This is a genomic window from Cloacibacillus sp., assembly GCA_036655895.1.
Lineage (GTDB): Bacteria > Synergistota > Synergistia > Synergistales > Synergistaceae > JAVVPF01.
In genome coordinates this window covers 1-48162 of record JAVVPF010000025.1, presented here as the reverse complement: position 1 = coordinate 48162, position 48162 = coordinate 1, and the positions used below count along the sequence as shown (strand labels likewise).

Here is a 48162-nt window from a genome sequence, read left to right as displayed (position 1 = left end):
AAGAAACTGCTACAGGCTGATGAATCCCACTTTGGTTTCATATATGCAAAAATCTTATCATTGGCTTCTTGAAAAACTAAAGTCACAGAATATGGCTGGCAAAGTCATATTAGAGGATTTTATAAATAATTATTGTTTCTGCCATGCAAATATTGAGGAGATGCCCGCTGACGCACTATACATCATCACCGACAAATACCCGGAACTCGTTGCTATATATAAAGGTTTAATAGATAAACTCGGCCTCGAACGAGACATTCTATATGTGGCTACTGCAAGCAGCCTGCTCCCGCTAAAAGAAAACTCTGTGGATTTGTATATAGATTTTGATTCTGCCAACGAATACGCTTTATTCCATAAAGGGTATTCGCTCGAGGCCGTTTCCCGTTATCTCAAACCTGACAGTTGCGCAATGGGCGCTTTCTTCTCTTTCGATCAAAAAAGCCCTTCCGTCACAGAATTGCACCATCAGTACCCTGAAGCTTGGGATAGAAGTTATGACAATAAGCATTTTAAGCTCTATATGAAAGAGAGATGGGAGCACGTCGCATTTGAAGAAATCGGCAATGTGATAGACGTTGAAGTCAACGAGCAAGCCTCTCTTTATCATATCCCTGGCGTTGTAGATATGGATGTTTATTATGCGAATAAACTAAACAATCTGAAACAATAAGTAACACACATATCTTTGTGCAATTATTCATTTGAATCTTGCAAACTATGTCCATCAATAAAAACCGATGTTGATGGACCAGACGCCCACCTAGTCGGTTCAATATTAAAACTTTTACCTTTCAGCCAGTGTATGCTTATACCCCAAAAAATCTACAATCTTTTATTTATCTCTTTCATGAGTTCATTGTCTGTAGGAACTATATTATCAAAAACTATTTCATTATTCATCAACATAGAGGGAAGATTTTTCACTCCTATGGCACTTACGCGTTTAATGCCGGCGAGGCTTTTTATCAGAGTTTCACGATAAAATAGTTTATCTCCATACTTATCCTTGATTCTATATAGAGATTCCATCATGTACTGACACGGAGCACATCCTTCTGAGTCAAGTGTGACCACCTCAATAAATATCCTGCCTGGTTCTATAGTCACATCCTCAAACCCTTCAGCGGCGGCATTGCAACCGGAAAGCGCTTCTTCAAGCGATGAAAATCCGCTGCTTTTAGAAGGTTCTTCGCCAAGCACAGCGTATCTGCCCACTGCTTCAAGATTATATTCCGGGGTGTCAAATGGCAGGTCACAGCCCGGCGAGAGAATGTAACCTTTATGCCCTCCTTCTTTTAAACATTTTTTTGCATCCGCCACGCATTCCAGCGGATTCCCGAAAAGCAATGTTGTAGTAAGGTGCAGGTTCCCCTCTATCGCTACGTTGTATTTCGCAGACAGCTCCCGAGACATCACCACGCTCACTTGTTCATCAAAAGCAATACCATCCGGTTCACATTGCATCATAAGCTCAATATTTTTCGTTGCGTCTCCACAACAAAAGAGAGTTACGAACGCTCCCCTTGACTTTACCTCCTGAATCGAAGGAGCCACGGCCGTTGTAACATATTTTTTAAAGTGTCTTGGCGATATCTGGCTCGTCATTGGGTCTACAAGCGCAACTACATCAGCTCCAGCCTCCACATACCAAGCGGACATTTTACGAGATATCTCTGCGCAGAACAATAGTATCTCGTTTGCATATTCCGGTTCTTCAATCATATCCGTGAGGAATTTAGCCCCTGCGAGATGTAACGCTAAGGTAAACGGGCCGCATATTAGTCCCAAGATAGCCACATCATCTCCAATTTCTTTTTTTAACGTAGCGGTAACATTAAGAGCATTCTCAATACGCCCAAGTTTTTTAGTAAATTCAGGAAGTTCTCCGATTTTTTTCGTATCAAGTACATGTGTAGCTACAGCGGGCGGATTGTTTTTCGACCATTTCAACCCGCACCCCAAGGCTTCAGCCTCAATTTGAAGGTCAAAAACAGAGCACACACCATCTGCAAAATATTTTTCAGCAGCCAGCTTAACACCCGCCACGATATTCTGAGGAGATTTAAGGTATGTTTCAGCATCAACTCCAAGTAACTTTGCACAATGTACTCCCGTGAAAGGGATCCACGGAATTCTATCGACTTCTTCACAGCGAAGCGCCTTGAAAAGTAAATCTTTACCATCACTCATCTTAGTTTCCTGCTTTCTTCTAATTTCAATACTAAGCATTACCATCCAAGAACATGTCTCGGAAGCCAAAGGGCCATTTCTGGAAAATAAGTTACCGCTAATAATGTAGGAAGCCACGCAAATACAATAAATTTTAGCGTCATAGGCAGCATATCTGCAACCGCCGTCTTCATCACGCCTGAACCAAAATATAGACATGGCGCGGTCGGAGGGGAAAGGAGACCGATTCCTATATTCACCCCGATTATCGCCGCAAAATGTATCGGGTCTACACCAAAGTTTTGGAGAATCGGAATGAATATCGGCGTACATAGGAGAATCGCACTGGTATCATCCATAATCATCCCTATTATTAAAAGAATAATATTAGTACCTAGCAAAATAACATATTTGCTGTCTGAAAATTCTTTTAGCGTTTTAGTGATCATTCCCGGTAAATCTTCCATAATGTAAATCCGGCTAAGCATCATTATGCAAAATATCATGACCATAATAACACCAGTCGTCGATGCCGTCTCAATCAAGGTCTCACATAGCCCCTTCAGGGTCAATTTTTTATAAACAAAAAAACCGACAGGAATCGAATATATTACGGCAACAGCCGCAGCTTCCGTTGGGGTGAAATAACCTCCATAAATACCTCCGAGCACAATGACTGGCATAGCAAGAGCAGGAATGGCAGAAAACGTCCTTTCTGAAGCCATGCCAATAAAATCAGCATAACTCATTGGTTGTCTGATTTTAATATTTGGGTTATTTCTGAGGATAAAGTAACTTGTAATTGAAAGCATGATCATTAACATGATACCGGGGCCAACAGTAGCAAGAAAACAGGCCAGCAATGACTGGCGCCCCGCCCAAGAATAGAGTACCATGTGCGCGCTTGGAGGGATCAAGAGTCCCAGCGGCGCAGCGCAGGTAATCAATGCAGCAGTAAACCCCTTATCATATCCGGCCTCTTCAAACCTCGGCTTCATGATGGAACCAATACATGACAATGTCGCAAGACTACTGCCTGCAATGGAGCCAAAGGCTCCAGAAGCAACAATGGCAACTATAGCAAGCCCGCATTTTATTCTTCCAACAAAAATGTCGACAAAATCAACCAAACATTTACCGATGCCACTTTTATTCATGAGCAAACCGACGGCTATAAAAAGGGGCACACAAATCAATATTAAGGAATTGACTATACTATATCCATACGTGAGCAAAAAACTCGTCTGATAATCTAAAGTCACTATCAAAAATAACGCCGCCGCCATAAAGGCATATTGTATATACATTCCAAGCAGCAAGCCGGCTATAATAATCAAAATGGCTATAAAAATCGCCACGGTTAATCCTCCTCCTTACCTATACCAATATATATATTGAGGTCTTTGGCTGTGTAGATGATTAGATAAAATGACATTAATGTAAAACCTAAAAATAAGGCCATCTGTGGAATCAGAAATGGAATATTCCATGAAGAGGTTACTGGCCATATTTTTATTGATCTTACAATTAAATTGTAGGCAAAAACATTAAAAATAATATTCACCAAAGTTTGAAATATCCCCGCCACAACCTTCATCAATGCACGTTTTCTCGGCTTGAGCAACGAAGATAAGATGTCCGCTTTAATATGACCGCCCTCATACATTGCATAGGAAGCCCCTATAAAATACATCCAGAAAGAATCGACAAGAACTATCTCATCATAACCAAAAATATCCATATGAAAAACATATCTAGCAACAACAACAGCTCCCAATATCATCAGCATCACCAAAGAAGTGAGCAACATGATGCCTCTTTGGATCACCAGTAGGCTTTTCCATATTTTTGATTCCATGATTTGATTTGTTGCTTTTATTTTTTTCACCACAATCACCCCGGCTTTCTTTTAAACATAAAAGCATACCCAAAGGTTACTCGACTTCAGGCATGCTTTTACCATATGTTTCTACTGGTTATTTATTTTTCATATTATTTACAATCTTATCAAGATTGACAAGGAAATCTTTACCAAACACATCATAGTATTTCGGCCAAACTGTCTTTCTGAGATATGCCGCTAGTTCAGAATAATATTTGTCATTATATTCTGCCACTTCAATTCCATAATCTTTCAGAAGTTTCGCATACTCGATGTCTTTTTTAGCCATCAAATCAAGCGTTTTAAGCGACCAAGTATTAAACGCCTTAGATACTATCTTCTGCTGCTCTTTGGTGAATGAGGACCAGAGGTCTTTATTAATGATAAGCCACGAAGGAGGACAGACTGCCCTGTTGTAATCTACATGTTTTACAATATCCTTACCAAGAAGATATGTGCTTTCAAGCGTTTGTCCAGAGGCGCCGTCAACCTGCCCAGTCTGCATAGCATTCCAAAGCTCCGATACATCCATCGTCAGAGTCTGATACCCCATAGCCACATAAGAATCTCTATAAAGAGGCATTCCGGGTACCCTTATGCTTCTTTTTTTATTTTCAAAGCCGATGAATTTTTCAGGGCGTTTTCCTTTGGCAAAAATAAGATTCGCATAAGGTTCCGGCCACGGGCCAAGACTCACAATATTAATTGACTGAAGAACGGATTCGATTTTTGTAGCAAAGGGAGAATCTACTGCAAAACAAATTTTTGCGAGCTGCTTATACCCCAAAGGAGCATAACCTGGCAGATTAAGCATATCAAGGCGCGGGTCAAAACGCTTCGTAAGCCATGTTGAAGCCAAGTCTATTGTTCCTTGACGAACTTCTTCTACCGCTTCCTCATATCCTCCAAGTTGCCCACCAGGGAAAATTTTTATTGATATTTTCCCTTTCGTCTCTTTTTTTATCTGCTCCACCGCAGAGACTAATCCTTGTGTAATAAAACTATCCGCAGGGTACGGAGCATACATTTTAAGCACCTTAGCCTCCGCAGCAAGTGAAAAACAGGAGGCAAACATAAAGCTAAAAGTAAATATCGCCATTACTCTTATAAGATATTTTTTCATACACAATCTCTCCTTTTGTCTTCAATAATTTGCTAGTACTTAAACCATTACATTAAAAGAACAGATTAGATTAATCTCTGAGAAGTATCGCCTAACGCGGCAGAATATTTCTCGCTACAGTTACAGCGTCACTTGCATCGGCAGAATACACCGCCCCAATCTTTTCAGCATACAGAGGAGACACAGGAGCACCGCCTATCATTACTTTTAAATCATCAAGTAATCCTTCTTCCTTAAGAGCATCCATCACATCCTTCATATTTACCATCGTAGTTGTGAGCATCGCAGATAGTCCAAGAATATTCGGCCTTATTTCTTTGACCTTCTCAACAATTTTGGCAACGGTGACATCCACACCAATATTGACCACCTCAAAACCGGCCCCTTCTAACATCATTCCGACAAGCTTAACGCCAATATCATGAAGGTCTCCCTCTACCGTCACCGTCAGAATTTTGCCTGCCGCTTTTACCCCCTCCTCTACAAGCAGACTACGAATAATATCAACCCCGTTTTGTAGCGCTTTTGCTGAAACTAAAACCTCGGGCACAAACATTTCGCCCTCTTTAAAAAGTTCTCCAACCTGGTTCATTCCTGAAATCAACCCGTCATTCAGGATTTTCCCAGCCGGGATTTGAGCACAAACCGCCTCATTGACTAAAGTGGCAACCTGTTTGACGGAGCCATCTATAACTGCCTCTGCAATAGACCTGAGAACTTTACTATCCATCCTTGTAACTCCACACTTTCTTTTTTATATGATAGGTAAAAAATTCTATAATCGTTAGCTGCGGATAATATTATCAAGCACAGTCTCTGCATCCTCGGGCAAAGTAATAGGAACATATCTTTTCATTAGTTTCTTAGTTTTCATAACCGTTTTACTCAGCACACCAGATTCCAGTTGACTGTTTTCGTTTTTAACGGCAGAACAGTCGAATATGCTCCGCATCCAAAGTTCTTTTTTGAAATTTTCTAAAGTGTGTTCCGATGTTAAGAAATCGCCAGAAGGGCCAATATTTTTAATAAGCTCAACCCCCTTAAAATCCTTATTGACATCAATTCCTCTATGTACTCTTTTTACATAATTTGCAATTTCAGACGCAATGACAAGCGCTTCCGCACTTACAGCATTCATACCGGCGATTAGCCCCATGCCTTGGATCATATTAATGCCAGCCATCGCAGGCAACATACTAGTCGAACACTGTTCCGCTCCAAGCTGCGGATCAAGAGATAAAGAGTCAGTCAGGTTTCCGCCGCCTCCGGTTGGGAGCCCATAATATTTTCCCATCTGAGTTGTTGCCACACGCAACATACCAAACTCCGGACAACCAACACTCACATAACCGTTTTGCATATTGATGGCTCTTGCCCAGCTTGCATATATAGTTGGAACCGTGGGGTTTACCAGTTTAGCCAGAATCATACTGCTTAAAAGTTCTGCATTTGCTATAGCGACAGTTTCAGCTAAAGTCACTGGCGACGTCGCCCCTGCCATAGGCCCAGATTCAATAAAGAGAGGTATATTATTCTGCGCGGACTCTATAATGAGCTGCATGGAGTCGCTGCGCTGATGCAAAGGACTGGTCAATGTTACTAGGAACGAAAAAAATGGCGCCTTCCTCAGTTCCTCACTGCTACCAGCCATAAACTCCGCCATTTTAATTATTTTCTTAACATTTTTACGATCATTTGCCTGCGTTTGAATATGCTTGGAGGTATAAAGCATTCCCGCCTTAAACTCATACAGATCCACATATTCAGGCTCCACATCTGTAGCTCCAACACTAGGAAGAATATAATCCGGCGGATCCAAAACGTCACAGAGCTTCATTATATCTACGACATCTTTACTAGTTGACGGACGATACCCTCCGTTTTCTAAATCAAGATAATTGGTAGCAAAGCCTGTGGTTCCAAAATACAGATTATCTCCTCCAACATGAAGAGTTTCACGCCCGTTGCGCCCATATAGTTCCACCATAGGATTGAAAGTTTCAATAACTTGGTCAATAATATGATTGGTTAGAAAAACTTTCTTATCTTTTATCAGTACACGCGCCCCAGCCTTTGCAAATATTGACATTGCTTCATCATCTTCACAAATAAAGCCAATTTCTTTTAATATATCTCTCGAAATACGATCAATATATTTGATTTCTTCGTCATCCAATAATTTTATCTTTGGTCTCACGAATTCCATCCCTTTCAATTATTTAAGAAATAATTTCTTTGTTATTTGATTTATGAAATAATATCTTCATTATATTCCCTTTAGCTTTCTTGTCAATAGGATGAACTCAACGCTATCTAGTATAATTTTTCTTCTATAGAGGCTGTTATAATTATAATATTTTTATACAAAAAATATTTTGGACGCTTATTCTAAAAATATAAGAGATTGACGTCCTAATATAGACACGTATGTAGTAAATAAGAGTTGTGTACTTAAAACAACAATGATAGAATATATACTTGCTGAAGAAATGATTTCATAATTTTAAAAATAATTTTCTATTAAATTTCACAATGGATAATTATTAGGAAGGAAGGCCTTATGTATCTTGCATTATGCAAGAGCTGTCTAATGAAAACAATAAGCGAAAAGATTATCGAAGCCGCACCTAATCTAACTAAAAAACAAACCTTCATCGGGAAGTTTATATGTGACAACATCTATGAGGTGGCACTCCTGAATGCCCCCCAAATTGCCAAAAAAGCTCATGTCAGCGAAGCCACTTTGACTAGGTTCGTTTATGCTATAGGCTATAGTAGCTTTTCAGCGTTCCAACTCGATTTGAGAATACAAACACAAGAGGCAACGCAAACAAGTGCGTTCCGTCAAATTTCTTGCGTTGGATCTGACGAGCATGTAGTCCATAGGATCCTGACTTTAGAAAAAGATCTTATTGACGAAACCATGCTTAGCATTGACCCCCAAATTTTTGACCAATGTGTAGACAGGCTTATTCAAGCGGATACCGTGGTGCTCGTAGGAGGCCCCACCCAAGGGTATTTAGTTCAATATCTTGCCGATTACCTAACGATTTTTAGAGAGAGAGTCTTTGTTGTAAAGCAAAGAGATATGGCATTCTACGGAGCAATGGAGTTCCTCTGTGAAAAATCTGTCGCACTTGTCTTTACCTACCCTAGGTATCCGAAAGAAACATTGAAAATAGCATCGACCTTACATACCCAAGGTATACCTATAATTGCTGTAACAGACAGTCAAATGTCCCCCATCGTCCAGCATGCAAACCATGTTTTGATAACCCCTTTAAAATATTTTCTATTTGTAGAACCGGCCTCGTCTGCAGTAGCTTTGATCCACGCCATGCTAATGAGGATGTACCAAAAAGACAACGCCAACATAAAAGAGCGTCTCAAACGCTACGAAGCGCTGATTATCGCTTCTGATATGTTTGAATTCAAAGAATACGATTTCACAGTAAAATTACCATAGCTTCCAGAAATGGTGCATTGACATTCTAATCTATATGCAGAGACAAACTCTCGGTTACTTTCGCAATCGACAAGTGCAAAAAATCAGCGTTCCTCTTCCCCGTCCTGGTAGAGTTTCAGTTTTCCGTTTTTCAGCAGCTCTATCATTATTCGGGCTATTTGCGGGTCAAACTGCGTGCCGATGTTTTTTTCAAGCTCTGAGAGAATGTAGTCCAGGCTGCGCGCAGTTCTGTAGGGACGAGTGGAGGCCATTGCGTCAAGTGCGTCGGCTACGCATATTATGCGCGCTATGAGCGGGATGGCCTCTCTTTTGAGACCTTCGTTGTATCCCGTGCCGTCGTATTTTTCATGGTGGTAGGCGGCGCCGTCCTTTATTTCGTCTATTATCGTTATGTTGCGGAGGATGTGGCCGCCCTTTGCCGGGTGCTGCTTCATTATCTCGTATTCCTCGTCCGTCAGTTTTGCGGGCTTGTTCAAGATGTTGTCGGGGATGCCTATTTTCCCGATGTCGTGCAGCAGCGCCGTGTAGTAGAGGTTGTCGAGCTGCTGCTGCGAAAAGCCCATCTCTTTTGCTACTGCGACAGAATATTCCGCGACTCGGGTAGAGTGGCCGCGCGTATATGTATCCTTCGCGTCGATGGTGTCGGCTATCGCGGAGAAGGCCTGGGCCACGATCGCGCGCAGTTCTTCCTGTCTGCGCTCAAGCTCTTTGGCGCGTCTTTGATAATACCAGCGCGTGAGGAGGAAGATGAGCGCGGCAAGCAAAAGCAGCGCCATGACGACGACTGCGGGCCGCTCGTGGAAAGCGCGCTCTTTTACTATGATTATTTCAAGCGGTGCCGTGCTTGTGACGCCGTCGCTGTTTTCTGCGGTGAACTCAAGCGTGTAGGTGCCGCCTTTGAGGTTTGTGTAGCTTATGTTAGAGAGTTCTTTTGGGCCGCCGTAGTTGTCTTCTTTGTCAAAGCCTTTTAAACGGTACTGTCCCCGGTTGTAGTCGGGATTCATGTAGCTGAGCACGGCGAGGTCTACCGTAAGCCTTTTCGTTGTGCTGGGTATCTCTATTTTCGTTGTGTTCTCAAAGACTTTTCCGTCGGCCGTGACGCGGTTGACCGCAAGTTTCGGCCTGTGTTTGTTTTTCTGCACGTTGTCTAAGTTTATTGAGTAAAGCCCGTTCGTGCCGCAGAGGTATAATTTGCCCGAGCCGCCGTACTGGTTCCATGAGTTGGCGGTCACTGTGGAGTGCAGGCCGTCGCGGTGCATGTAGGATTCCCATTTCACATCGTCTCCGGCAAAGAGCGCCTTTTTGTCAGCGATATGGACGCCGGTGTCGGCAAGCAGCACGAGCTTTCCGTTTGAGTTTTCAACTATGTCGAATATGCCGCTTGTTATCGGGGCGTTGACCTCTATCTGCCGTATCTTGCCGTTCGCGTCCACAAAGCAGAGGCCGTTTCCGGCGCTCACCCAAAGGCCTTTGTGCTGTTTGTCGTAAAGGAGCCTGAGGATGACGTCCGCGTGTAGGCCGTCGCGCGCCGTGTAGTTTTTTAAGCTCCCGTCCTTCATCACAAAGATGCCGCCGCCGTCGGTGCCTATGCAGAGTGCGCCGTCGCCGTCCTCACAGAGTGTGAGGACGGTGAGGTTCGTCAGGCCTTCGCGCGCGCCTATCGTCTGCACCACTTTGTCGCCGCGGATGACGGCGCCGCCTCCGTTTGTGGCGGCCACGACATCGCCGTTTGCGCGTTCCATCGTCATTCGTATTTTATTGTTGGGCATACCGTCGGCCTTCGAGAATATCCGCACAGAGCCGTCGGGCTTCACGCGCATGAGACCGTCGCCGGTCGAGTAAACGCTTATCCAGAGATTTCCTTTTGAATCGCGCATGAGGTGACGCACGCGCTTTCCGGCGAGCGCTTTCGTATACGGCGTTTCGATGAATCGGTAGTTTTTATCGGCGATGAAAAGCCCAGCGTCGCTGCCTATATAAAGGCGTCCCTCTTCGGCAAGAGCGGCGTTGACGACGCCTGCCGGAACACCGAGCGCGAAGTTTATATCGGTGAATTTATTCCTTGAAAGCTGCAGCATCCCCTGACGCGAGGAGGCAAGCCAGTACTGCCCCTCGTAGTCCTGGAGGATGCGTTCAAGAGAGCTGTTGAGCCGGCAGCCGTCCACTTTGTGGAATTTAAAATCGGCGTCGAAATAGGCAGGGCCGTTGTCGGCGCAGAGCCACAGCCGCCCCGACCGGTCTTCAAAAAGGCCGTTGACGCTGCTCATGCCGGGCGTCTCTATCAGCCGCGTCGTAAGCGCGCCGCCGGTATAGGTCATTTGCAGAAGCCCGCCGTCGGAGAGGCCTCCGTACATTGTGCCGGAGGAATGTTGCAGGATGCTGATGACGCCGTGTCCGCCCAGTTCCTTCTGCGCGAAACGGCGTTCAAGCGTTCCGCCGCGCAGGATGAACAGTTCTCCTGTGCGCGCGACGGCCCAGACGCTTCCGTCCGGCGCAGCGCCCATGTCAAGGATGAAGGAGGAGTCCCATTCTCCCATGCCGACGCGCACGAGGCCCTTTTCAGAAACGACGCCGACGCCGCTGCCAGCGCCAAAGTATATACGCCCGGCCGCGTCCTCCGCGAGCGCGCGTACTGTGTTGAAGCCGCCGCCTGAGGCGTCTTCGATATGGCGGAAACGGCCGTTTTCACGCACGAAGAGCCCTTTGTCGTTGGTGCCGACCCAGAGGCGTTTGCGGCTGTCCTCAAAGAGAGTCGTCGCGCTTTTTGCCGTAAATTCGTCTGCTTTGGTGTTGAAACGCTGGAATTTGACTCCGTCGAAACGCATAAGCCCGCTGTAAGTGGCGACCCATATATATCCGTCGGAGGTTTGGCAGACGTCGTTTGCCTCGTTTGCCTCCATGCCCGATTCTGAATTGTATAAAACCTGATTGTAGTCGGCAAGAAAAAGGTTATCAGCCGAGGCTCGCGCCACATTGAGCAGCAGCAGGACGGGAATTAAAAAAATAAAAATTTTATTCTTCAAACGCGCTCACCTCGATGGTTATTTTAGCATATTACGATGGGATTGAGGCAGACGGCTGCACTTTACGCGGAAAAAGACTCTGCTTCCGCGCTGAAAAACTCAAAGCGGCGGAAATTGTGTGGACTTTTTGACGCGACTTTTGACAACTTGCAGTAAATATTATTTTTCTCACATATCGCCGCCGCGCCGCGCTTTCGCGTGAGCCGCCCCCGCGGGCGCGCACGCGCACCGCCTGAGAATTGATTAGTAACAATGTTCCGGCAAGCGGAACCACCGTTCTGTGATGCGGAATATTTACGTTGATAATTCTGCACAAGGGTATATATTAAAGATGTCAAACAGGCTCAATTCTCATCTTTAAACAATAAAATAAATTCGCGACGAGCGACAGGAGGGATTTTTTATGTTACAGGCTAATGTTGGTTCAAGCGTACTGAAATCCGCAAAAGAGGCTGGAAAAGAGGCTGCGGCCTCCGCCGCCAAAAATTTGGACGGCGTGAAGGCGGCCTTTGTTTACGGAAGCTGCGGATATGACATTGCGGAAATGATGAATGGCGTCAAAGAGGCTCTTCCCGGAGTTCCAGCTTTCGGCAATACCTCGTTCACCGGCATAATCACGCCCGACGGCTACGTCTCCTCAGACGACGGCTTTGTCGGCGTAATGGCTTTCGCGGACAAGGATATGAAAGTTGGGGTCGCTGCGTCGGAACGCGGAGCGGACGCCGTGGCTACCGGGCGCGCTGTGGCGCTTGCGGCTATGAAGGCGGCGCAGATGGACTGCGCTCCTAAATTTTTCTACATGGCAGCCTCTCCCGCGGAAGAAGAATTTTATTTAAAAGGCATAAGCTCCGTCATAGGCCGCGTTCCCTTCTTCGGCGGCAGCGCCGCCGACAATTCGATCTCCGGGGAATGGAAGCTGTACGCTGGCGATAAAAACTTCGCGGACGGCCTCGTAGTCGCCTTTTTCTACGGCGACGTCAAAATGACGAACCTTTTCACGGGCGCCTACCGCGAGACGAACGACTTCGGCGTAATCACAAAGACCTCCGGCAGCAGGACTCTCGTTGAAATAGACGGAGAGCCGGCGACGGAAAAGTTCGCTAAGTGGCTCGGCTGCGGCAAAGAGGCCGTAACGGGAGCAAACCTGCTGGTCACCTGCGTCACGTCGCCTCTTGGCGTCAAAGACAGGCTCGGCGACCTGGTGGCCATTCGCCACCCGATGAACGGCAACGCGGACGGCTCGATGGCGGTAGGCAACAACCTCGCGGAAAAAACATGCGTCATCCGCATGGAGGCGACGGTGGACGAGCTGGTGGCCTCTGCGGGAGAGACGCTGCGCGCTCTCAGGGAAAAGGCGGGGGCGAAGCCCGCGGCCTATCACCTGGTACACTGCGGCGGCAGACGCGCCGGCATCGGAGACCGCATCGGCGAGGTGGCCGAAGCCGTCAAGCGCGAGGCAGACGGTGTGCCGTTCATCGTTGAATTTACCTTCGGAGAGTACGGCTACGAAAGCGACAACAACAATACCTGCGGCGGCCTGATGCTTTCATTTACCGCCTTCAGCAACTGACCCACGTAAAAACAGGAGGAAAAATCCAGATGAAAATGATAATCAACGGAAAACCGGCCGACGCCTCAGACGGCAAGGTCATCGAAGTTACAAACCCAGCGACCGGCGCGCTCATCGACACAGTGCCCGCGGCGACGCAGGAGGACGTAAACAGGGCCGTCGCCTCCGCGAAGGCGGCGCAGAAGCAATGGGCCAAGATACCTGTCTATAAAAGAGCGGAGATCATGAAAAATTTCCTGAAGCTCGTTGACGCGAACAGGGAAAAGCTCGCGCAGACGCTCTCCGCCGAGACCGGCAAGCCCATCGTCGAGGCGCGCGCCGAGATAGGCAACATCTTTATTTCATTTGAGGCCTTCAGCGAGAAGGCAAAGCATCTGTACGGAGAAGTAGTCCCATCCGGCATGGAGGCGGGGCAAGACAAAAACATCCTCTTTACGCAAAGGGAACCGGTCGGCGTCGTCGTCTGCGTCATACCATTCAACTTCCCATGCGACCTCTTCGACCAGAAGGTGGCGCCCGCGCTGCTTGCGGGAAACGCCGCCATCGTCAAGCCCTCCACCGACAATCCGCTCACGCTTTGTATGCTGACTGAGCTTTTGACAAAGGCGGGCGTGACGGACGGAGCTGTCCAGATAGTCACGGGACGTGGGTCGATAGTGGGCAATGCTCTCTGCACCCACCCCGACGTCGACCTTATAACGCTCACAGGCTCCACCGAGGTCGGCATAGAGACGGCGGAGCACGCGGCGAAAAACCTTGCGCACGTGGCGCTTGAATTGGGAGGAAACGACGCCTTCATCGTCCTTGAGGACGCCGACATAGATCTCGCGACCGACGAACTCATCTGGGGCCGCATGTACAATACCGGGCAGGTCTGCTGCGCTTCAAAGCGTTTCCTCGTCCACAAAAATGTCGCGGAGGAGTTCGCAAAGAAGGCCGTAGAAAAGATAAAGAAGATAAAGGTCGGAATGCCGCAGGACGAAGATACGCGCCTCGGCTGCCTCATCAGCGAAAAGGCCGCAAAAGAAGTCGAAAAGCAGGTAGAGCTGACGGTGGAACAGGGCGGGAAAATAGTGCTCGGCGGCAAACGCTGCGGCGCCTTCTACGAACCGACCGTCATAGTGGACGTGCCAAAGACGGCGGACGTCGCAAAAGATATGGAGATATTCGGCCCCGTCGTTCCCATCATCACCTTTGAGACGCCGGAAGAGGCGATCGAAATCGCAAACGCCTCAAAGTTCGGCCTCTGCGGATGCGTCTTCACGAAGGACATGAAAGAGGCGTTCCACGTAGCGAACGCGCTTGAATGCGGCGGCTCCGTCATCAACGGCGCAAGCTTCTTCCGCAGCTTCGAAATGCCATTCGGCGGCTACAAATTCTCCGGCATTGGCACAGAGGGAGTTATGTCCACCTTCGACGAGATGACGCACACAAAATCCATCGTGCTGAAAAACATCCTAAAGTAGCAGCGCGCGGCGCGCAGCCGCAAATAAAAGCCGGCCCTCCTGCATCGGAGGGCCGGCTTTTTATCATTCTTCTATGTAACCCATCCGCTGCGAGAGCCGGCCCGCTGCGCGCTTCACCTCTTCGATTACGGAGGGCAGCCGTTCGTCCGTTATCTCAGCCGTAGTCCCGCTTGCGCTGACGGAGGCTATGGCGTCTCCGCGGTAATCGAAGACGGGCGCGCCGACGCAGCGGTGCTCAAGGAGATATTCCTGATCGTCCATCGCCCAGCCCCTTTCGCGCACGCCCTTCAGCAGCTTTTTGAAGTCGTGGAAATTTGTCACGGTGTGCGGCGTGAAACGTTCGAAGGGGCAGGCAAAGAGCGCTTTCTCAAGCTCGGAGCCGGAAAGGCACGACAGCAGACACTTGCCCATCGAGGAACAGTAGGCTGGAGAACGATAGCCCACCTGCGTATAAAGCCGCATCGTCGGGTAGATGTCCATCTTCTCAAGATATACGATCTCATGCCCGTCAAGTATGCCAAGATGCACGGAAAGATTAAGCCTGCGGCGCAGCTCGGCCAGTATCGGCTTTGACTCCGTTTGCAGCTCAAGGCCGATGATGTGGCAGCTGGCCGCCTCGATGAGCTTCGGCCCAACGGTGTAGCAGTTGTCCTTGTCCTTTTCGACATAGCAGCGGCTGCACATCGTCTGCAAAAGGCGATAGACCGTCGTTTTGCTTATGCCGCTTCTTTTAACGATGTCAGTGAGAGACATCGGCTCCTGCGCCTGCGCGAGAAGCTCGATTATATCAAAGACCCGCTCAATGACCCTGACATGATCCTCCATCAGACCGCCGCCCCCTTTGTCTTTACATAAACGCCGGATATAATAAATTATATCATGCGTGAACTGAGATTCTTTCTCCTCGCGCAAGACGCGACAAATTTTACGGTGTTGGTTGACAAATGATTTTCAAGTGCTAAAATTTCCAACAACAGGAAATCAAGTTGATATTTCAGGGAAGGGGAGCCAGGGCATGACGAATATGACAACATCATCAACAAAGAATCATGTCACGCGGTTCTCCTTTACCGGCGCGGGCCTCTTCACGAGAGTCCGCGCGAAGATCGCCTGATTCATAAAGTTTGAGAATCTAGCGTAGCGTGGTTATCGTTGAAGCAGGGTCCGTGATTTGCGGGCCCTGCTTTTTTGCTGCTTGCCAGCGGATAAAAAATATTACAAAAAGAACATGGAAGGGAAATGTGAACGATATGCAAAAAACAAACTGCTACCAACCTGAGATCGAATGTGCGTCAAGAGAACAAATACGAGAATGGCAGAGCGAACGGCTCGTCAAAACTGTCGCGCGCGCTTACGAAAACTCGCCCTATTACCGGGCCAAGATGGACGAGCACGGCGTCACTCCGGCCGACATCAAAGGCCTCTGCGACCTTCACAAACTGCCGTTCATCAAAAAGGACGACCTCCGCGAAGCATACCCCTACGGCCTGCTTTGCGCGCCGCTTGCCGACTGCAAGCGCATACAGTCAACCAGCGGCACAACCGGAAAGCGCGTAATCGCCTTTTACACGCAGAACGACCTCGACATGTGGGACGACTGCTGCGCGCGCGCAATAATGGCGGCGGGCGGCACAAAGGAGGACGTCGTGCACATCTCCTACGGCTACGGCCTATTCACCGGGGGACTGGGGCTTCACGGCGGCTCGCACAAGGTGGGAGCGCTGACGCTTCCGATGTCCTCCGGCTCGACGGAGCGCCAGATACAGTTCATGCAGGACTTGGGCTCCACCATACTCTGCTGCACGCCCTCCTACGCCGCCTTCCTTGCCGAGACGATCACCGAAAAAAACCTTCGCGGCACGATAAAACTGAAGGCCGGAATATTCGGAGCTGAGGCGTGGACGGAGGAGATGCGCCATGACATCGAAGAAAAGCTTGGCATCAAAGCCTACGACATATACGGACTGACTGAGATAGCAGGCCCCGGCGTCAGCTATGAGTGCTGCGCGCAGCAGGGGATGCACATCAACGAAGATCACTTCATCGCGGAGATAATCGACCCCAACACTGGAGAGACTCTGCCCGACGGAGAAAAAGGCGAGCTAGTCTTCACCAGCATCTCAAAGGAAGCCTTTCCGATGATACGCTACCGCACGCGCGACATCTGCGTGCTGAACCACGAGCCGTGCGCCTGCGGACGCACGCACGCGCGCATGGCGAAGCCGATGGGCAGAAGCGACGACATGCTCATCATAAAGGGCGTCAACGTATTCCCGTCGCAGATAGAGACAGTGCTCATCGACAACGGCTATTCGCCGAACTACCAGATAGTCGTCAACCGCGTCGGCACCTCCGATACGCTTGACATCAACGTCGAGATGACGCAGGAGATGTTCAGCGACAACGTGAGCGAGATCACAACGCGCGAAAAAACGCTGGTCAACGCGGTCAAGGGCTTCCTCGGAATTTTCGCCAAGGTGCACCTCGTCGAGCCTAAGAGCATCCCGCGCAGCGAAGGCAAGGCCGTTCGCGTAATAGACAATCGTAAGTTATACTAGGAGGAGATCAGCTATGAAGGGGGAAAATAAAATGACAGTCAAACAGATTTCGGTATTTCTTGAAAACAAGCCCGGCAAGCTGGCGCAGTTCGTCGAGCTGCTTCGCGCAAACGGCATCGACATGAGGGCCCTTTCTCTCGCGGAGGCCGCAGATTTCGGCGTGCTGCGCACCATAGTGAGCGACCCCGAACACGCGCAGCAGGTGCTGAAAGAGGCCGGCAAAATCTCCGCCGTCACCCCTGTGCTCGCCGTCGAGGTGCCAGACCGTCCCGGCGCGCTGACTGACATTTTAGCCGCGCTTACGGAGGGCGAGATAAACATCGAATACAGCTACGCCTTCACAACAAGAAAAGATCAGGCCGCCTACATGGTTTTCCGCGTAGCCGACAAGAACATAGAAAAAGCGGCGGATCTGCTCGCGCAAAAAGGAATAAACATCACCGCGCAGGAAGATATGTATAATTTGTAAATTATAAATCGATATGATTTGCTAAAGGCAATAGCGGAGGCCGTTTGGCCTCCGCTATTGTTTTGGCCGCGCTAGGAGCGGCTCGTTAACGACTAATCGTAGATTTTTATGCCGGCGCGCTCCGCCGCGTTTTTTAAATGGGTCAGCACGGCAAGCTGTGCGCCCGCGGGATCCTTCCCGGATATTCTGTCCACCACCTGCTTATGTTCCGCAAGCACGGCGTGGGCCCTCTCAGGAGAGGACATTGTGCGGATGCGCAGCTCCTTCGCAAGATCGTGGAGCTTGTACTGCAAAAACGAAAGAAATTCTATGAGCACCGGGTTATGGCTTGCGGCCGCTATGGCCGCGTTATAACGGTCGTGCTCCTGCGCCCCGAGCGCGTTTTGGCTGACCGCGTTTTCCATTCCGGCCAGCGCCGCGCAGATTTCCTCCATATCGGAATCGGTGCGCCTCATGGCCGCCAGCCCCGCCGCTTCGGACTCAAGCAGCGCACGCATCTCATAAAAATAATTCACTTCATCCATAGAGACCTTCTCAAAGACGTCGGAGAATCGAAAGGCCTGCCGTCCGCGCGGATTCTTTACTATGATGCCGCGTCCCTGCTTCGATTCAAGGATGTCGTCGTTTTTAAGGCTCGCGATCGCTTCGCGCAGGATCGTCCTGCTGACGCCGTATTTCTGCGCAAGCTCCGTTTCAGGCGGCAGCTTGTCCCCCGTCGAGAGCTGACCGGATTGTATTTCCGCCAATATCAGTTTTGAGATTTGAGAGGAAAGCCTTTCACCTCTCAACGGCATTAAGTTTGCACTTTGCATTGTCTCTGTCGCCCTCATAAATAAAACCTCTTTCCAAGCCGTGCGCCGGTGGTCATCAACATGATACAGCTTAATATATTTTATTACATCTTTTCTTAAATAATACGCCGTCAGCCAAAATAAATTTTGCCTCTTGACATATATTTGTATGATTGTAGTATTATACTATAATAAGTTATTTAAAGCCAACAGGCGCACTAAAGTGTTTTTATTATCAAGGGAACAGGGGAGTGGTTTATTTGGAAATGAAGGAATGCCTAATGCTCCAGGGGGCCAAGACGATCATGGACAACTGCGTCTCTCTGAAAGCGGGAGAATCGGTGCTCATCGTTACGGACATGGTCCAGGAAAAAATTGCCAAGGTGCTCGCGGCGGCGGCCGTGGAACGCGGCGCGGAGGTAGTGGTGAGCGTCATGAAGCCTCGCCGCAGGGCGGGAGAAGAACCGCCGAAGCTGATCGCCGAAAGCATGAAAAACGCCGACGTCATCCTCATCCCCGTCAGCTATTCGGTCACACACACCTTCGCGGTCAAAGAGGCCGCGGAGCATGGAGCGCGCATACTGGTGCTGACGGACTTTACCGAAGATATGCTCATTTCAGGCGGCATCGAGGCGGACTTCCGCGCCATCAAGCCGATATGCAAGGGCGTAGCGGACGCCTTCGCAAAAGGAAAACGCGTGCATGTGACGACGCCGGGCGGAACAGACCTCTGGCTTGACATAACGGGACGCCGCGGAAACGCTCTTTACTGCGTCGTAGAGCCGGGAGAATTTTCAACCATCCCCACGATCGAGGCAAACTCGTCGCCGGTCGAAGGTTCCGCAAACGGCAGGATCGTAGCGGACGCAAGCATCCCCTATCTTGGCATAGGTGTGCTGAACGAACCCGTCATAGTCGACGTGAAAGACGGCATGATAACGAACATCACGGGCGGCAAACAGGCGGAAGTTCTGAAAAAGGACCTCGCAAGCCACAATGACCCCAACTGCTACAATATCGCGGAACTTGGCCTCGGGCTGAACCCAAAATGCAGGCTCTGCGGAATAATGCTCGAAGACGAAGGAGTCATCCCCACGGCGCACATCGGCATAGGCACCAGCATCACACTGGGCGGCACGGTAAAAGCGCCGACGCACTACGACCTGCTGATGTGGGAGCCTACCATAGAAGTGGACGGCGTGAAGCTGGTCGAAGGCCGCAAGGTAAACCTATAAGAATTTTTTAAATATGCAGTATCAAATAAAACGAGGAGGATCCATTATGAAAAAAATGTTTAAGTCTTTCGTTATTGTTATGGCTCTTGCGTTGATGATGTGCCCGGCAGCCGCCTCTTTTGCGGCCGCTTTCCCGACGAAGCCCGTCTCCGTCATAGTTCCGTTCTCTCCCGGCGGCGGCAATGACATTGTCATCAGGCTCGTTGCGAAATATATGACGCCGGCTCTCGGGCAGGCTCTCGTCGTTGAAAACAAACCCGGCGCGGGCGGACAGATAGGATGGACCGCGCTCGCAAAGGCGCGTCCCGACGGCTACACAATGGGCGCGACAAGCCAGCCCTCTATGGTCCTTGTAAAGGCGCTGCGCCCGAACGTTCCGTTCAGTCTTGATGATTTCAAATATGTATGCAACTTCCAAATAGACCCTCTCATCTGGGTAGTGAATAAAGACAGCAAATTCAAAGACGCAGCTGAAATAGTCGATTTCGCAAAGAAAAACCCCGGCAAATTGAATGTCGCGGGCGACGGTCCTCAGAGCAACGTACAGCTCCAGCACCTCATCAACTGCAAAGTGTTGAAAATGGAAGCAAACTTCGTTCCCTACAGCGGCTCTGGCCCCGCGCTCACCGCGCTGCTTGGCAAACAGGTCGACGTCACCCTCACTACACTCAGCGCCGCGGTCTCCCATCTTGAAGCAGGAAGGATCGTACCTCTCGTCATGTTCTATGACGGCAAAATAGACGGCGTCGACATCAAGTCTTCGAAGTCCGTTTTTAAAGTCAAGATACCGTCGGCGGGCACCGCGCTGCGCGGAGTAGCGGTGCCTAAGGAGACCAAAGCTGAAGATGTGGCCGTGCTTGAAAAGGCGTTTAAAAAGGTCGCAGAAAATCCTGAGTTCAAAGCGCAGGCTAAGTCGCTTGGACTTATCATTAAATTTATCGGTACGAAAGAATCCGGCAAACTTGTCAACGAGTCCAACAAGATCGTTGAAGAATACAAATCGCTCTTTTAACTAAAAGTTTGATAACGCCTCCCGCCGCGCACGCGGCGGGAATTTAATATCTTCGAGGGGTGAGACCTGATGACGGTCAATAAAAATCTTTTTTTCGCAGCCAGCATTACCGTGATATCAACGCTTCTTGCGGCACAGTCATTCAGTTATCCGGCGGAGTCCGCTGTGTTTCCACGGTTTCTCTGCATTTTAATGGTTTTCTTCTCTATTCTTATTTTAATAAAAACATTGAAAAACAACGTTCAAAAACAGGAAGACGGCGGCAGCATCATCCAGACCTTTAAACTTCCAGTCCTCGTCTTCGGCCTTACCGCGCTCTACATAATAGCCATACAGCACATCGGATATTTTGTCAGCACCGTCGCCTTCATGGCCTTTACAATGTTCTTCTTCGGCGAGAGACGTTTTCTTCCCTCCGCCGCCGCAATACTGATATTCCTGGGAGTGGTCTACGCGCTCTTTATCTCCTTCCTTGGGCTGCGTCTGCCCGAGGGACTGCTCTTTTAAAGGAGGCTCCAAACTATGGAACAGATATTTTCCAACGTTGTTCAAGGAACGATAGCTTTAGCCGACCCAGTTATTCTGGGGCTCATCTTTGCCGGGACCGTTTTCGGCGTAATAATAGGCGCGCTGCCCGGGCTTACCAGCACCATGGGAGTAGCGCTTCTCGTCCCCGTTACATTCGGCATGAGTCCCGCCGCTGGGCTTGCGCTGCTTGGCGCTATCTACTGCTCTTCGACCTATTCCGGCGCAATCAGCGCCATTTTGCTGAATATCCCGGGAACTCCGGCAAACTGCTGTACGCTGCTTGACGGTTACCCGATGACGAAAAAGGGGCAGTCGTCCCGCGCAATCGCGCTTGCAACCTCCTCATCCGCGGTCGGCGGATTTTTGAGCATCTTCGCGCTGCTCTTTTTGGCGCCTCCGCTTGCTGAATTTGCGCTGAAATTCGGCTCTCAGGATTATTTTCTGCTGGCTATATTCGGCGTGAGCGTCATCGCTTCGCTCTCTGAGACAAACATGCTGAAAGGGCTGTGGGCCGGCGCGCTGGGGCTCTTCCTCAGCGTCATTGGAATGCACCCGATCACTGGCGACCTGCGTTTCACAATGGGCGTGGCCGAGCTTTATAACGGGCTTTCTCTCGTCATAGCCTTGATAGGCCTCTATTCCATACCGGAGGTCATAGAGTCGCTGAAACTTTTGAACAAGGGAAAAGTAGAACAGAGCCGGGCCGTCGGAAAGGGCGCCTTCGGAGAGATGATGGAGATATTCCGTTACAATATGCTGCTGATACGCTCTACGGTAATAGGCATCATCGTCGGCATAATACCGGGGGCCGGAAGCAGCATCGCAAGCTTTGTAGCGTATGACGACGCGAAGAGATCTTCAAAAGATCCAAAGGCCTTCGGCACGGGCTGTCCGCAGGGGATAATCGCCTCTGAAACTTCGAACAACGCGGTAGTTGGAGGCTCTCTTGTGCCTGCGCTGACGCTGGGCATCCCCGGCAACGCCGTCTCCGCGGTGCTTCTTGGCGGCCTGATGGTACACGGCTTGAAGCCGGGCCCGACTCTTTTTACTGAGAACGCGGCCGTCGTCTACACCTTTATAATGAGCCTGTTTGTTTCAAATCTTGTATTCGTGCCCGTGGGGCTTTTTATCTCGCGTTTTTGCGTGCGCCTCATTGAGATCCCCGCGTCAATACTGGGGCCTCTGGTAATAGGGCTTGCGGTGATCGGGTCATACGCCATCAACATGTCTATGGTCGAGGTAATGATCATGCTGGCCGTAGGGCTACTGGGTTATCTGATGAAATTCTTCGAAGTCCCCCGCGAACCTCTCGTACTGGGCCTTGTGCTTGGGACAATGGCTGAGGGGGAACTTGCTCGAGCGATGTCGCTGGTTCACGGAAGCGTTCTTGACCTGCTGCGCAGCATGGCGACAAGCCCGCTCTCCCTCGTGATAATATTCTTCACAGCCCTGTCTCTGTGGAAGGGCATAAAAGCGCAGATGATCAAGGGCAAGTAACAGAGGGTTTTTTGCGCCAGCTAAATATAACAGAGAGCGGAAGGATAATATCCTTCCGCTCTCGCTGAATCAGCAGTTATATTTATTGCTTTTTAGACGCGGACCACGCGGTCTGGCAAGTTTCTTCCATTCATTCTCGTTTCGTATCGTCCTCCGCTATCCGCACCTGTATTTCTGTGAGAAACTCTTCTTCCCGCACCGTGTCGCGGTTGTCTATTTCATACATTTCAAATGGTTCTCCCAGCAGGCGCAGCTTGTTGCGCGCCGCATAGCTCAGCATCTCTTCCATCCGTTCTACGTTCTGCCCGTAGCCGCCGCTGTAAAAATACGAGAGATATTCTCCGGCTGGCAATATAAAGTCGTAATCCGTCGTCTTTTGTTCCAGTATAAAGAAAACGGCGTCATAGACATTTGCAATGCCTTGTCTCACTCTGTCTATCGACAAAAAGGCGCCGATGACTTGATTTCCTAAATCGCGTATTTTTTCCTCGTGCTTTCTGTGGAGCCTTTTGACTGCAAAGTCCATCTCCTCATCTCTTGTGATGTGTTCGCAGAGCTGCACGCAGAACCTCTCGCGCAAGGTCTTTTTCGTAAAGATGTTCGTTTTTATCTCCCGAGCGTTATTAAGGACGGCTATCCTTTCGTTGATAAGTCCTTTTCTGTTTTTTAGTTCCAGTATCCGCTCTTCCAGCATCCGCCGTTCGCTGTGCAGCAACTCCAGGGTGTTGTCGACGTTCTGGTCTGCCAGGTATTCTTTTATCTGGGACATGGAAAAATCCAGCCGCCGCAGGTCACGTATGATGTTCAGCTTATACATTTCTTTCAGGCGATAGAGCCGGTAGCCGTTGTCGTCCCGATGCGGCCGGAGTATGCCCAGCCTTTCATAATACCGGAGGGAATCGGCGCCGATGCCGTAAAGTTTGGATATTTCGCTGATTTTATAGTAGTCTCTCACCGTCAGACACCTCTTGCCACGCAGGCCGCGTAATTTTTTTCTTGACCTTGGTATTATGCCAGAGTTTATAGTGTTTGCGAAAGGGTGCGTATCAAAATGACAAAAAATTTACTTCTTGATTTAATACGGAAAAACACGGAGGGCTTTTCCCTTCGAAAAATCGTTATGATTCTGGCAGGAACGGCAATCAGCTCGTTTGGTGTCTATAACATACATCAGGTCGGCGTCATCACAGAGGGGGGCGTTCTTGGCATGATTTTGCTGGCCAATCACTGGCTGGGCCTCTCCCCCGCCATAACCACGCCGGTGCTGGATATCGCCTGCTATTTGCTGGCCTTTAGATACTTAGGCGGCGTCTTTATCAGGCTGTCGGCGGTGGCGACTTTGAGCCTCACAGGTTTTTTCAGGCTCTGGGAGCAGTTCCCGCGTTTGCTGCCCGATATGAGCGGAGAACCGCTGCTTGCAGCCGTCTGCGGCGGCCTTTTTGTAGGGCTGGGAGTCGGCCTGATAGTCCGGCAGGGCGGCTCCGGCGGCGGGGACGACGCGCTGGCCCTGACCATCTCACACGTTACCAAATGGAATATAGCGCGAGCGTACCTTATCACGGATATTCTCGTGCTCACGCTCTCACTTAGCTATATACCGTTCAGCCGCATCGGATTTTCACTGGTGACGGTCACGGTTTCATCCTTGCTGATTGGGTTTATCCAGGATTCAAAAATTTTCGCCGCCCGCGGCGAAGACGAAAAATCCGCATAGAAACACCGCGCAAGACAAAATTCGTCTGAGCAAAATGTTCCTATGCGGGACGGCGACCGTTAAGCGGGCTGTGACGCGCGCCCTAGATCAAAAACTGAAACAGATCCGGTTTGTCGTTGAGGTACTCGTAGGCGATGCCCCTTGCTTTCATTCTGGCTATGAGCGGGGCGAAGTCTTCCGCTTTTTGCAGCTCGACGCCGACTACGGCGGGGCCGCGTTCGCGGGAATTTTTCTTGCTGTAGGCGAAATGCGTTATGTCGTCGTCGGGGCCCAGGACGTTTTCCAGAAACTCGCGCAGAGCGCCCGCCCTTTGCGGGAAGCGCACTATGAAGTAGTGTTTGAGGCCCTGCTGGAGCTGCGAACGCTCTTTTATTTCTTCCATGCGCGTTATGTCGTTGTTGCTGCCGCTTATGACGCAGACTACGTTTTTACCGGCGATCTCCTCCCGCACGGCGTCAAGCGCGGTGACGGAGACTGCGCCCGCAGGTTCCACCACTATCGCGCTTTCGTTGTAAAGCTTCAGTATCGTGGTGCAGATGTCGCCCTCGGGCACCTGCACAAGACGGTCTACTACGTCGCGGCAGATGTCGTAGGTTACGTCGCCGACACGGCGCACCGCTATGCCGTCAGCAAAGGTCTCTATCTCTGGCAGAGTGACGGGGCAGCCCGCGTCAAAGGCCGCCTGCATAGAGGCGGCTCCCGCCGATTCTACGCCGATGACGCGCGTCTCGGGGCTAAGGCTTTTGAAGACGCTGCCGACGCCGGAGACGAGGCCGCCTCCGCCTATCGGCAGCAGTATATAGTCGATGGGGCCCTGCGCCTCGTTCAGGATGTCGAGGCCGAGCGTCGCCTGCCCTTCGATTATCTGCGGGTCGTTGAAGGGGTGGATGAAGGCGCCGCCGTTTTTCTCGCAGAAGGCGGTCGCCTCAGCGCAGGCGTCGTCATAGGCGTCTCCCGTGAGGACGATATTGATGTTGTCGCGTCCAAACATTTTTACCTGATTTATCTTCTGGTTCGGCGTGGGCTTCGGCATGAAGACGGTGCCCTGTATGCCAAGGCGCGAACAGGCAAGCGCCACTCCCTGTGCGTGGTTGCCCGCGGAGGCGCAGACTACGCCGCGCGCCCGTTCTTCCTCTGAAAGCCCGGCTATTTTATTGTAGGCTCCGCGTATTTTGTAGGAACGCACTATTTGAAGATCTTCGCGCTTTAGCCAGATATGCGCGCCGTAACGCGCGGATAGCGGCAGATTCAGCGCAAGCGGCGTGTTTTCCACCACCGCGCTTATGCGCTGCTTTGCGCGCTGGATGTCCGGAAGCTGCGGTCTGTAGTCTGACATCTCCTGCGCCTACAGCTGCACGTTGATTATTGCGGTGACACCGACGCCCTTGACGCGGCGAAAACGCTGCAGCGGGTTGGTGGAGTCGATGGGGATGAGCGCCGTGGCATGTACGCTCTGGAAGTTGCCCTCTATTTGGGCGACCGCCTTTGTACGGTCGATGGCGTCCTGCGTCGTTGCGCCCACCTGCGCCGCTCCGATACGGGTGCCGTCGCCCAAGGAAACTATGGGTACTACTTTCGTGTATCCCTCATATTTGACGCCTTTGTTGAAGGTGATCGTGTTGATGAAATCGTTCATTTGTGGCGATATTGCGGTGACGAGCCATCCCGCGGCAATCCCGATGGCTCCTTTTTTAAGGATGTCGCCCAAATCAAGCGCACGCGCCGCTGGAACGGAGACGGCGAGCGTGGCGCATATAAGAAGCGCGGCAAGAGCTCTTTTTATGTTTTTCGTCATTTTGTTCATGGTGATTTCAGACCTTTCTTTTCTTTATATCTTTACACTTGCTGCAAATATCTTAAAGTGAAGCGGCCGTGGGACGGTGGCGCTTGTCGAGTATCTCTATCATGACGCGGTCTACGCTCCTCATGCCTTCGCGCGAGACGCGTCCGACGTTTTCCACCGTCTCTTCGATCGTGTCGCCAAAGACGCCCTGCGGCACGGCGAGTTTCTGCCCTTTGAGCGCCCACTCCATCGCGTAATAGGCCTCGGAGGCGGCGGCGCCCACTTTCAGCGCGCAGCTTTCCTTCGCGCCGTCGCACAGCATCCCGGCTATATTGGCAAGCAGTATGCTCATCGCCGTACATATCTGTTCGTAGTCTCCGCCCATGAGCCATGTCATGCCGGCGGCGGCCCCTGCGCCCGCCGCTACGGAACAGCCGCAGACGGGCGACAGACGCCCGAGGTTGTGCTTGACGAAGCTTGTGGCGATGTGGCTGACGATAACGCCCTTTGCTATTTCGGCGTCGCTTTTTCCGGCGCGCCGTCCAAGCACCGCGACGGGCACTATGGCCGTGATGCCGTGGTTGCCGCTTCCGGCGCTGCTCATCACCGGCAGAAGGATGCCGGACATGCGCGCTTCGGCAGCGGCCGCGCAGGTGCTGCGTATCTCCATGACGGCGGGCACGGCGGCCCCCGCCGGCTCCAGATCAAGCAGGGTGCGCGCGAACTTGCTGCCCTGTATGCAGGCGCCGCACGCGCTGCACTCCTGCGTCGATTTGAGGCCGCCTTCAGCTACGTGCAGGTTCATGCGGATACCGTCCCAGATGAAGCGCACGTCGTCGTCGTCCATCTCTTCGGCCATTTTGAGCGCCTCTTTGAGCGTTGCTGGGAAGCCGTCGTCAAAGCCGGAGGCCGATGATGCCTTCTGCGGCGCCTCGAATTTTGTTTCGTTGTCCAAAATGACCTTTATGACGTTGGCGTGGCTGTTTTCAATGAGGCAGGTCGCCTTGTGCCCCGGCGTGAATACGGAGGCAAGCACATAGACGCCCGTCCTGTCCGGGTCGCAGTAGATGGAGACGCGTTCGTCGCTCACCCAGTGTTCAGCCTTTTTTACGTCGTCCATCGTAGTTCCGCGCAGCACTTCAAGCCCCAGCGAGGCATCTCCGCGTATAGCGCCAAGAGCCGCCGCTATAGTGTTTCCGCGCGCGCCCTGCGTGCCTGGGATGCCTACCGCCATGCCGTTTTTATAGATGCTTGCGCTCACCGTGACGCGCACGGCGGCAATGTCCGCTCTGTCTGGAAGCTCGGCGCAGGCGCGCGCCACGGCGAGGGCCACAGCCCCAGGCTCCGTACATCCAAGCGCCGGCTTCACCTCAGCGTGAAGAAAATCTTTTAATGTAAGCATGTATCTCCCTCCAAGTTCAGAAGTTATATGATGAAATTATATATCATAAGCGCGGCGAACGAGTACGGATAAGATGTTTTTTGCGCGTATTGCGTGAAAAGGCGTAATGTTTTTAACGCACAGCAGAACGCTGACGCCGGCCTCTCCGACCTCTTCGTTCTGTAAGTGCGCGCTGGTTTCCGAGAAAGATAAGAGGCGGATGACGACGCTGCACCACCCGCCCGTATAGTTAGTTATTTTTCGTAGTCCGCCAATCCCGAAGCTTCGATTACAGCATCAATCGTTTTTTTATCCTCGTCGGTGATGGGAAGCAGCGGACGGCGGCAGCTGCCGCCCGCCATGCCGCGCCGCGCCAGTGCATGCTTGAGCCCCGGCACTCCGTATCTGCGGGTAATGACATCACTTACAGGCAGCAGCCTTTTTTGAATTTCAAGAGCCTCCGTGAGGCGCCCCTCACAAAAGTCATCATAGAGCCTCCTGCATGCGCGGGGAAAGAGAATTGAGACCGCCATCGTTCCGCCGCAGGCCCCCATTGAAAGCGCCGCCAAAAACCAGTTGCCGGTACCTCCGAATACGGCAAAATCTTTCGGGGCTTTTGACGCTGTGAAACCTATTTTCGACATGTCGCCGGAGGTATCCTTGATCCCGTGGATATTTGGATGAGCCGCCGCCTGCAAGATGACCTCTTCCGTGAGGTCGACGCCTGTATTTTTGGGCATATTATAAAGGAATAAGGGCAGCGGGGAATTGTCTGCGACATCCAGATAAAACTTAAGGATAGCGGCATTATTGCCTTTGAAATAATGGGGAGGGAGCAGCAGCAGGCTGTCCGCTCCAGCATCAGCCAGCCTTTTAGCCGCTTCGACCGTCTTGGCCTCCGATGCAAAGTAAGCGCCTGTCATTATGTGCTTGACGCCGCGGCACACCTTCGCCGCCGCCTGTGTCAGCTTTACCCTTTCCTCAATATCTATGAAAGGCATTTCTCCATTTGAACCCGCGATGACAATGCCGTCCAGCGCGGAGTTTTTCCACTGAAAAAGATTATCCTCCCAGCTTACAAGATCCAATGTTTCATCTGTGTGAAAAGGCGTCGGAACCGGAGCAAAAACACCACATAATTTTCCCAATTTAAGCACCTCGTTATCTCGCTAAGAATTTATTTCTTTAACCTGACCTTGGCTGCCGCACCCGGCACGCGGAATGATTTTTCGGACGTTTATTTGTTTTCCAGCAGCACGCGCGCGACCTCGCGGTTCTCGGTGGGCGTTCCTATGGATATCCTTATGGCTGGCGCTCCGCGCACGAAGAGCGTGCGCACGTCGATAGAGGCCTTTGCGAAGGCCACGGTAAGCGCGTCGTGTCTTTCTCCTGCAAGCGTCAGAACAAAATTTGCGGCAGATGGAATATAGGCTAGGCCGCATTCTTTTAATACTGCGCAGAGTTTTTCACGTTCGCAGGCGGCAGTGCGCGCGGCGGTCAAAGCGGCCTCCCTCTCTTCCAGCGCGGCGCAGGCTCCGGCTTCGGCCGCGGCTGTGACGCAGTAGGGTTCGCGCACTTTATAGAGGCTTTCCAACAGCCTCGGGTCTGCGGCCGCCCAGCCCACTCTCATTCCCGCGAGGCTGAAAATCTTTGAGAAGGTGCGGCATATCAACAAATTGGGAAATTCGGAAAGCAGGCGGAACGACGCCTCTTTATCCGCGTCGGCAAAATCAATGTAGGCTTCGTCGAGCACCACGATGACGCGCGTGGGGACGGCGCGCAGCATCCGCGTTATTTCGTCCGGTGCGGAATATGTGCCAGTGGGGTTGTTCGGGTTGCAGAAAAAAAGCATCCTGGTGGCTGCTGTGACAGCCTGCGCAAAACGCTCCGGGAGCTGCTTCCAGTTGTCGTCAAGCGGTATTTTTTTGACTGAGGCGCCCGCTATTTTTGCGGTCTCGGCGTAGACGCCGAAGGTACATTCTCCGCACAGCACTTCGCAGCCCGGGTCAAGGAAGGCGCGGCCCAGCATCGTAAAAAGTCCGTCCAGGCCGTTTGAGGTGATGAACTGATCGGGCGACAGCGCAAAGCGCGCGGCCAGCTTTTCTCTGAGCGCGGTGTTTCTGCTGTCGGGATAGCGGTTTGCCAAACAGAGCGCCTCACGCATTGCGTATAGCACAGAGGCGGGGACTCCCGCGTTATTTTCGTTGGCCGAGACGCGTATGGCCGGCCGCTCCATCGTCCGCGCGTCGTATGGCTCTATCTCGCCTATCGCAGGACGCGCCAGCTCCGCGAAGAATTTTTCTTTTTCCTGATTAGTCATCGCGGCAGCCCCTTTGTGAAGGCGGCTACCGCCTCTTCTGTTGTGTCATATCTGTATTTCGCCTCGGGCAGCAGCGCGCCTATCGCGGCGAACAGTCCTTTGCCGCAGGCCGCCTGCGCCTGCATGTCGCTTGCGGTGTCGCCAAAGAATACGAACGACGAGACGCCGAGCCGGCCGCAAAGAATTTCAAGCCCGTCGGGCGACGGCTTTTCAATGCCGTGGTCGCTGTGAACTACGAGAGCGTCCGGAAAATCCTCCCAGCCCAGGCTCTCCTTCGCAAGCTCCCATTCATGCGCGTTGCGCCCGGAATAGACGGCGACCGGCAGGCCCAGCTCGCTCCAATGCTTTTTTATCATCGGCCGCTCCAGAAGATGCAGGCCGAAGCCCTTGCCTCCGTAAAGCTCGGCGCAGAAAGCGCGCACTTCGGAGCGCGGCGCGCCGTCGCCGTATTTTTCGCGCACCCACTCAGGCAGAGGGCGATAAAATGTTTTCAGCTCTTCCGCAAGCTTTTCCGGCGATGGAAGCGCTGCGGAAAGTTTTTTTTCACCCGAGGCCGCTGCCATCGAAAGCAGCGTCCATGCGATGTCGTAATCGTCGTTGAAGCTCCCGTGACGTTTGAATACCCATTCATGCTCCGCGCAGTACCCGCCGCAGTCCGTCGTCCCGCCGCAGAATTTTTCCCAACCGACGGCGACCGCGCGCCGTATGACCTCTGGAAATGACTTTGTTACGTCAAGCAGCACTCCGTCTATATCAAAAATGAGCGCGTCGACGCTTGCGCCCTCCGTGTTCTTCTTTTGCATTTTATAAAACTCCCTTTGCCGTAAACTCATCCCCACATCATTATATAACACTGTACGCCGGCTCCGCCCAACGCGGTTTTGCAGCTTAGCGCGCGCAAACGGTGCGCTTGGTTTGCAAAAGCGGCGAACGCGTGCTATTATATATCCCGCTTGCTAAATTATCAAGCTATCACTTTACCTAAGTAAAATGATAGCAAAACGTTGAGAGGGTGTATTGAACATGAACAGGAATCCAAAGGGGTGCAGCAACATTGGCGGACCGATAGCGGCCAATATGGAATATTGCAGGGGCGCGGCGATGCATTTATTTTCCCTTTATGGATACCATCCATTCAGCCCAGCGGAGTTTCAGCTTATTGAGGACGTGTGGGGCAATATGGCGCCTTCGCGCGCGCGGAGGCTCATTCCGCTGATGTCGCCGCTCGGCGAACCGTGCGTGTTGCGCGGCGATCTTACGCTTTCTGCCGTAGCCTATCTCGGCAGCCACTATACGACTGACGAAAAACCGCTGCGCCTCTCCTACGCGGAGCGCGTCTTTTCTGTTCCGCGGCCCCCAAAGGAGAATCTTGAGGAAAATCAGGTGGGCGTGGAGCTCATCGGCTGGGAGGGCGCAAGCGCGGACGCGGAGACTGCAGCGCTGCTTTTGCGCACGCTGGACGCGCTGAATATAGAAAACTCGGTGCTCGTGCTGGGCGACGTCTCGGTCATATCAGAAATTTTCAGCCGCGTGCCGCGCAGGACGGCGGAAAAATTAATAGACGCGCTGAACGACGGCGACTACACAAAATACATGGAAGAGGCGCGCGCGGCCGACATAGCTGACGCGGCAAAGGGGCCGATACTTGCTCTGCCGTCGCTCAAAGGCGGCTGCGAGGTGCTCTCCGAAGCGACCGAACTCACGGGCTGCGCTGCGATGTTTGAGCCCTTGAGGCGGCTATGCGCCAGTCTCTGCAAGCTCGGCTACGCAGAACGGCTGCGCGTCGATTTGAGTTTTGTGCGTGACCTGGGCTATTACAGCGGCCCAATATACAACGCCTATTCTTCTGTGGACGGGACGCTGCTTGGAGGCGGCGGCCGTTACGACGGGCTGCTTGCAAAGGAGGGCATAGAGGGGCAGGCGGCCGGTTTTGCTCTGAATTTAAAGGAGCTTGCGGCTCACTGCGCCTCTCCCGCACCAAAGCCTGTAATGATGCTCTGGGGCGGCTCCTGCGACTGCGCGGAGGCGCTTCGCTATGCGGACGCTCTCTCCAAAAAGGATGTGGCCTTTGAACTTAGCTGGGCCTCTAAAAAAGAAGAATCCATTTCGACGGCGCGGCTGCGCGGCTACGAATGGTGGATCGACTTCGGCGGCAAAAAAGCGTTTTCGCTTGGCTCCCGCCGCGAACTTACATTGAACGAATTTGAGACGGAGGCGCTGTCATGCTGACATTTGCACTGCCTACTGGGCGTTCCCTAAAGGAATGTATAGAGATTCTTGACTGCGCGGGACTGCCCACGGAACGACTGAAAAAGGCGGAACGCAGCCTCGTCATTGAAGAGGCCAATTTCCGTTACCTGCTCTCAAAACCGTCGGACGTTCCGGCAATGGTCTATTACGGCGCAGCGGACCTGGCTCTTGCCGGAAAGGACGTCATCGAAGAGGCGGACGTAGCTCTTACCGAACTGCTCGACACGGGGCGCGGGCGCTGCCGCATGGCTGTGGCGGGGCCGGCCCGTGTCGCGGCGCGTTTTCGCAAAGAGGCCTGCGGACTGATGGGACTTAAGGTGGCGACAAAATACACGCACCTTGCGGAAAAAACTTTCGCCGGCTGGGGCGTGCAGATAAAGCTGCTGAAGCTAAACGGCTCCGTGGAGCTGGCGCCGGCGCTGGGCCTTGCGGACTGTATTTTTGACGTGGTGCAGACCGGAGGCACGCTTGCCGCAAACGGCCTGCAGGTGATAAAGGAGACGATGCCCGTCTCTCTGCGGCTGGTGGCGGGAAACGCCTCTGTGCAGATGCGGTGGAGATCCTTGTCCGGCGTCGTGGGCGCGCTTGCTTCCGCCGTGAGGGCGGCCTGATGGAGATAAATATAAAGCGCGACACGAAAGAGACGCAGATAGAGCTTGTGCTGAGCAACGAACAAACCGAACGCTCAATAGATATCAACTGCGGCTTTCTCGCGCACATGATAGACCTTTTCTGCCATCGCGCACGCCTTGGGATAAAAATATTCGCACGCGGAGACGCAGAAGTAGACTTTCACCACACGGCGGAAGACGTGGGCATCGCCCTTGGGCAGGCGCTCAAAGAACTTGCCGCGGCGGGCCCCATTCGCCGCTACGGGTGGGCGCTTTTGCCTATGGACGGCTCACTTGCACGCGTGGCGCTTGACTTCAGCGGGCGCGGCGGCCTTACGTGGCGCGGAGATTTTCCTTCGCAGCGCTGCGGCGACTTTGATACGGAACTGGTGCCTGAATTTTTTGCGGCGCTTGCGCGCGAAGCCCGGCTTACGCTGCACATCGCACTGCTGGAGACTGACAATTCGCATCACGCGGCGGAGGCGGCCTTTAAAGGCGCGGGCGTAGCAATCGCGGAAGCGCTTGAGCCGGCATCCGGCGACCCAAGCACAAAGGGGCTGTGGCTATGATAATTTTACCCGCGATAGATCTCTACGAAGGGCGGGTCGTCCGCCTGACGCAGGGCGACTATATGCGCCGGCGCGATTACGCGCTTTCTCCGATTGAGGCGGCGAAGGCCTTCATTGATTCAGGGTGTTCCGCAATACATGTCGTAGACCTCGAAGGAGCAAAGGCTGGAGAACCACGCCACCTTGAGGTGCTTTCGCAGATAGCAGCACTAGGGCTTTTTGTGCAGTATGGCGGCGGCCTGCGCAGCGCGGTGGCTGTAGCGGAGGCCTTGTCGGCGGGGGCTGGGCGCGTTATGGCTGGAAGCCTCATCTTCAAGGAGATAGAGCAGGCGGAAACGCTTGCCGCGCGCTTTGGCGAAAAAATAATGGCGGCGATAGACATAAAAGATAAAAAGGTGGTTCATTCCGGCTGGCTGGAGGCGACAAATCTAAGTGCAAAAGAGGCCGTTTCAACACTTGAGGCAAAGGGGTTCACCTCATTTCTCGTAACACAGACGGAGCGGGACGGCATGATGGAAGGCACGGAGGCCGCGGACTACGCGCCGCTTTCAGCGCCGGGGCGCTTCATAGCGGCGGCGGGAGGCGTCACCACGCCGCGCGACATATCAAACCTCGCAGCCGTGGGCGTGAACGCCGCCGTCATCGGCAAGAGCCTCTACGAGGGACGGATGACTATATGCGAGGCGATAGCCGCGGCGCAGATACAGAATTTCGCAAACGCAAGAAAAATATAGCCTTATTTTTATAAAAATTCAGCAAGGTAAAGAGGTAAATAAAAGCCATGCAAAAAATCGATTTCTCTTTAATAAAATTTGACGACAAAGGGCTGGTGCCTGTCGTCGTCCAGGACGCGGTAACGGCGGAGGTGCTGATGACGGCCTGGGCCAACCGCGAGGCGCTCGAAGAGACGGCGGCGCGCGGCGAAATGGTCTTTTGGAGCCGGTCACGCAACGCATTATGGCGCAAAGGAGAGACTAGCGGCAACACGATGAAGCTGCTTGCGCTTCGCGCCGACTGCGACGGCGACACGCTGCTTGCGCAGGTTGAGCCGGCTGGCCCCGCCTGCCACACCGGAGAACGAAGCTGTTTTTATAGAAACCTATGGGGAGCGTCCGCCGATGAGGCGACCTTTTTGGGGCGGCTTTGGAAATTTTTAGAACTGCGCAAAGAGGACGACCCAAAAGAGAGCTACACGGCGCGGCTGCTTGCCTCCGGCCTCTCGCGCGTGGCGCAGAAGATCGGCGAAGAGGGCGTCGAGGCGGCGCTTGCCTGCGCGACGAAGGACAGGGACGGCTTCCGCTACGAGGCGGCGGACCTGCTCTACCACCTGCTCGTCGCCTGTATCGCCTCCGGCGTGCCGCTGCCCGAGGTGCTGCGCGAATTGGCGTCGCGCCATAAGGGGGCGCAAAGATAATGATAGCGGTCGTAGACTATGGCGCCGGCAATCTAAAAAGCGTCAAAAATGCGCTGGATTATCTTGGCGCGGCAAACATGCGCGCCGCCACTGCAAAAGAGATATTTCTTGCGGACGCCGTCATACTGCCCGGTGTAGGCGAGTTCGGCGCGGCAATGGCTGAGATCGAACGTCGCGGCCTCAAAGAGGCTCTTGTCGCCGCGGCTTGTGGCGGCAGACCGTTTCTTGGTATATGCCTTGGGATGCAGCTGCTATTTGACGAAAGCGGCGAAAGCCCCGAAGCGCGCGGCCTGGGGCTGCTGCCGGGGAGCGTCCCGCGCTTTTCAAATAAAATGGGACTTAAGATACCTCACATGGGCTGGAATTCCATCACCGCGGCAAAGAAGAGCCGCCTGCTTGCCGGGCTGCCATCTGAGCCATACATGTACTTCGTACATTCCTATCACGTAGTGGCGGCAAAACGGCATCAGGTGAGCGCAACGGCGGAATACGGGACGACCTTCGACGCCGCGGTGGAGGACGAAAACATCTTCGGCTGCCAGTTCCACCCTGAGAAAAGCGGCGAAGCGGGGCTTTTGATACTAAAAAATTTCATAGAGATCGTAAACGGAGGAAGATAAAAATGTACGCAAAGCGAATCATACCATGCCTAGATATAAAGGACGGGCGCGTCGTCAAAGGAGTGAACTTCGAAGGCCTGCGCGACGCGGGAGACCCCGTCGAATGCGCGAAGGCCTATCAGCGGGCCGGAGCGGACGAGATAGTATTTTTGGACATCACGGCGACCAGCGACGGGCGCGAGACTGTAACGGAACTTGTGCGCCGTGTAGCCGCAGAGGTCTTCATCCCGATAACGGTGGGCGGCGGCATCAGGAGCGTCGACGACATCCGCGCGATCTTGCGCGCCGGCGCCGACAAAGTATCGCTGAACACGGCCGCCATAAAAAACCCGAGGCTTATAAGCGACGCGGCGAAGGCCTTCGGCAGCCAGTGCGTCGTCGTCGCAATAGACGCAAAACGCAAGGGCGACGGCTATTGGGAGGTCTACAGCGCGGGCGGACGCAGCCCAGAACACATGGAGGCCTTCGGCTGGGCCGTGAAGGCGCAGCAGTTGGGCGCGGGTGAACTTCTGCTGACAAGCATGGACAGGGACGGCACGAAAAAAGGCTACGACCTTGAACTGACTCGTATGATAAGCGAAGCCGTCGGCATCCCCGTCATAGCTTCCGGGGGCGCGGGCTCCTGCTGCGACTTTTATGACGCGCTGACGACGGGCAAAGCGGACGCAGCGCTTGCGGCGTCGCTCTTTCACTTCAGCGAGATCCCCATCCAAAAGCTGAAAAAATATCTAAAAGAACGCGGCCTGCCCATGCGCGAAAAAAGCGCGCCGAATGAAATGTCACAGGACGAGACGGATGTCTTTGGAATATGCTCCGAGGCGTAAAAACCAGACGCAAAAGGCCCCCGAAAACCTCCGGGGGCCTTTTTTGTTTATCTTTTATTTCAGCAGCTCTGCGCGAATCTCCGCGGCCCTTGCGTGCGCTATGAGGCCCTCGCCGCGCGCCATCTCCGAGGTAAGCGGCGCAAGCGAACGCATCGCCTCCTCCGTCAAGCTCTGATAGGTGCAGACTTTCAGGAAGGTCCCCACCCAAACGCCGCCAGTGTAGCGCGCGGCCCTCGACGTCGGCAGCGTGTGATTGGTGCCCGACACATAATCTCCAAAGACCTCCGCCGACGACTGGCCGATGAAGAGCGAGCCGTAATTTGTCAGTTTCTTAGACAAAGCCGCCGTGTCTTCTACTATTATCTCAAGATGCTCCGGCGCCCTGCTGTTTGCAATAGAGGCCGCCTCGTCCAGCGTTTCGGCTATGATGACCTCTCCGTAGTCGGCCCATGAGCGCGCGGCTATATCCGCCGTCGGCAGTGCTGCAAGCTGTCTTTCTACGGCGGCTATCGTCTCTTTCGCAAGTTCTTCGGAGGTCGTCACCAATATTCCTTTCGCAATGTTGTCGTGCTCGCTCTGCGCCAAAATATCGGCCGCCATTATCTCGGCGTTCGCTGAGCCGTCGGCTATTATCAGCACTTCGCTTGGGCCAGCCACAAAATCTATGCCGATTTGGCCGTAGCACTGGCGCTTCGCCTCCGCCACATACTGATTGCCGGGGCCTACGATGAGATCGACAGGCTCTATTTGGCGGGTGCCGTAGGCAAAGGCCGCGACAGCCTGCGCGCCGCCCACGGAATAGATCTCGTCCGCTCCCGCTATATCCATCGCGACGACCGTCTTCGGATGCACGGCATGGCTTCCCTTCATCGACGGACTGCACGCAGCGACACGCCCCACGCCCGCAGCCTTTGCCGGGATGATGAGCATGAGCGCCGTGGAATAAAGCGGGTAGCCGCCGCCAGGCACATAGCAGCAGCACGATGAGACCGGAATGACGCTGTGCCCAAGCGTCACGCCCGGCTGCGTCTCAAAGCCGCGCAGCTCGCCCATCGTCTTTTTCTGCGCCTCGGCGAAGTTTTTTATATTTGCGGCCGCCCTCTTCATATTCTTTATCTCATGCAAAGATACCTGCGCGTAGGCGGCCTTTATCTCTTCGGCCGTGAGACGGAAATTCTGCCGGTCGTTTCCGTCAAAACGGTGGTTGAACCCACACAGCGCGGCGTCCCCCTCCTCACGTACCTTTTCTATCATCGCGGCGACCGTCTCCCGCAGCTTTAGCGAATCTCGGCCGCTGCGCGGCCTCGCCTCTTTTATGATTTTCATGAGCACACTTCCTTTGTCATATTCTCCATATATCACTTTATCAAGCTGATATAGTATAACCAGAAAAGCCGTTAATCTCAACTTTTATCAGCTGAAAACTACGCAAATTTTTCGACCCTGTGCTGTCAGTAAAAATACCTGCCTATTTTTCGCATCTAATATCAATTTATTGTTACATTGTTAAAATATTTAGTGTAGAATAGAGGGCGAAATGAGGTGGACCGTATGGCGGCTGAGATAAAAATGAACCCGAGGTTAAATATTTTGATTCCCGTTGTGCGCGGGCTGGCGAAAATCCTTGGGCGCGACTACGAGGTGAACCTGCACGACGTCTCTATGCCGGAACATTCTTTAGTGCTCTGCGAAAACGGTTATGTCACAGGGCGAAGAGAGGGCGGCCCGATGACGGACTTCGGTCTTTTCATGCTCCAGTCCGAAGAATACCGCACGAAAGACGGCATCTACAACTACCTTGCGAAGAACAACCGCGGCGAGCTGATAAAATGCAGCTGTATCTTCATCCGCGACGATAACGGAAAAATAATCGCCTTTCTCTGCATCAACTACGACCTGAAAAAAGCAATAGCCGCGCGCGACCTGATAGAAAGCCTCGTCGCGGTGGACACGGGCAAGATAGACCAGTACCCGTACACAGCCGACGACAGCGCCCCGCTGCCCGAAAAGTTCCCCGAGCCGGTGCGAGAATCTTTCGCGCAGGACCTTGAAGAGGTGGTCAACGACTCGCTCGAGCAGGTAAAACGCCGCATAGACAAACCCTTCAAATATCTGACGAAGCCCGAGAAGCAGCAGGTCATACGCGAGCTTTACGACAAGGGCTTTTTCCTTTTGAAAGGCTCCGTCGAGCGTCTTGCCGCGGAGATGGACAACACGAAATTCACCATCTATTCCTATATACGCGACATCCAAAAATAGAGGTTTGTGAAATATTGTTTTAATTGGTCACGATTTTCATTTTTTCTTGACAAAATTTTAATATCAGTGCAAAATAATCTGTGGGAACATCAAAATTTTGATACAAAGACAAGTTTTAGCTGTATAATCTACTTATCTGATCAGCACCTATTTTATCTGCATCTGGTTTGCCGGAGGCATCTTCGGCACAAGACCAAGGAGGGAGAGAGGGCATGGAACTTATTCAGAAACACCCGATACTCGATTACGCGCACGGTCGGGAGGTAACGTTCACCTTCGACGGGAAAGAGCTCAAAGGCTTTGAGGGCGAGCCCATCGCAATGGCGCTGCACGCAAACGGCGTCCACATCTACAGGGTGACGCCCGAGATGAAGCGCACCCGCGGTTTCTTCTGCGCCATCGGAAAATGCAGCTCATGCTTCATGGTGGTAGACGGCGTGCCGAATGTACGCACCTGCGTTACGCCGCTTATGGCCGGCATGAAGGTGGAGACCCAGCTTGACAAGGGCCGCGTCCCCATGGAAGTCTGCTAAGGAGGAATGAATGATGAAAAACGTACAGGAAACTGACCTCCTCGTTATCGGCGGCGGAGCGGCGGGGCTGTGCGCCGCAGCGGAAGCGGCGGCGGCGGGAGCCAAAGTTACAATCATTGAAAGCGACCTCCATCCCGGCGGCCAGCTCGTAAAACAGACGCATAAGTTCTTCGGTTCACGCGACGAATACGCGGGAACTCGCGGCTTCAAAATTGCCGACATCCTTCTTGACGAAATAAAAGCGCTCGGCGACAAAGTCGACATCCGCCTCAACTCCACAGTAACAGGCTATTATCCCGAAGACGGCCTCTTCACCGTAATGCGCGGCGAAGACGAATACTACAGACTCAAAGCAAAGAAAACCGTAGTGGCGACCGGCGCTCAGGAACGCATGATCCCCTTCCCGAACAACGACCTCCCCGGCGTATACGGAGCGGGCGCAGTGCAGACGCTTATGAACGTCTACGGCGTAGTCCCAGGCAAAAAAGTAGTTATGGTAGGCGCAGGCAACATCGGCCTCATCGTCAGCTACCAGCTGAAACAGGCCGGCGTTGACATCGTAGCGGTAGTTGAAGCGATGCCCAAGATCGGCGGCTACTGGGTGCACGCGGCGAAGATACGCCGCCTCGGCATCCCGATACTGCTTCGCCACACAGTCTCCGAAGCGCTCGGCGACAAAGTGCTTGAAGGCGCGATGATCCAGGAGCTTGACGAAAAATTCCAGCCCAAGGGCGAACCCGTCAAAGTTGACTGCGACATCATCTGCATGGCCGTCGGCCTCACGCCGACGACAGAGCTCTTCTGGCAGGCCGGATGCAAAATGCAGTTCGTGCCCCAGCTCTGCGGACACGTTCCCTTCCGTGACAAGACGATGCGCACCAGCAACCCCGACATGTGGGTAGCGGGAGACGCTTCCGGAATAGAAGAAGCCTCCGCCGCAATGGTAGAAGGCAGAGTAGCGGGACACTCCGCGGCCAAAGCGCTCGGACTTCCCGTAGACGATAAAAAATTCGACGAATACTGGACACGGCTCGACCATCTCCGCGCCGGCGAAGTCGGAGAAAAGATACTGGCCGGCATAGGCCAGGTACTCGTACCGGAATGGGAGGCGTAAACAATGACCTGCGGCTGCGATAAAGAAACAAAAGAAAAACTCTTCAACAGCGGAATACTGACCGATCACGTCGAAGGCGCCGTGCTCCCGCCACAGGAAAAATGGGAGCAGAAAAAGGGCGGCTACGTCGTAATAGAATGCCCCAAACGCATCCCCTGCAACCCGTGCTTCACAAGCTGCCCGACAGGCGCAGTGCTGCCCTTTGAGGATATCAACGACACCCCGAAGATAAACTACGACAAGTGCACAGGCTGCGGCATCTGCGTCTCGCGCTGCCCCGGACTTGCCTGCTTCGTAATCGACATGACCTACGCGCCCGATAAGGCCGTAATAAAACTCCCCTACGAACTCATCCCCGTTCCCGAAAAGGGACAGACCGTCGTCTGCCTCAACAGAATGGGCCAGCCGGTCGCCGAGGGCGAAGTCGTCTCCGTCACAGAGCCGTCGAAAGACAGGACATACGTCGTAAGCGTAGTCATCCCCAAAGAGCTCGCAGACGAAGTCCGCGCGATCAGCGTTCCTGAACGCAAGACCGCAAACATCGTCTGCCGCTGCGAAGAAATCGAAATGGACGAGATCCGCGAATGGATAGCGCGCGGATACGACACCTTCGACGAACTGAAGCGCGAACTCCGCATAGGAATGGGCCCCTGCCAGGGCCGCGGCTGCCGCGACATAATCCTCCGCGAGATCGCGAAGGCGACGGGCAAACAGGTCTCCGAGCTCACCCCGGGAACCATGAGACCCCCGGTTAAACCGATAAAACTCAGCCTCCTTGCTGAGGACTGCGATTAGGAGGTGCAGGTAATGGATTTCCCAAAAACAGCAGACGTAGTCATCATCGGAGGCGGCGTAGTCGGCGTTGCAACAGCATACTATCTTGCAAAGTCAGGCAGAAAGAACGTCGTCCTTCTTGAAAAAAACACAGTATGCTCCGGTTCGACGGGCCGCTGCGGAGCCGGCATCCGCGCGCAGTGGGGCCTTGAGCTCAACTGCCGCATGGCGCTCTCCTGCCTTGACACCTTTGAGCAGCTCGACGAAGAACTCGGCCTCCCCACAGGCCTCAATCAGGGCGGATACCTTCTCGTCGCCTACAAAGAAAAAGAATGGGACCAGTTCCAGAAAAACGTAGTGCTCCAGCACAAGCTCGGCATCAACACGGAAGCGTTCACCGACAAGGCAAGAGCGCAGGAGATATGCCCCGGAGTAGCCGTTGACGACGCACTCGGATTCACCTTCTACCAGCGCGACGGACACGCGGACCCGTTCCTCACCACCTTCGCATTCCAGGAAGCGGCAAAACGCTACGGCGCAAAATTCTATAAATTCACCGAAGTGACCGGCCTCAAAACAGAGGGCGGCAAAATAAAGGGCGTAGAGACCAACCGCGGCGTCATCGAATGCGACAACGTCATCAACTGCGCGGGTTCATGGGCGCAGGACATCGCGGCCATGGCCGGCATCAAACTGCCGAACTGGGCCGAACGTCACGAGATCCTCATCACAGAGCCTGTCGATCCGGGCGTCTGCCCTCCGATGCTCATGAGCTTCTCCGGCAACTACTACATCCAGCAGCGTCCGCACGGCTCCATCATCGCCGGCGAAAGCCCCTCGCATGAACCGCTCCTCGGCTACACCTCGACGGTCCATTCCGTGGCAAGCATTGCGAAGACCATCCTCAAGCTCCTGCCGCGCGCGAAGAACATCCGCGTAGTGCGCCAGTGGGCCGGACATTACGACATGACCCCGGACGCCGCGCCGATACTCGGCGAAACAGACGTCAAGGGCTTCTGGCACGCCACGGGCTTCTCAGGCCACGGCTTCATGCTTGGCCCTGTGGCCGGTCAGATAATGACCGCTCTGCTCAACGGAGACACACCGCCCATCGATCCAACGATCATGGACTACAGAAGGTTTGAGCGCGGCGAAAAGATAATAGAGCCAAACGTCGTTTAATATCATCACAAAAAAACCTAAAAACAATAGCCGCCTTCTCCCTTTTGCAGGAGAAGGCGGCTATTGTTGATCTTGAGATATGTTTCAAAAGAGGCCTCGACAAACGCCGAGGCCTCTTTTTAGCTACACTTTTACGAGCTGAGAGCTGGATATTTTTACTTCAGCCCGATCAGCACGCCGCCCATTACAAATAACGAGCCGAAAAGAAAGAGGACGCCCTGAAATTTTATCTGCCATTTGGCCCAGGTTGCCCAGTCGATGCGCGCGGCGCCTATGCAGGCCATGAGGCATGCGGAAGTGGGAACGATTAGGTTCGTAAATCCATCACCAAGCTGGAAGGCGACTACCGCCACCTGGCGCGAGACTCCGGCAATGTCCGCAAGCGGAGCCATAAGAGGCATTGTAAGCGCCGCCTGTCCAGAGCCAGAGACTACAAAGAAGTTAAATACAGACTGGAATACGTACATTACCCACGCCGTGACGACAGGAGAGACGCCGGCGATTGCGTTCCCGACATTGTGCAGTATCGTATTTAGCACCGTAAGCTCAGTCGGCGAATCTCCGCCGAGTACGAGTATGATGCCCTTCGCCATACCAACAACCATCGCAGCGCCAAGAAGATCCGCCGCACCGCTGCGGAACGAGGAGGCGATGTCGTTTACCTTCATCCCGTCAAGCTTGAATATTACGCCGATGAATCCCGCGACAAGCCCCATGATGAAAAACTGCGTCGCTATCTCTGGAATGTAATACCCCTTTTCAACGACGCCCCATATTATCCACACCATGCCCGCCACTATAGTAAGAATGACAAGCATGTCGCCTGTCGAAAATGTTTCGTCCGAAAGCTCGGTTTCTTTTATATCGGTACGGAAGAAGGCATCTGCTTCGTATACGGGCGAAAGCTTTGGATCTTTGCGGATCTTCATTGCGTAGCGCCATGTGTAGGCTGTGCCTAAAAGCGTGAAGAAGACCCACATAAACATACGAAAACCCGCCGCCGACATGACCGGTATCTGCGAAATGCCCTGCGCAATAGCCACGCTGAAAGGGTTCATCCAGGAGGTGGCAAAGCCTATCTGCGTCGCCACATAGGTTATCATCACCGCGACAATAGAGTCGTAACCAAGTGAAATGACTACCGGCACAACAATAAAGACAAATGGTATAGCCTCTTCGCCCATACCAAAGACCGCGCCGCCAAGCGAAAAGAGCACGAAGAGAATAGGGATTATAAGTTTATCCATGCCCTTTGACTTCGAGATCATCTTCTTGATGCCTGTTTCAACGGCCTTAGTGCGAAGGATTATCCCGAAGGCGCCTCCTACTATGAGGATAAAGGCCATTACGCCGACGGCGGAACCCCATTTATCTCCGGAGCAAAAACCCTCAAAAGTATAGTTGAGAACTCCAGTCTCTCCGTAAGGTTCAAAAATTTTGATGCCCTGCTTGACCGGCTGTCCGTTATCGTCAAGTTTATACTTGAAAGATTCAGGGACGAGAACGTTGCGCGTCTTCTCTGACGCGCCGATCGTATATTTGATTTCCTTTGTTTCAAACTGCCCCACAGGAACGGTCCACGTGAGAAGCGCCGCAAAAAGAACAACGAAAAAGATAATGATGTACGTATCCGGCACCCACCGCGCTTTGTTTTGCTGTTGTGACATCTTACACTCCTCCATTTTTCGAAAGTTGTATTACAGCTTGACTCTCTAATAAAGATAATTTATGATATAAGCGCATAATATCATAACGTACCCATTAATACAATACGGGTACGCAATAGTCAACCCAAAATTTTCGTGGAGGTATCACCGATGGCGGGCCAGAACGACAGTAAGGCGTTTGAAACTGTACAGAGCTACGTGACAGAGATGTACGCAAACCACAAAGTACGGCCCGGGGACTGCATTTACGAGACCTCTCTCGCAGAAGAGCTGGGGCTGAGCAGAACGCCCGTCCGCGACGCGTTGGGGCGTCTTGTCGCCAACGGCTTCCTTGAGCAGTCTCCCGGCAAGAGAGGCTGCCGCGTACCCGCGCTTGAGTTTGACGACATGCGCGAGGCCTTTGAAGCACGCGAGAGTCTGGAGGAAAAAATAGGCTGGCTCGCTGCGGAAAAGGCGCAGAAATCCGACATAGAAATACTACGCTTCTACAACGAACAGGAGATAAAATTTTATGACGAGGGCAAAAAGATAGAATATATAAAGGCAAACGACCTCTTCCATCTCAGCCTCTCTCGGATAGCGAAAAACCGCTATATCGAACGCAGCTACAGCCCGGTCTATTGGCGCACACAGCTCTACGTCTACTACCTTGGCCCTTTCAGCAAAGAAGAGAAGGTCCTATTTGACATGAAAGACTATAACAGCGACACACCGCACGAACACGCCCATATCATAGAGGCCGTGGCAAACAGGGACCCGGCAGCCGCCGCGGAAAGATGCCTGGAGCACATCCGCGCTACCTTCACGCACAGGCTCTCAAAGCAGTTTAGCTGCCCCTCTGACATGTTTTGCAAGCTACTTAAATTGAATTGAAAGGAACTGACGATACATAATGTTCACACTGATCAAAAACGCCGAAATATACGCGCCCGAGGCGCTGGGGAAAAAAGATCTTCTCATCTGCGGCGAAATCGTAGCCTGGATAGGAAATGATTTCCCCGCGGAAAATACGATGCCTGATTTAAAAATCATCGACGCCGAAGGCATGTACCTGACGCCAGGCATTGTCGACGGACATGTCCACATAACCGGCGGCGGCGGCGAGGGCGGCCCGGCTACGCGCACGCCGGAGCTTGCGCTCTCAGAGATGATACGCGGCGGCGTCACCACCGTGATCGGCCTCCGGGGGACGGACGACGTCACGCGAAGCATGGGCGCGCTGATAGCAAAGGCAAACGGCCTCATTGCCGAGGGCGTGAGCGCGTGGGTGATGACCGGTTCATACCAGCTTCCAATAAAGACAGTCTGCTCCGGCATCCGCGACGACATAACGCTCATCGACAGAGTGATCGGCGTAGGCGAGGTTGCTATCTCCGACCACCGCTCCTCACAGCCGACCTTTGAAGAATTTATACAGGTGGCGGCCGCAGCGCGCGTCGGAGGAATGTTTGCGGGAATCGGCGGGCAGGTCAACGTACATCTCGGCGACGGCAAAGACGGCATTGGATACCTATTTCGCGCGGCGGAGACGGAAATACCCATATCGCAGTTCGTCCCCACCCACATGAACAGAAATCCCGAGCTCTTTGAAGAGGCGCGCCGTTACGGAAAAATGGGCGGTTACGTCGACTTCACCACAAGCACCACGCCCCAGTTCATAGCCGAAGGCGAAGTGCCCTGCTCCAGGGCGCTCAAAATAATGCTGCAAGACGGCGTACCCGCGTCGCGCATATCCTTCTCCTCCGACGGACAGGGCTCTATGCCGCTATTTGATGAAGACGGCAGCTACAAAGGCTTGACGATAGGACGAGTCGCCTCGAACATCGAAGCCTTCCGCGACTGCGTGCTGCAAGAAAACATCTCAATGGAAGAGGCCCTGCGCGTCATTTCCACAACCACCGCGGAGCATCACAGGCTCCCCCGCAAGGGCCGCGTAAAAGAGGCGTTCGACGCAGACCTCCTGCTCTTGGACAAAAACCTGGAGCTGAAATATGTATTCGCCAGAGGCCGCGTGATGATGGATAATGGAGAGGTCGCAGTTAAGGGGACTTTTGAGTAAACGCAGGCCGTTTGCTATGGCGGACGCGATAAAAACGCAACAACTGAAAGGAACATCATTAAATGGACATCAAGAAGTTCGGCGGGCTGGGGCTTGCGATAGCGGTCATTCTGTTTATGGACATACTGGACCTCACAGGCACGGCACGCGTGATCGGCTGGCTGGTCTGCGGAATAGGGGGCGGAGTTGTGGCCTATATGTGGGACCGGTCTAATAATAAGAAAAAATAAGCGCGGCTGCGCAAGATGACGCGGCACAAGCCGCCGTATGTTGTCTTGTCTTCTCTTAACGGCATTCCGCGCCGGTTTTTCGCCGCCTGCGACGACAGCTCAACCTCTGCCGCCATAGCCGCCAACGATTGCCGGGATGCTTAAAATTGCCAGTGCCAATTTTTGCCGCTTCGACAATTTATATTGTAAAACCACCAAAGGGGCCGGATAATAGTCTCACTTAAAGGAGGATGAGCATGCGCTTTCATGAAAAACTTTTCTTGGTCAAAGAGATCCTGGGCGCTACAAGCGCAGAGCTCGCGCGCGGCTCTGAGCTTGACCCTTCATCTATCAGCCGCTATCTGGGGGCGCGGCATAAACCGGCGCGGCACGGCACGGCGGTGGCTCAAATCGCGGCGGGCGCGGCAAAACTGGCCGATTGCGACAAGACAACCCACGAACTCCGAAAAGTGGCCGGAGCCGACAAGGACGAAGTGCTGTATGACGCCATTGCTCGCTGGCTCAACGCCGACGACTCGGAGCTCATAGAGATAAAGCGTAAGGAGCCCCGTCCCTCTGTGCGCAGTGCAAATAAAAAGCAGCGCGTCGGAACGGCGCAGCGGCTCTGTCTCCTCATGGATAGTTTTAATACCACGAACGCCGCGCTCGCACGCTACGTTAATGTAGACAGCTCCTCAATATCGCGCTATCGCAGCGGCAGCCGCTGCATCGGGCTGGAAGATCCGATCCTGCGTGAACTTTGCCGTTATTTTGCCTTCCTCTGCCGCTCGCAGGGCATTCCCAAGGAACTTTCCGCAGAGATCCGCGTATCCACGGAAGAGGCCGGAAACGACGAGTACATGACGGCGAAGCTCTTTGAGTGGTTTCGCGAGACCAGAGACGCCGCGCGGACTAACATCCTGCTGGAGGGAATAGATTCGGCGGAAGCGCCAAAAGCCACGCGCCATGTAGGAGCGGAAAAGACGGCGAGCGTGCAGTACATGGAGGAGATAGCACACGGCTTCGACGGCGTCTACGAGGCCTTTCTGAAATTCACGAAGACTATCCTCGCAAGCAAAGAACCGGTGAACATCAATATATGTGCCTCCGACTTCAGTTGGTTCGCGCGCGCGCCGCTTTTCCGCGACGGCTGGACGGCGCTTATGCAGGTAATGCTTTCTGGCGGGCACAGAATAAGGATAATCCACGATCTCAACTTGGACGCGGAAGAAATGTTCCGCGCCGCAGAGTCATGGATACCGCTCTATACCTCCGGACAGGTGGAACCCTACTACCTTACGATCCCCAGCAGGCCGGTAATCAGTGAATACGCCGGCGTGGCGGAGGGCCTTTGTTCGATGCGCTTTTCCTGCTTCAAAGGCATGGAGTCCGAGGTGACGGCCTTTTTCTCAAATAGTCCGGATAAAGCAGCCTTCATCAAGAAACAGTTCGACAATTTTCTCGTCTATGCAAAGCCGCTTGTGAAGACATACGGCATAGAGGATGTCGCGCAACTCCACCACGACATCGAAAACAACCGAGCGGCGGGCGGCGGAGACATCATCAAACTCATGCACCGGCTGTCGCTGGAGTCAATGCCCGAGCACCTGGCGAAGCGGATATTCACAAGGACTATGAATGAAGGCAAACGAGAAGAAATGATGGAATACTACCACGCCAGAAGAAGGGCTTTTCTAAGCTCGCTCTCCGAGGTAGGCGTCACCGAGATATATCCAGAATATACGTTGGAAGAGATCAAAGAAGGCCGCGTGCCGCTTTGCACGCCGTGGCTTGTGGAACGCACGGGACTCTTCTACACACAAGAAGAATTCGTCGAACATACGAGAGCCCTCGAGCGTCTCGCGGAGGAACGTTCAAACTACCGCTGTGTCACGCGTGCCGATTTTCCCTTTAAAAACATCGACATCATCTCAAAGGAGGGCGAGGCCACCTACGTGATGAAAAACGAAAAACCGCTCGCCGCCTTCTCCTTCCGGCACTCCTACATGAACTACGTTCTCGACAGATACCTGCGGCGGTATATCTCCTAAAGATACAAACAGCTAGAAGTTCCATATAAAACGGGG

The 48162-nt window shown here is 52.8% G+C and carries 45 protein-coding genes; 27 read left to right on the top strand and 18 right to left on the bottom strand.

Going from position 1 to position 48162, the window contains the following annotated elements; translation table 11 throughout:
- Positions 1 to 673, top strand: a 673-nt coding sequence (locus RRY12_09005) for a hypothetical protein (GenBank protein ID MEG2184803.1), incomplete at its 5' end; no start/stop codon positions are given.
- Between the two features lie 152 nt (positions 674 to 825).
- Here RRY12_09005 and RRY12_09000 read toward each other — a convergent pair.
- From RRY12_09000 to RRY12_08975, 6 genes are all read right to left on the bottom strand, one after another.
- Entirely contained in the window at positions 826 to 2193 is a 1368-nt protein-coding gene (locus RRY12_09000) for a uroporphyrinogen decarboxylase family protein (protein MEG2184802.1), read from the bottom strand.
- A gap of 38 nt (positions 2194 to 2231) precedes the next feature.
- Complete coding sequence (locus tag RRY12_08995; GenBank protein MEG2184801.1) at positions 2232 to 3530, bottom strand: TRAP transporter large permease; 1299 nt, start codon at positions 3528 to 3530, stop codon at positions 2232 to 2234.
- Positions 3531 to 3532: 2 nt separating this feature from the next.
- Positions 3533 to 4060, bottom strand: a complete 528-nt coding sequence (locus RRY12_08990; protein ID MEG2184800.1) for a TRAP transporter small permease — start codon at positions 4058 to 4060, stop codon at positions 3533 to 3535.
- A gap of 88 nt (positions 4061 to 4148) precedes the next feature.
- Complete coding sequence (gene dctP, locus RRY12_08985) at positions 4149 to 5177, bottom strand: TRAP transporter substrate-binding protein DctP (GenBank protein ID MEG2184799.1); 1029 nt, start codon at positions 5175 to 5177, stop codon at positions 4149 to 4151.
- A gap of 91 nt (positions 5178 to 5268) precedes the next feature.
- The gene (locus RRY12_08980; protein MEG2184798.1) at positions 5269 to 5907 is read right to left on the bottom strand and encodes a corrinoid protein; all 639 of its coding nucleotides are present in this window, start codon (positions 5905 to 5907) and stop codon (positions 5269 to 5271) included.
- A gap of 54 nt (positions 5908 to 5961) precedes the next feature.
- Positions 5962 to 7383 (bottom strand): trimethylamine methyltransferase family protein, encoded by a 1422-nt coding sequence (locus tag RRY12_08975; protein ID MEG2184797.1) that lies wholly within the window; start codon positions 7381 to 7383, stop codon positions 5962 to 5964.
- Between the two features lie 384 nt (positions 7384 to 7767).
- On the opposite strand from RRY12_08975, the gene RRY12_08970 reads away from it, so the two are divergent.
- A complete protein-coding gene (locus tag RRY12_08970; GenBank protein MEG2184796.1) occupies positions 7768 to 8643 on the top strand; it encodes a MurR/RpiR family transcriptional regulator in 876 nt (291 codons plus the stop codon).
- Between the two features lie 83 nt (positions 8644 to 8726).
- On the opposite strand, the gene RRY12_08965 is transcribed toward RRY12_08970, so the two are convergent.
- Entirely contained in the window at positions 8727 to 11666 is a 2940-nt protein-coding gene (locus tag RRY12_08965; GenBank protein ID MEG2184795.1) for a two-component regulator propeller domain-containing protein, read from the bottom strand.
- A 403-nt stretch (positions 11667 to 12069) separates the two neighbouring features.
- Between RRY12_08965 and RRY12_08960 the strand changes: the two genes are divergently transcribed.
- Both RRY12_08960 and RRY12_08955 read left to right on the top strand, forming a co-directional pair.
- Positions 12070 to 13236, top strand: coding sequence for an FIST N-terminal domain-containing protein (locus RRY12_08960; protein ID MEG2184794.1), 1167 nt, complete (start codon positions 12070 to 12072; stop codon positions 13234 to 13236).
- 29 nt (positions 13237 to 13265) lie between these two features.
- The gene (locus RRY12_08955) at positions 13266 to 14702 is read left to right on the top strand and encodes an aldehyde dehydrogenase family protein (GenBank protein ID MEG2184793.1); all 1437 of its coding nucleotides are present in this window, start codon (positions 13266 to 13268) and stop codon (positions 14700 to 14702) included.
- Between the two features lie 63 nt (positions 14703 to 14765).
- On the opposite strand, the gene RRY12_08950 is transcribed toward RRY12_08955, so the two are convergent.
- Entirely contained in the window at positions 14766 to 15527 is a 762-nt protein-coding gene (locus tag RRY12_08950; protein ID MEG2184792.1) for an IclR family transcriptional regulator, read from the bottom strand.
- Between the two features lie 425 nt (positions 15528 to 15952).
- Between RRY12_08950 and RRY12_08945 the strand changes: the two genes are divergently transcribed.
- Together RRY12_08945 and RRY12_08940 are read left to right on the top strand one after the other, a co-directional pair.
- Positions 15953 to 17260, top strand: a complete 1308-nt coding sequence (locus tag RRY12_08945) for a phenylacetate--CoA ligase (protein MEG2184791.1) — start codon at positions 15953 to 15955, stop codon at positions 17258 to 17260.
- A gap of 31 nt (positions 17261 to 17291) precedes the next feature.
- Positions 17292 to 17729, top strand: coding sequence for an ACT domain-containing protein (locus RRY12_08940; protein MEG2184790.1), 438 nt, complete (start codon positions 17292 to 17294; stop codon positions 17727 to 17729).
- Between the two features lie 92 nt (positions 17730 to 17821).
- On the opposite strand, the gene RRY12_08935 is transcribed toward RRY12_08940, so the two are convergent.
- On the bottom strand, positions 17822 to 18523 hold the full coding sequence (locus RRY12_08935) for a FadR/GntR family transcriptional regulator (GenBank protein ID MEG2184789.1): 702 nt from the start codon (positions 18521 to 18523) through the stop codon (positions 17822 to 17824).
- A gap of 263 nt (positions 18524 to 18786) precedes the next feature.
- On the opposite strand from RRY12_08935, the gene RRY12_08930 reads away from it, so the two are divergent.
- From RRY12_08930 to RRY12_08915, 4 genes are all read left to right on the top strand, one after another.
- Positions 18787 to 19755, top strand: a complete 969-nt coding sequence (locus RRY12_08930) for a leucyl aminopeptidase (protein ID MEG2184788.1) — start codon at positions 18787 to 18789, stop codon at positions 19753 to 19755.
- A 46-nt stretch (positions 19756 to 19801) separates the two neighbouring features.
- The gene (locus RRY12_08925; GenBank protein ID MEG2184787.1) at positions 19802 to 20767 is read left to right on the top strand and encodes a tripartite tricarboxylate transporter substrate binding protein; all 966 of its coding nucleotides are present in this window, start codon (positions 19802 to 19804) and stop codon (positions 20765 to 20767) included.
- 69 nt (positions 20768 to 20836) lie between these two features.
- Positions 20837 to 21274, top strand: coding sequence for a tripartite tricarboxylate transporter TctB family protein (locus RRY12_08920; GenBank protein MEG2184786.1), 438 nt, complete (start codon positions 20837 to 20839; stop codon positions 21272 to 21274).
- 15 nt (positions 21275 to 21289) lie between these two features.
- Positions 21290 to 22792 carry a tripartite tricarboxylate transporter permease gene (locus RRY12_08915; GenBank protein ID MEG2184785.1) on the top strand — a complete coding sequence of 501 codons (1503 nt, stop codon included), beginning with the start codon at positions 21290 to 21292 and terminating at the stop codon, positions 22790 to 22792.
- 130 nt (positions 22793 to 22922) lie between these two features.
- Here RRY12_08915 and RRY12_08910 read toward each other — a convergent pair whose 3' ends face one another.
- The gene (locus RRY12_08910; protein ID MEG2184784.1) at positions 22923 to 23747 is read right to left on the bottom strand and encodes a MerR family transcriptional regulator; all 825 of its coding nucleotides are present in this window, start codon (positions 23745 to 23747) and stop codon (positions 22923 to 22925) included.
- A 96-nt stretch (positions 23748 to 23843) separates the two neighbouring features.
- Here RRY12_08910 and RRY12_08905 point away from each other — a divergent pair, with 96 nt between their 5' ends.
- Complete coding sequence (locus RRY12_08905) at positions 23844 to 24506, top strand: YitT family protein (GenBank protein MEG2184783.1); 663 nt, start codon at positions 23844 to 23846, stop codon at positions 24504 to 24506.
- Positions 24507 to 24588: 82 nt separating this feature from the next.
- Here RRY12_08905 and ilvA read toward each other — a convergent pair whose 3' ends face one another.
- From ilvA to RRY12_08875, 6 genes are all read right to left on the bottom strand, one after another.
- A complete protein-coding gene (gene ilvA / locus RRY12_08900) occupies positions 24589 to 25842 on the bottom strand; it encodes a threonine ammonia-lyase IlvA (GenBank protein ID MEG2184782.1) in 1254 nt (417 codons plus the stop codon).
- A gap of 9 nt (positions 25843 to 25851) precedes the next feature.
- Positions 25852 to 26310, bottom strand: coding sequence for a hypothetical protein (locus RRY12_08895; GenBank protein MEG2184781.1), 459 nt, complete (start codon positions 26308 to 26310; stop codon positions 25852 to 25854).
- A 52-nt stretch (positions 26311 to 26362) separates the two neighbouring features.
- Positions 26363 to 27691, bottom strand: a complete 1329-nt coding sequence (locus RRY12_08890; GenBank protein ID MEG2184780.1) for an L-serine ammonia-lyase, iron-sulfur-dependent, subunit alpha — start codon at positions 27689 to 27691, stop codon at positions 26363 to 26365.
- 233 nt (positions 27692 to 27924) lie between these two features.
- Complete coding sequence (locus RRY12_08885) at positions 27925 to 28818, bottom strand: dihydrodipicolinate synthase family protein (protein ID MEG2184779.1); 894 nt, start codon at positions 28816 to 28818, stop codon at positions 27925 to 27927.
- 89 nt (positions 28819 to 28907) lie between these two features.
- The gene (gene hisC / locus RRY12_08880; protein MEG2184778.1) at positions 28908 to 29990 is read right to left on the bottom strand and encodes a histidinol-phosphate transaminase; all 1083 of its coding nucleotides are present in this window, start codon (positions 29988 to 29990) and stop codon (positions 28908 to 28910) included.
- On the bottom strand, positions 29987 to 30793 hold the full coding sequence (locus RRY12_08875; GenBank protein ID MEG2184777.1) for an HAD family hydrolase: 807 nt from the start codon (positions 30791 to 30793) through the stop codon (positions 29987 to 29989). The genes hisC and RRY12_08875 overlap by 4 nt, the downstream gene beginning before the upstream one ends.
- A gap of 220 nt (positions 30794 to 31013) precedes the next feature.
- On the opposite strand from RRY12_08875, the gene RRY12_08870 reads away from it, so the two are divergent.
- From RRY12_08870 to hisF, 7 genes are read left to right on the top strand one after another with little or no spacing between them, the layout of a single operon-like run.
- Positions 31014 to 32219, top strand: coding sequence for an ATP phosphoribosyltransferase regulatory subunit (locus RRY12_08870; GenBank protein MEG2184776.1), 1206 nt, complete (start codon positions 31014 to 31016; stop codon positions 32217 to 32219).
- Entirely contained in the window at positions 32213 to 32851 is a 639-nt protein-coding gene (hisG, locus tag RRY12_08865; protein MEG2184775.1) for an ATP phosphoribosyltransferase, read from the top strand. The genes RRY12_08870 and hisG overlap by 7 nt, the downstream gene beginning before the upstream one ends.
- Positions 32851 to 33420 carry an imidazoleglycerol-phosphate dehydratase gene (locus tag RRY12_08860; GenBank protein MEG2184774.1) on the top strand — a complete coding sequence of 190 codons (570 nt, stop codon included), beginning with the start codon at positions 32851 to 32853 and terminating at the stop codon, positions 33418 to 33420. Before hisG ends, RRY12_08860 begins: the two co-directional genes overlap by 1 nt.
- Positions 33417 to 34154: a 1-(5-phosphoribosyl)-5-[(5-phosphoribosylamino)methylideneamino] imidazole-4-carboxamide isomerase gene (locus RRY12_08855; GenBank protein ID MEG2184773.1), complete on the top strand. Its 738-nt coding sequence runs from the start codon at positions 33417 to 33419 to the stop codon at positions 34152 to 34154. Before RRY12_08860 ends, RRY12_08855 begins: the two co-directional genes overlap by 4 nt.
- Positions 34155 to 34201: 47 nt before the next feature.
- Complete coding sequence (gene hisIE, locus RRY12_08850; protein ID MEG2184772.1) at positions 34202 to 34834, top strand: bifunctional phosphoribosyl-AMP cyclohydrolase/phosphoribosyl-ATP diphosphatase HisIE; 633 nt, start codon at positions 34202 to 34204, stop codon at positions 34832 to 34834.
- Complete coding sequence (gene hisH, locus RRY12_08845; protein MEG2184771.1) at positions 34834 to 35454, top strand: imidazole glycerol phosphate synthase subunit HisH; 621 nt, start codon at positions 34834 to 34836, stop codon at positions 35452 to 35454. Before hisIE ends, hisH begins: the two co-directional genes overlap by 1 nt.
- A 2-nt stretch (positions 35455 to 35456) precedes the next feature.
- Positions 35457 to 36278: an imidazole glycerol phosphate synthase subunit HisF gene (hisF, locus tag RRY12_08840; GenBank protein MEG2184770.1), complete on the top strand. Its 822-nt coding sequence runs from the start codon at positions 35457 to 35459 to the stop codon at positions 36276 to 36278.
- Between the two features lie 54 nt (positions 36279 to 36332).
- Here hisF and hisD read toward each other — a convergent pair whose 3' ends face one another.
- Positions 36333 to 37604 carry a histidinol dehydrogenase gene (gene hisD / locus RRY12_08835; protein ID MEG2184769.1) on the bottom strand — a complete coding sequence of 424 codons (1272 nt, stop codon included), beginning with the start codon at positions 37602 to 37604 and terminating at the stop codon, positions 36333 to 36335.
- A 225-nt stretch (positions 37605 to 37829) separates the two neighbouring features.
- Between hisD and RRY12_08830 the strand changes: the two genes are divergently transcribed.
- The 5 genes from RRY12_08830 (at position 37830) to RRY12_08810 (ending at position 42140) form a co-directional block, all read left to right on the top strand.
- Positions 37830 to 38537 carry a helix-turn-helix transcriptional regulator gene (locus RRY12_08830; GenBank protein ID MEG2184768.1) on the top strand — a complete coding sequence of 236 codons (708 nt, stop codon included), beginning with the start codon at positions 37830 to 37832 and terminating at the stop codon, positions 38535 to 38537.
- A gap of 212 nt (positions 38538 to 38749) precedes the next feature.
- Positions 38750 to 39070 carry a (2Fe-2S)-binding protein gene (locus RRY12_08825; GenBank protein ID MEG2184767.1) on the top strand — a complete coding sequence of 107 codons (321 nt, stop codon included), beginning with the start codon at positions 38750 to 38752 and terminating at the stop codon, positions 39068 to 39070.
- Positions 39071 to 39083: 13 nt separating this feature from the next.
- Positions 39084 to 40184, top strand: coding sequence for an FAD-dependent oxidoreductase (locus tag RRY12_08820; GenBank protein MEG2184766.1), 1101 nt, complete (start codon positions 39084 to 39086; stop codon positions 40182 to 40184).
- Between the two features lie 3 nt (positions 40185 to 40187).
- Positions 40188 to 40979: a (2Fe-2S)-binding protein gene (locus tag RRY12_08815; protein ID MEG2184765.1), complete on the top strand. Its 792-nt coding sequence runs from the start codon at positions 40188 to 40190 to the stop codon at positions 40977 to 40979.
- Between the two features lie 12 nt (positions 40980 to 40991).
- Positions 40992 to 42140 carry an FAD-binding oxidoreductase gene (locus RRY12_08810; GenBank protein ID MEG2184764.1) on the top strand — a complete coding sequence of 383 codons (1149 nt, stop codon included), beginning with the start codon at positions 40992 to 40994 and terminating at the stop codon, positions 42138 to 42140.
- 155 nt (positions 42141 to 42295) lie between these two features.
- Here the strand turns inward: RRY12_08810 and yfcC are convergent, their stop codons facing one another.
- On the bottom strand, positions 42296 to 43807 hold the full coding sequence (gene yfcC / locus RRY12_08805) for a putative basic amino acid antiporter YfcC (GenBank protein MEG2184763.1): 1512 nt from the start codon (positions 43805 to 43807) through the stop codon (positions 42296 to 42298).
- A gap of 150 nt (positions 43808 to 43957) precedes the next feature.
- Between yfcC and RRY12_08800 the strand changes: the two genes are divergently transcribed.
- The 4 genes from RRY12_08800 to RRY12_08785 all read left to right on the top strand — a co-directional run bounded on the left by RRY12_08800 (position 43958) and on the right by RRY12_08785 (position 48126).
- On the top strand, positions 43958 to 44680 hold the full coding sequence (locus RRY12_08800; GenBank protein ID MEG2184762.1) for a GntR family transcriptional regulator: 723 nt from the start codon (positions 43958 to 43960) through the stop codon (positions 44678 to 44680).
- A 19-nt stretch (positions 44681 to 44699) separates the two neighbouring features.
- Positions 44700 to 45866, top strand: a complete 1167-nt coding sequence (gene iadA, locus RRY12_08795) for a beta-aspartyl-peptidase (protein ID MEG2184761.1) — start codon at positions 44700 to 44702, stop codon at positions 45864 to 45866.
- 62 nt (positions 45867 to 45928) lie between these two features.
- Entirely contained in the window at positions 45929 to 46096 is a 168-nt protein-coding gene (locus tag RRY12_08790) for a hypothetical protein (GenBank protein ID MEG2184760.1), read from the top strand.
- A gap of 236 nt (positions 46097 to 46332) precedes the next feature.
- Positions 46333 to 48126 (top strand): hypothetical protein, encoded by a 1794-nt coding sequence (locus RRY12_08785; GenBank protein ID MEG2184759.1) that lies wholly within the window; start codon positions 46333 to 46335, stop codon positions 48124 to 48126.
- Positions 48127 to 48162: the final 36 nt, after the last annotated feature.

Excerpts from the sequence above, each read along its gene's own strand:
- RRY12_09000 (MEG2184802.1), bottom strand. The coding sequence starts at position 2,193 with ATGAGTGATGGTAAAGATTTACTTTTCAAGGCGCTTCGCTGTGAAGAA.
- hisC (MEG2184778.1), bottom strand. The coding sequence starts at position 29,990 with ATGACTAATCAGGAAAAAGAAAAATTCTTCGCGGAGCTGGCGCGTCCT.
- RRY12_08825 (MEG2184767.1), top strand. The coding sequence starts at position 38,750 with ATGGAACTTATTCAGAAACACCCGATACTCGATTACGCGCACGGTCGG.
- RRY12_08800 (MEG2184762.1), top strand. The coding sequence starts at position 43,958 with ATGGCGGGCCAGAACGACAGTAAGGCGTTTGAAACTGTACAGAGCTAC.
- RRY12_08925 (MEG2184787.1), top strand. The coding sequence starts at position 19,802 with ATGAAAAAAATGTTTAAGTCTTTCGTTATTGTTATGGCTCTTGCGTTG.
- RRY12_08930 (MEG2184788.1), top strand. The coding sequence starts at position 18,787 with ATGAAGGAATGCCTAATGCTCCAGGGGGCCAAGACGATCATGGACAAC.
- RRY12_08945 (MEG2184791.1), top strand. The coding sequence starts at position 15,953 with ATGCAAAAAACAAACTGCTACCAACCTGAGATCGAATGTGCGTCAAGA.
- RRY12_08895 (MEG2184781.1), bottom strand. The coding sequence starts at position 26,310 with ATGAACAAAATGACGAAAAACATAAAAAGAGCTCTTGCCGCGCTTCTT.
- RRY12_08820 (MEG2184766.1), top strand. The coding sequence starts at position 39,084 with ATGAAAAACGTACAGGAAACTGACCTCCTCGTTATCGGCGGCGGAGCG.
- hisIE (MEG2184772.1), top strand. The coding sequence starts at position 34,202 with ATGCAAAAAATCGATTTCTCTTTAATAAAATTTGACGACAAAGGGCTG.
- RRY12_08870 (MEG2184776.1), top strand. The coding sequence starts at position 31,014 with ATGAACAGGAATCCAAAGGGGTGCAGCAACATTGGCGGACCGATAGCG.
- dctP (MEG2184799.1), bottom strand. The coding sequence starts at position 5,177 with ATGAAAAAATATCTTATAAGAGTAATGGCGATATTTACTTTTAGCTTT.
- hisG (MEG2184775.1), top strand. The coding sequence starts at position 32,213 with ATGCTGACATTTGCACTGCCTACTGGGCGTTCCCTAAAGGAATGTATA.
- RRY12_08860 (MEG2184774.1), top strand. The coding sequence starts at position 32,851 with ATGGAGATAAATATAAAGCGCGACACGAAAGAGACGCAGATAGAGCTT.
- RRY12_08915 (MEG2184785.1), top strand. The coding sequence starts at position 21,290 with ATGGAACAGATATTTTCCAACGTTGTTCAAGGAACGATAGCTTTAGCC.
- ilvA (MEG2184782.1), bottom strand. The coding sequence starts at position 25,842 with ATGTCAGACTACAGACCGCAGCTTCCGGACATCCAGCGCGCAAAGCAG.
- RRY12_08935 (MEG2184789.1), bottom strand. The coding sequence starts at position 18,523 with ATGCCGTTGAGAGGTGAAAGGCTTTCCTCTCAAATCTCAAAACTGATA.
- RRY12_08975 (MEG2184797.1), bottom strand. The coding sequence starts at position 7,383 with ATGGAATTCGTGAGACCAAAGATAAAATTATTGGATGACGAAGAAATC.
- RRY12_08785 (MEG2184759.1), top strand. The coding sequence starts at position 46,333 with ATGCGCTTTCATGAAAAACTTTTCTTGGTCAAAGAGATCCTGGGCGCT.
- RRY12_08810 (MEG2184764.1), top strand. The coding sequence starts at position 40,992 with ATGGATTTCCCAAAAACAGCAGACGTAGTCATCATCGGAGGCGGCGTA.
- iadA (MEG2184761.1), top strand. The coding sequence starts at position 44,700 with ATGTTCACACTGATCAAAAACGCCGAAATATACGCGCCCGAGGCGCTG.
- RRY12_08955 (MEG2184793.1), top strand. The coding sequence starts at position 13,266 with ATGAAAATGATAATCAACGGAAAACCGGCCGACGCCTCAGACGGCAAG.
- RRY12_08855 (MEG2184773.1), top strand. The coding sequence starts at position 33,417 with ATGATAATTTTACCCGCGATAGATCTCTACGAAGGGCGGGTCGTCCGC.
- RRY12_08830 (MEG2184768.1), top strand. The coding sequence starts at position 37,830 with ATGGCGGCTGAGATAAAAATGAACCCGAGGTTAAATATTTTGATTCCC.
- RRY12_08875 (MEG2184777.1), bottom strand. The coding sequence starts at position 30,793 with ATGCAAAAGAAGAACACGGAGGGCGCAAGCGTCGACGCGCTCATTTTT.
- RRY12_08815 (MEG2184765.1), top strand. The coding sequence starts at position 40,188 with ATGACCTGCGGCTGCGATAAAGAAACAAAAGAAAAACTCTTCAACAGC.
- RRY12_08905 (MEG2184783.1), top strand. The coding sequence starts at position 23,844 with ATGACAAAAAATTTACTTCTTGATTTAATACGGAAAAACACGGAGGGC.
- hisD (MEG2184769.1), bottom strand. The coding sequence starts at position 37,604 with ATGAAAATCATAAAAGAGGCGAGGCCGCGCAGCGGCCGAGATTCGCTA.
- RRY12_08790 (MEG2184760.1), top strand. The coding sequence starts at position 45,929 with ATGGACATCAAGAAGTTCGGCGGGCTGGGGCTTGCGATAGCGGTCATT.
- RRY12_08940 (MEG2184790.1), top strand. The coding sequence starts at position 17,292 with ATGACAGTCAAACAGATTTCGGTATTTCTTGAAAACAAGCCCGGCAAG.
- RRY12_08980 (MEG2184798.1), bottom strand. The coding sequence starts at position 5,907 with ATGGATAGTAAAGTTCTCAGGTCTATTGCAGAGGCAGTTATAGATGGC.
- RRY12_08920 (MEG2184786.1), top strand. The coding sequence starts at position 20,837 with ATGACGGTCAATAAAAATCTTTTTTTCGCAGCCAGCATTACCGTGATA.
- yfcC (MEG2184763.1), bottom strand. The coding sequence starts at position 43,807 with ATGTCACAACAGCAAAACAAAGCGCGGTGGGTGCCGGATACGTACATC.
- hisF (MEG2184770.1), top strand. The coding sequence starts at position 35,457 with ATGTACGCAAAGCGAATCATACCATGCCTAGATATAAAGGACGGGCGC.
- hisH (MEG2184771.1), top strand. The coding sequence starts at position 34,834 with ATGATAGCGGTCGTAGACTATGGCGCCGGCAATCTAAAAAGCGTCAAA.
- RRY12_08970 (MEG2184796.1), top strand. The coding sequence starts at position 7,768 with ATGAAAACAATAAGCGAAAAGATTATCGAAGCCGCACCTAATCTAACT.
- RRY12_08950 (MEG2184792.1), bottom strand. The coding sequence starts at position 15,527 with ATGGAGGATCATGTCAGGGTCATTGAGCGGGTCTTTGATATAATCGAG.
- RRY12_08960 (MEG2184794.1), top strand. The coding sequence starts at position 12,070 with ATGTTACAGGCTAATGTTGGTTCAAGCGTACTGAAATCCGCAAAAGAG.
- RRY12_08890 (MEG2184780.1), bottom strand. The coding sequence starts at position 27,691 with ATGCTTACATTAAAAGATTTTCTTCACGCTGAGGTGAAGCCGGCGCTT.